General features: G+C 65.0%; 48 protein-coding genes (2 of these 48 cut by a window edge). 14 read left to right on the top strand and 34 right to left on the bottom strand.

Annotated elements, in window-relative coordinates; all coding sequences use genetic code 11:
- Both FYK34_RS05665 and FYK34_RS05660 read right to left on the bottom strand, forming a co-directional pair.
- Positions 1-13, bottom strand: a protein-coding gene (locus FYK34_RS05665) for an IS3 family transposase (RefSeq protein ID WP_149295461.1); it reaches 1,159 nt to the left of the window's first position. Within the gene, positions 1-13 belong to an annotated coding region that runs on past the window's edge; the region does not span the whole gene.
- Positions 14-215: 202 nt separating this feature from the next.
- Entirely contained in the window at positions 216-3,035 is a 2,820-nt protein-coding gene (locus FYK34_RS05660; RefSeq protein WP_149295460.1) for a valine--tRNA ligase, read from the bottom strand.
- Between the two features lie 189 nt (positions 3,036-3,224).
- On the opposite strand from FYK34_RS05660, the gene bcsE reads away from it, so the two are divergent.
- The 3 genes from bcsE to bcsG are packed head-to-tail and all read left to right on the top strand — an operon-like array spanning position 3,225 to position 6,580.
- Entirely contained in the window at positions 3,225-4,793 is a 1,569-nt protein-coding gene (bcsE, locus tag FYK34_RS05655) for a cellulose biosynthesis protein BcsE (RefSeq protein WP_168209655.1), read from the top strand.
- 9 nt (positions 4,794-4,802) lie between these two features.
- On the top strand, positions 4,803-5,000 hold the full coding sequence (locus FYK34_RS05650; RefSeq protein WP_149295458.1) for a hypothetical protein: 198 nt from the start codon (positions 4,803-4,805) through the stop codon (positions 4,998-5,000).
- Positions 4,997-6,580 (top strand): cellulose biosynthesis protein BcsG, encoded by a 1,584-nt coding sequence (gene bcsG / locus FYK34_RS05645; protein WP_149295457.1) that lies wholly within the window; start codon positions 4,997-4,999, stop codon positions 6,578-6,580. The genes FYK34_RS05650 and bcsG overlap by 4 nt, the downstream gene beginning before the upstream one ends.
- A 2-nt stretch (positions 6,581-6,582) precedes the next feature.
- On the opposite strand, the gene FYK34_RS05640 is transcribed toward bcsG, so the two are convergent.
- From FYK34_RS05640 to FYK34_RS05600, 8 genes are all read right to left on the bottom strand, one after another.
- Positions 6,583-6,996 (bottom strand): hypothetical protein, encoded by a 414-nt coding sequence (locus tag FYK34_RS05640; RefSeq protein ID WP_149295456.1) that lies wholly within the window; start codon positions 6,994-6,996, stop codon positions 6,583-6,585.
- A 2-nt stretch (positions 6,997-6,998) separates the two neighbouring features.
- The gene (locus tag FYK34_RS05635) at positions 6,999-10,853 is read right to left on the bottom strand and encodes a cellulose synthase subunit BcsC-related outer membrane protein (protein WP_168209654.1); all 3,855 of its coding nucleotides are present in this window, start codon (positions 10,851-10,853) and stop codon (positions 6,999-7,001) included.
- The gene (gene bcsZ, locus FYK34_RS05625; RefSeq protein ID WP_149295453.1) at positions 10,823-11,974 is read right to left on the bottom strand and encodes a cellulose synthase complex periplasmic endoglucanase BcsZ; all 1,152 of its coding nucleotides are present in this window, start codon (positions 11,972-11,974) and stop codon (positions 10,823-10,825) included. Before bcsZ ends, FYK34_RS05635 begins: the two co-directional genes overlap by 31 nt.
- 4 nt (positions 11,975-11,978) lie before the next feature.
- The gene (gene bcsB, locus FYK34_RS05620; protein ID WP_168209653.1) at positions 11,979-14,210 is read right to left on the bottom strand and encodes a cellulose biosynthesis cyclic di-GMP-binding regulatory protein BcsB; all 2,232 of its coding nucleotides are present in this window, start codon (positions 14,208-14,210) and stop codon (positions 11,979-11,981) included.
- Between the two features lie 26 nt (positions 14,211-14,236).
- Positions 14,237-16,801: a UDP-forming cellulose synthase catalytic subunit gene (gene bcsA, locus FYK34_RS05615; RefSeq protein ID WP_231137379.1), complete on the bottom strand. Its 2,565-nt coding sequence runs from the start codon at positions 16,799-16,801 to the stop codon at positions 14,237-14,239.
- The gene (gene bcsQ, locus FYK34_RS05610) at positions 16,795-17,559 is read right to left on the bottom strand and encodes a cellulose biosynthesis protein BcsQ (protein ID WP_149295451.1); all 765 of its coding nucleotides are present in this window, start codon (positions 17,557-17,559) and stop codon (positions 16,795-16,797) included. Before bcsQ ends, bcsA begins: the two co-directional genes overlap by 7 nt.
- A 330-nt stretch (positions 17,560-17,889) precedes the next feature.
- On the bottom strand, positions 17,890-18,222 hold the full coding sequence (locus FYK34_RS05605) for an SMR family transporter (RefSeq protein ID WP_149295450.1): 333 nt from the start codon (positions 18,220-18,222) through the stop codon (positions 17,890-17,892).
- A gap of 4 nt (positions 18,223-18,226) precedes the next feature.
- The gene (locus tag FYK34_RS05600) at positions 18,227-18,676 is read right to left on the bottom strand and encodes a multidrug/biocide efflux PACE transporter (protein WP_149295449.1); all 450 of its coding nucleotides are present in this window, start codon (positions 18,674-18,676) and stop codon (positions 18,227-18,229) included.
- 88 nt (positions 18,677-18,764) lie between these two features.
- Between FYK34_RS05600 and FYK34_RS05595 the strand changes: the two genes are divergently transcribed.
- A complete protein-coding gene (locus tag FYK34_RS05595; RefSeq protein ID WP_149295448.1) occupies positions 18,765-19,619 on the top strand; it encodes a LysR family transcriptional regulator in 855 nt (284 codons plus the stop codon).
- A 58-nt stretch (positions 19,620-19,677) separates the two neighbouring features.
- Here FYK34_RS05595 and FYK34_RS05590 read toward each other — a convergent pair whose 3' ends face one another.
- The 5 genes from FYK34_RS05590 to FYK34_RS05570 all read right to left on the bottom strand — a co-directional run bounded on the left by FYK34_RS05590 (position 19,678) and on the right by FYK34_RS05570 (position 26,280).
- Positions 19,678-21,381, bottom strand: a complete 1,704-nt coding sequence (locus FYK34_RS05590) for an ABC transporter ATP-binding protein (protein WP_149295447.1) — start codon at positions 21,379-21,381, stop codon at positions 19,678-19,680.
- 21 nt (positions 21,382-21,402) lie between these two features.
- The gene (locus tag FYK34_RS05585) at positions 21,403-22,467 is read right to left on the bottom strand and encodes an ABC transporter permease (protein ID WP_149295446.1); all 1,065 of its coding nucleotides are present in this window, start codon (positions 22,465-22,467) and stop codon (positions 21,403-21,405) included.
- Positions 22,468-22,483: 16 nt separating this feature from the next.
- Entirely contained in the window at positions 22,484-23,422 is a 939-nt protein-coding gene (locus FYK34_RS05580) for an ABC transporter permease (RefSeq protein ID WP_149295445.1), read from the bottom strand.
- A 53-nt stretch (positions 23,423-23,475) separates the two neighbouring features.
- Positions 23,476-25,272: an ABC transporter substrate-binding protein gene (locus FYK34_RS05575; protein ID WP_149295444.1), complete on the bottom strand. Its 1,797-nt coding sequence runs from the start codon at positions 25,270-25,272 to the stop codon at positions 23,476-23,478.
- Positions 25,273-25,443: 171 nt separating this feature from the next.
- Positions 25,444-26,280, bottom strand: coding sequence for an SDR family oxidoreductase (locus FYK34_RS05570; protein ID WP_149295443.1), 837 nt, complete (start codon positions 26,278-26,280; stop codon positions 25,444-25,446).
- 152 nt (positions 26,281-26,432) lie between these two features.
- Between FYK34_RS05570 and FYK34_RS05565 the strand changes: the two genes are divergently transcribed.
- Genes FYK34_RS05565 through FYK34_RS05550 form a run of 4 tightly spaced genes read left to right on the top strand, consistent with a single transcriptional unit; the run spans position 26,433 to position 30,041 of the window.
- Positions 26,433-26,666: an exodeoxyribonuclease VII small subunit gene (locus FYK34_RS05565; protein WP_149295442.1), complete on the top strand. Its 234-nt coding sequence runs from the start codon at positions 26,433-26,435 to the stop codon at positions 26,664-26,666.
- Positions 26,656-27,552, top strand: a complete 897-nt coding sequence (locus tag FYK34_RS05560) for a polyprenyl synthetase family protein (RefSeq protein WP_149295441.1) — start codon at positions 26,656-26,658, stop codon at positions 27,550-27,552. The genes FYK34_RS05565 and FYK34_RS05560 overlap by 11 nt, the downstream gene beginning before the upstream one ends.
- A 60-nt stretch (positions 27,553-27,612) precedes the next feature.
- Positions 27,613-29,463, top strand: a complete 1,851-nt coding sequence (gene dxs / locus FYK34_RS05555) for a 1-deoxy-D-xylulose-5-phosphate synthase (RefSeq protein WP_149295440.1) — start codon at positions 27,613-27,615, stop codon at positions 29,461-29,463.
- A gap of 2 nt (positions 29,464-29,465) precedes the next feature.
- On the top strand, positions 29,466-30,041 hold the full coding sequence (locus FYK34_RS05550; protein ID WP_149295439.1) for a potassium channel family protein: 576 nt from the start codon (positions 29,466-29,468) through the stop codon (positions 30,039-30,041).
- A gap of 66 nt (positions 30,042-30,107) precedes the next feature.
- Here FYK34_RS05550 and FYK34_RS05545 read toward each other — a convergent pair whose 3' ends face one another.
- From FYK34_RS05545 to FYK34_RS05530, 4 genes are all read right to left on the bottom strand, one after another.
- A complete protein-coding gene (locus FYK34_RS05545) occupies positions 30,108-31,562 on the bottom strand; it encodes an aminoacyl-histidine dipeptidase (RefSeq protein WP_149295438.1) in 1,455 nt (484 codons plus the stop codon).
- 306 nt (positions 31,563-31,868) lie between these two features.
- The gene (locus FYK34_RS05540) at positions 31,869-33,188 is read right to left on the bottom strand and encodes a TldD/PmbA family protein (protein ID WP_149295437.1); all 1,320 of its coding nucleotides are present in this window, start codon (positions 33,186-33,188) and stop codon (positions 31,869-31,871) included.
- Positions 33,185-34,645, bottom strand: coding sequence for a TldD/PmbA family protein (locus FYK34_RS05535; protein WP_149295436.1), 1,461 nt, complete (start codon positions 34,643-34,645; stop codon positions 33,185-33,187). The genes FYK34_RS05540 and FYK34_RS05535 overlap by 4 nt, the downstream gene beginning before the upstream one ends.
- A 102-nt stretch (positions 34,646-34,747) precedes the next feature.
- A complete protein-coding gene (locus tag FYK34_RS05530) occupies positions 34,748-35,215 on the bottom strand; it encodes a nuclear transport factor 2 family protein (RefSeq protein ID WP_149295435.1) in 468 nt (155 codons plus the stop codon).
- 88 nt (positions 35,216-35,303) lie between these two features.
- Here FYK34_RS05530 and FYK34_RS05525 point away from each other — a divergent pair, with 88 nt between their 5' ends.
- On the top strand, positions 35,304-35,864 hold the full coding sequence (locus FYK34_RS05525) for a TetR/AcrR family transcriptional regulator (RefSeq protein ID WP_149295434.1): 561 nt from the start codon (positions 35,304-35,306) through the stop codon (positions 35,862-35,864).
- 58 nt (positions 35,865-35,922) lie between these two features.
- Positions 35,923-36,420, top strand: coding sequence for a prolyl-tRNA synthetase associated domain-containing protein (locus FYK34_RS05520; protein WP_149295433.1), 498 nt, complete (start codon positions 35,923-35,925; stop codon positions 36,418-36,420).
- 31 nt (positions 36,421-36,451) lie between these two features.
- Here the strand turns inward: FYK34_RS05520 and FYK34_RS05515 are convergent, their stop codons facing one another.
- Positions 36,452-37,357, bottom strand: coding sequence for a LysR family transcriptional regulator (locus FYK34_RS05515; protein WP_149295432.1), 906 nt, complete (start codon positions 37,355-37,357; stop codon positions 36,452-36,454).
- Between the two features lie 129 nt (positions 37,358-37,486).
- Here FYK34_RS05515 and FYK34_RS05510 point away from each other — a divergent pair, with 129 nt between their 5' ends.
- Positions 37,487-38,245 carry an SDR family oxidoreductase gene (locus FYK34_RS05510; protein WP_149295431.1) on the top strand — a complete coding sequence of 253 codons (759 nt, stop codon included), beginning with the start codon at positions 37,487-37,489 and terminating at the stop codon, positions 38,243-38,245.
- Positions 38,246-38,333: 88 nt separating this feature from the next.
- Entirely contained in the window at positions 38,334-39,020 is a 687-nt protein-coding gene (locus tag FYK34_RS05505; protein ID WP_149295430.1) for a Crp/Fnr family transcriptional regulator, read from the top strand.
- Here FYK34_RS05505 and FYK34_RS05500 read toward each other — a convergent pair.
- The 4 genes from FYK34_RS05500 to FYK34_RS05485 are packed head-to-tail and all read right to left on the bottom strand — an operon-like array spanning position 38,996 to position 42,136.
- Entirely contained in the window at positions 38,996-40,282 is a 1,287-nt protein-coding gene (locus FYK34_RS05500; protein WP_149295429.1) for a hypothetical protein, read from the bottom strand. The genes FYK34_RS05505 and FYK34_RS05500 overlap by 25 nt on opposite strands.
- Positions 40,282-40,494 carry a DUF2249 domain-containing protein gene (locus FYK34_RS05495; protein ID WP_149295428.1) on the bottom strand — a complete coding sequence of 71 codons (213 nt, stop codon included), beginning with the start codon at positions 40,492-40,494 and terminating at the stop codon, positions 40,282-40,284. Before FYK34_RS05495 ends, FYK34_RS05500 begins: the two co-directional genes overlap by 1 nt.
- A complete protein-coding gene (locus FYK34_RS05490; protein WP_149295427.1) occupies positions 40,484-40,918 on the bottom strand; it encodes a hemerythrin domain-containing protein in 435 nt (144 codons plus the stop codon). Before FYK34_RS05490 ends, FYK34_RS05495 begins: the two co-directional genes overlap by 11 nt.
- A gap of 21 nt (positions 40,919-40,939) precedes the next feature.
- Positions 40,940-42,136, bottom strand: a complete 1,197-nt coding sequence (locus FYK34_RS05485) for an NnrS family protein (RefSeq protein ID WP_149295426.1) — start codon at positions 42,134-42,136, stop codon at positions 40,940-40,942.
- 162 nt (positions 42,137-42,298) lie between these two features.
- On the opposite strand from FYK34_RS05485, the gene trpC reads away from it, so the two are divergent.
- A complete protein-coding gene (gene trpC, locus FYK34_RS05480) occupies positions 42,299-43,096 on the top strand; it encodes an indole-3-glycerol phosphate synthase TrpC (protein WP_149295425.1) in 798 nt (265 codons plus the stop codon).
- 57 nt (positions 43,097-43,153) lie between these two features.
- Here the strand turns inward: trpC and FYK34_RS05475 are convergent, their stop codons facing one another.
- The 3 genes from FYK34_RS05475 to FYK34_RS05465 all read right to left on the bottom strand — a co-directional run bounded on the left by FYK34_RS05475 (position 43,154) and on the right by FYK34_RS05465 (position 47,351).
- Positions 43,154-44,044 carry a lipase secretion chaperone gene (locus tag FYK34_RS05475; protein ID WP_168209652.1) on the bottom strand — a complete coding sequence of 297 codons (891 nt, stop codon included), beginning with the start codon at positions 44,042-44,044 and terminating at the stop codon, positions 43,154-43,156.
- A 22-nt stretch (positions 44,045-44,066) separates the two neighbouring features.
- Complete coding sequence (locus FYK34_RS05470; protein WP_196782620.1) at positions 44,067-44,987, bottom strand: esterase/lipase family protein; 921 nt, start codon at positions 44,985-44,987, stop codon at positions 44,067-44,069.
- Between the two features lie 186 nt (positions 44,988-45,173).
- Positions 45,174-47,351 (bottom strand): patatin-like phospholipase family protein, encoded by a 2,178-nt coding sequence (locus FYK34_RS05465; RefSeq protein ID WP_168209651.1) that lies wholly within the window; start codon positions 47,349-47,351, stop codon positions 45,174-45,176.
- Between the two features lie 164 nt (positions 47,352-47,515).
- Between FYK34_RS05465 and FYK34_RS05460 the strand changes: the two genes are divergently transcribed.
- Positions 47,516-49,033, top strand: a complete 1,518-nt coding sequence (locus tag FYK34_RS05460) for a PilZ domain-containing protein (protein WP_149295421.1) — start codon at positions 47,516-47,518, stop codon at positions 49,031-49,033.
- A 111-nt stretch (positions 49,034-49,144) separates the two neighbouring features.
- Here FYK34_RS05460 and FYK34_RS05455 read toward each other — a convergent pair whose 3' ends face one another.
- The 7 genes from FYK34_RS05455 to FYK34_RS05425 all read right to left on the bottom strand — a co-directional run.
- Positions 49,145-49,483 (bottom strand): hypothetical protein, encoded by a 339-nt coding sequence (locus FYK34_RS05455; protein WP_149295420.1) that lies wholly within the window; start codon positions 49,481-49,483, stop codon positions 49,145-49,147.
- A 260-nt stretch (positions 49,484-49,743) separates the two neighbouring features.
- Complete coding sequence (locus FYK34_RS05450; RefSeq protein ID WP_149295419.1) at positions 49,744-50,061, bottom strand: hypothetical protein; 318 nt, start codon at positions 50,059-50,061, stop codon at positions 49,744-49,746.
- 123 nt (positions 50,062-50,184) lie between these two features.
- On the bottom strand, positions 50,185-51,387 hold the full coding sequence (locus FYK34_RS05445; protein ID WP_149295418.1) for an acetyl-CoA C-acyltransferase: 1,203 nt from the start codon (positions 51,385-51,387) through the stop codon (positions 50,185-50,187).
- A 193-nt stretch (positions 51,388-51,580) separates the two neighbouring features.
- Complete coding sequence (locus FYK34_RS05440; RefSeq protein WP_149295417.1) at positions 51,581-53,956, bottom strand: 3-hydroxyacyl-CoA dehydrogenase/enoyl-CoA hydratase family protein; 2,376 nt, start codon at positions 53,954-53,956, stop codon at positions 51,581-51,583.
- A gap of 426 nt (positions 53,957-54,382) precedes the next feature.
- Entirely contained in the window at positions 54,383-55,861 is a 1,479-nt protein-coding gene (locus FYK34_RS05435; RefSeq protein WP_149295416.1) for an OmpP1/FadL family transporter, read from the bottom strand.
- Positions 55,862-56,044: 183 nt separating this feature from the next.
- Positions 56,045-56,422, bottom strand: a complete 378-nt coding sequence (locus FYK34_RS05430) for an acyl-CoA thioesterase (protein ID WP_149295415.1) — start codon at positions 56,420-56,422, stop codon at positions 56,045-56,047.
- A gap of 121 nt (positions 56,423-56,543) precedes the next feature.
- Positions 56,544-56,780, bottom strand: the final stretch of a protein-coding gene (locus tag FYK34_RS05425; RefSeq protein WP_149295414.1) for an acyl-CoA dehydrogenase. 2,217 nt of this gene lie beyond the right edge of the window; the window shows 237 of its 2,454 coding nt (coding positions 2,218-2,454); the start codon falls outside the window, past its right edge; its stop codon occupies positions 56,544-56,546.

Raw genomic sequence — 56,780 nt, 5'->3', positions numbered from 1 at the left:
GAATCTTGTACATCGGAACCTCCGTCTGCCAGTTTACCTGGCTACGCTTGGTATCCGAAACCTGCGCCCAACCTCAGTTCGAGTGCGGAGGCCCTGACTCCATACCCTATACGTTGCTCAGCGAGTACAGCATTTGAGATTTCAGTTCCTGTTCTGTTTGGAACACAAAAAAAACCTCCAGGCTGCCGCCCAGAGGTTTTTGATGCGCAAAAGAATCAGGCCAGCTTAAGCAACTGCGCCCTAATCTTCTCCAACTTGTCATTCAACTCAGCCAACTGGGCCTTATCGCGCTCAACCAAATGCGCTGGCGCCTTGTCGACGTAGCCCGGCTTCTCCAGCTTGGCCGTCAGCTTGGCCAGCTCGGCTTCCACCTTGCCCTGCTCCTTGGTCAGGCGCGCGGTTTCCGCGGCCTTGTCCACTTCCACCTTCAGCATCAGGCGCGCTTCGCCGGACATCGCCACCGGCGCGTCGTCTTCCGGCAGCTTGGCCACCAGCGTGCCTTCGGTCAGACGGGCCAGCAGCTTCAGGTAAGGCACGAAGTCCGCGATGGAGGCGTCTGCGGTTTCGATGAACAGCGGGGCCTTGACGGCCGGGCCGATGCCCATTTCGCCGCGCAGATTGCGCACCGCGTTGACCATCTCCTTGAACGCTTCCATGCGGGCGTTGGCTGCCGCGCTGATCTTGGATTCGTCCGCCACCGGCCACGGGGCCAGCATCAGCGAGTCCGCCTTCTTGGCATTGGCCAGCGGGGCCACGGTCTGCCACAGCTCTTCGGTGATGAAAGGCATCAGCGGGTGGTTCAGGCGCAGCGCCACTTCCAGCACGCGCACCAGAGTGCGGCGGGTGGCGCGCTGCTGGGCTTCGTTGCCGCCCTGGATCTGCACCTTGGCCAGTTCCACGTACCAGTCGCAGTACTCGTTCCAGATGAATTCGTAGATCACCTGGGCGGCGATGTCGAAGCGGTAGGTTTCCAGCGCGTTGGTGACGTCGATCTCGGCTTGTTGCAGGCGGCCGATGATCCATTGGTCGACGAAGCTGTATTCCAGCGGCAGGCTTTCATCCTGGCCGCAGTCCTTGCCGTCCACATTCATCATCACGAAGCGGGTGGCGTTCCACAGCTTGTTGCAGAAGTTGCGGTAGCCTTCGGCGCGCTTGAAGTCGAAGTTGACACTGCGGCCCAGGGTGGCGTAGCTGGCCATGGTGAAGCGCAGCGCATCCGTGCCGTAAGCCGGGATGCCTTCCGGGAACAGCTTCTCGGTGGCCTTGGCGATGGCCGGGGCCTTTTCCGGGCGGCGCAGGCCGGTGGTGCGTTTTTCCACCAGCGGCTCCAGCGCGATGCCGTCGATCAGGTCCACCGGGTCGATCACGTTGCCCTCGGACTTGGACATCTTCTTGCCTTCGTGATCGCGCACCATGCCGTGGATGTAGACATCCTTGAACGGCACCTTGCCGGTGAAGTGCTTGGTCATCATGATCATCCGGGCTACCCAGAAGAAGATGATTTCGTAGCCGGTCACCAGCACGTTGGAGGTCAGGAAGGCTTTCAGCTCAGGCGTTTCTTCCGGCCAGCCCAGGGTGGAGAACGGCACCAGGGCGGAGCTGAACCAGGTGTCCAGCACGTCCTGCTCGCGGCGCAGGGTCTTGCCGCCGGCCTTGGCCTGGGCCTCTTCCTCGGTGCGGCCGACGTAGATGTTGCCGTCTTCGTCGTACCAGGCCGGGATTTGATGGCCCCACCACAGCTGGCGGGAGATGCACCAATCCTGGATGTTCTTCATCCACTGGTTGTAGGTGTTGACCCAGTTTTCCGGCACGAAGCGCACTTCGCCGGATTCCACGGCCTCGATCGCCTTGGCGGCGATGGATTGGCCGGTGGCGTCGCCTTCGGCCACCTTGTTCATGGCCACGAACCATTGGTCGGTCAGCAGCGGCTCGATCACGGTGCCGGTGCGGTCGCCGCGCGGCACCATCAGCTTGTGCGGCTTGGTTTCCAGCAGCAGGCCCTGGGCTTGCAGATCGGCCAGCATGGCCTTGCGCGCGTCAGAGGCGGTGAGGCCGGCGTAGGCGGCCGGCAGCTCGATGGTGCCTTGGGCGGCGCCGTCGAAGCCGAAGATTTGCGCCTTGGCCAGAATCTTGGCTTCCAGGCTCATCACGTTGATCAGCTGGGTGTGGTGGCGCTTGCCCACTTCGTAGTCGTTGAAGTCGTGCGCCGGAGTGATCTTGACGAAGCCCGTGCCAAACTCTTTATCCACGTACTCGTCGGCGATCACCGGGATGGTGCGACCGGTGAGCGGCAGCTCAAGCTGCTTGCCCAGCAGGTGCAGGTAGCGCTCGTCATCCGGGGCGATGGCCACGGCCACGTCGCCCAGCAGGGTTTCCGGACGGGTGGTGGCGACGGTGACGTACTCGTCGCTACCGACCACCGGGTATTTGATGTGCCACATATGGCCGTCTTCTTCCTCGGATACCACTTCGAGGTCGGAGATGGCGGTGCCCAGCTTGGCATCCCAGTTGGACAGGCGCTTGCCGCGGTAGATCAGGCCTTGCTCGTACAGACGGACGAAGACTTCCGTCACCACCTCGGCGCGGACGTCGTCCATGGTGAAGTATTCGCGGTCCCAATCCACGGAGCAGCCGACGCGGCGCATCTGGCTGGTGATGGTGCCGCCGGATTTTTCCTTCCATTCCCAGATCTTGCTGGTGAACGCTTCGCGGCCCATGTCGTGGCGGTTCAGGCCCTGGTCGGCCAGCTGGCGTTCCACCACGATCTGGGTGGCGATGCCGGCGTGGTCGGTGCCCGGAATCCAGACGGTGTTGTGGCCCTTCATCCGGTAGAAGCGGGTCAGGCCGTCCATGATGGTCTGGTTGAAGGCATGGCCCATATGCAGCGTGCCAGTCACATTGGGCGGCGGCAGCTGGATGGCGAAGGACGGCTTGGAGGTGTCCATGCTCGGCTTGAAATAGCCGGCCTGTTCCCAGTGTTGATACCAGCGGCGCTCGAGGTCGCCCGGTTCATAGCTCTTGGCAAGTTGTTCCATGGTGCTGAATCTTGGTTTTCTGGATGGAAAAATGGTTCGATTATAACCGGATTCAGCGGCGGGCCTGAAGCAGGAAATTCCATGCCGGGCCTTGGCGGAGGGCAACAGGCCGGCAGCCCGCCGGACATTGAGTCCGCGCGCCCCGCGCGCGGCTGCTAGTATTGGATGAAGCTCCCCACAGAGGCTGCGATGGATTCCTACACCAGTCTTGGCATTCATGAACTGCCGCTGGCGGCCACCTCGCTGATGCGCGGCGGCGTGTATCTGGTGGCAAGCGGCAGCGAGTCGCTGACGCAATCGCTGTTATTCGCCAATCTGCCCGCCTCCGCCGCGCTGCCCATGACCTGCAGCGCTCGGCTCTCGCCCGGCTCCCGCCAGAACACCGTCTGGCTGGACCGCCGCCTCAACACCGGCCACCTGGTGCTGCTGGCGCCGCGCAAGCGCTGGCTGGCCAGGGCCCAGCTGACCGATTACCTGGACGACCTGAGCCATGGCCGGGATCGCCAACCCGACGCCGGCGGCCCGCAGCTGCTGGTCATCGCGCACGCCGAGGATTATCTGAGGCTGCACCAGCCCAAGGCCTTGAAGCGGGAACTGAAGGCCGCCATGCGCTGGGCGCGCGCGCGCGATCACTGCGTTCTGTTGATCATGAACCTGGGCTATATGGACCTGGCCGCCATCTCCCAGCTGGAGCAGGCCGCGCACCGCTGCGCCGGCCTGGCGCTGGGCCAGGCGGTGGGCGTGGAAACCTTCAGCTGGCAGATCAGCCACTGGCTGGGCGCCGAAACCGTCAGCCTGGCCCAGGCGCACGTGCTGACCCGCGACGACGACGGCGCCATGTGCCTGCTGAAGGAGGAGGAGGAGCTGGCCGCCCGCCCGGCCCACGACACCCTCCAGGTCTACGCCACGCGCACCAGCCTGACCGGCAACGAGCCGCCCTCCCCGCTCTGGCAGATCTACGAAAACCTGGAGGAGCTGCTGGTGGCGGCCAAGGGCGCGGTGGCCGCCAGCGTGCTGCTGGATACCGCCAGCCAGCAACGGGAAACGCTGACCGAGGCCATTGCCCAGCTGCGCAAGCAGTGCGGGCGGCGGCTGAAAATCGTGGTGCGCGAGGTGGGCGGCCGCCGGCTGCGCCAGAACGAGGAGCAATTATTGCTGCGCCTGGGCGCCAACACCGTGCTGCCGGCGGAGCTGCATTTCGCCAGCACGGTCAATCTGATCAACGCGCTGCAGCCTGCCGTTTATCAACCCTATGTCAAGATGGAACAGCAACAGCTGCAGGACGCCAGCCAGCCCGCGCAGGACCGGGGATGGATGGAGCCGGCCGCGTTCAGCGACACCGTGCGCAAGACCGTGCAGCGCAGCAGCGCGCTCAGCATCCGCAACATGCTGGTGATACTGCAGCCTTCCTCTGGCATTACCCCGCGCGAGCTGCTGGCGCAAAGCCGCTTCCAGCGCGCGGGCGATCTCTGCACGGCGGATCGCGCGCGCGCCTACCTGTTCCTGTTCGCCTGCAATGAAACCGACGTGCCGACCGCGCTGAGCAATCTGTTCCGCCTGCCGGTGGAGGACATCGTGGAGAACGAGACCCATTGCCCGGACAGCGACAGCATCCTGCAGGCCCTGGCGCGGCTGGAGGCCGAACCGGCGCAGGCCGAAACCGAACGGGAGCCGGCCGCCGCCCCCGTGTCAGCCAAGCCGCGCGGGCCGGAGCGCGTGACGCTGCAAAAAGCGTCCCTGGCCAGGCGCGCCGTCTAGGAGACAAACATGCTGAACATCCTGCTCAGCGAATCCCAATTTCTGATACTGCTGACGGCCGTGATGGCCATCGTCATCGGCTATCTGCTGCGCGCCCTGCTGCTGCCCTGGATTGTTCGCATGCGGCAACGCCAGCTGCGCTACTTCCAGCCCCATCCCTACCACCCGGCGGACCGCGCCCCTCCGCGGCAGGGTGATCCGTCATGAGCAGCGAAACCGCCGCGCCGGCTCGTGAGCCGGCGCCCGCCGGCATGGGTGGCTGGAGCTTCTATTTCATGGCCAAGTTCGCCCTGGCTTGGCTGGGCAGCCTGAACCTGCATCCCCTGCCCAACCTGGCTTTCGCCCTGCTGCTATTGCTGCCGGCGCCGCGCGGCTGGCCCCGGTTCGCGCGCGCGCTGCTGGCCTGGCCCGCCGCCCTTGCGCTGCTTTATCAAGACAGCTGGCTGCCGCCGCCGGCCCAGTTGCTGCCGCAGCTGGCCTCCTTGCGCGGCTTCAGCCTCAGTTACTGGCTGGAGCTGGCGGGCCGGGTGCTGACGCCATCGCTGATGACCGGCATCGTGATCCTGGTGTGCGGCTACCTGCTGCTGTCGCGGCATCTGCGCCTGGGCACGCTGGTGACGCTGACCCTGTTGGGGCTGGGCGGCAGGCAGCTGTGGCAGGAACGAGCGCCCGTCATGCCCGTGGCCGCCGTGGCCACGGCCGGCGGCGCTCAGGCGGCGGCGCAAACGCCGGACGAGCGGCTGGCAGCCTTCTACCGCAGCGAGAAACAGCGCCGGGTGCAGTTCCAGCCGCTACCGGCCGGCCCCGGCTTCGACGTGCTGCTGCTGCACATCTGCTCGCTGTCTTGGGATGACCTGCAAGCCGCTGGCCTGGACCATCACCCGCTGCTCGCGCGCTTCGACATGCTGTTCACCCGCTTCAACAGCGCCGCCACCTACAGCGGCCCGGCCGCGCTGCGCGTGCTGCGCGCCAGTTGCGGCCAGCCTTCCCACGCCGCGCTATACGACCCGGCGCCGGATAACTGCTACCTGTTTTCCAACCTGGCCCAACTCGGCTTCAAAATCGAGGCCACCTTCAATCATGACGGCAGCTTCGACGGCTTTCTCAAGCAAATCCAAAGCTACGGCCACCTAAACCAGCCCTTGATCGACCAGCAGGGCCTGCCGGTCGGCCTGCGCGCCTTCGACAGCAGTCCCATCTACAACGACTACGCCACCTTGGCCCGCTGGCTGCAGCTGCGCCAGCAGGACAGCAGCCCGCATGTCGCCACCTTCTACAACACCATCAGCCTGCACGACGGCAACCGCATCCCAAACAAGCCCGGCCTGTCCACCGACGACAGCTATCGCTACCGCGCAACCCGGCTGTTCGACGACCTGAACCGTTTCATCGACCAACTGGAGCAAAACCACCGCAAGCTGATCCTGCTGATGATCCCGGAGCATGGCGCGGCGCTGCGCGGCGATAAGCAACAATTCAGCGGCCTGCGCGAAATCCCCACCCCGCGCATCACCATCCTGCCGGCCGCCATCAAGGTCATAGGCGGCGAGGGCCATCCGCAGCAGATGCGCATAAACCAGCAGGTAAGCTATTTCGCCATCACCACCATCCTGTCACGCATGCTGCAGAAGAGCCCGTTTGGCGCGGACTACCAGCCGGAAGCGTATGCGCGCGACCTGCCCACCACGCCCTATGTGGCGGAAAGCTCCGGCTATGTGATGATGCAAATCGGCTCGCGCTACCTGCTGCGGCAAAGCGACGGCTCCTGGAGCGATTACCAGCCCTGACACTACCAGACGGCAGGCGGCTCGGACGGCAGGGGCCAGGGCGGCGGCAGCGGCTTGCCCTCCTCCGCCAACGGCGCGGAGGCTGCGGTCGGCGCCGCCTTTGAAACCGCTGGCGGCTCGGCCGCGTATGTCGGCGCCGAGGCGACGCGGCGCTGCCCCGCGCGCAAACGCGCCAGGTTGTCGCGAATATCCTCCCGCCCAGGCGCAATGCGCAGCGCCCGCTCCAGCAACAGCGCCGCCGTGGACGCGTCGCCGCGGCTGGCCAGCAGCAGGGCCAGCCGGTTGATCGCCTGCGGCTGATAAGGGTGCTGCCAGTAGGCGGCGCGCGCCGCCGCCAGTTCCGCATCCGGCGCGGCCAGCAGCGGCGACGCCAAGGCCAGCCAAGCAAACAAGCACGCCGCGCGCTTCGCCATCATGCTCAGAACCCCGAATACGGCTGCAGCGGCTCCACCGGGAAAGGCAGCGGCTGCGATGCGCCATCCGGCTGATAGCGCAGATAAAGGACCAGCCGGCTGGGCTGGAAGAACTGGGAATGCTGCACATCCAGCATGCCGCCGAAAGCCAGCGTGGGACTGGCCTGGTACTCGAAGGCGCCGCTCAGCTCATAGCCCGAGCCCGGCCCGGAGCTGGCCGAGAAAAACGGGTTGCCGGCCGCCGCCTGCAAATCCGGACGCGTGGGGTAGAACGGCGCCGCGTCCTCGCGCGCGCTGGACACCGACACCGAGCCGCGCACGAAGTAACTCCAGCGCTCATTGCGCGCGGCGTAACGCAGCGGCAGCGACAGGGAGTCATACCGCTGCGGGCTATAGTAGCCGCCCTGGCCGAAGGTGAAGCCGCCCAGGTTCTTGCGGTACCAGAAGTTGATGGAATTGAGGCCCAGCGTGACCGAGCGCGCCGGCTCGTCCAGCAGCCGCCAGTAAATGCCAGCCATCGCCGTCAGGTTGCTGTTGCTTTCCACATTCTTCCCCGTCAGCTGCTGATAGGCGAAGTTGGACCAGACGCCGAAACGCCCGCCCTGGTCATAGCCCAGGCTGCCGCCGATGCTGTCCGCCACCACGCCGCCCCAGGTCTGGCCGGTAAACGGATCGCGCACGCCGGCATAGGTCAACAAAGAGCTGGTCAAGGGCCGGCGCGACAGCTCCAGCTTATAGTTCAGCGTGGACAGGCTGCCGGAATAGCGCGCGCCGCCCAGCAGATTGGACACAGGAAAGCCTATCGGGCTGTGGCCGATGTCCAGCCGCCAGCGTTCGCTCTCATAACCCAGGCCCAGCGCCGCGCCGCGCGCGCTTTGATTGCCGTAGACGGCTGCGCAGGCCTGCGGCGTGGAATTGGCGGCGCAGGCGGCCACGCTGCCGAAACGGTTCAACGTGTAGTTGTTGCCGGCATCGAGGTCCAGCGTGCCGGCGTTCATGCTGACGGCGTCGGCGCGCAGAAAGTAGCGGCCCTCGCCGCCCGCCGGCATTTCGACCCAAAGCGGCGCCTGCCACATGGACATCTGCGAGGTGCCGGGCGTGCCGTCGCCTGGCCGGCGATACAGCAGATCGGCGCCCTGCCAGACTTTGACGCTGCGCTCATCGCGCAGTTCGGCATAGCCCCGGTGCAGGCTCTCCTGCCTGGCGTCCTCCGCCGGCAGCGGCTGCAAGGGGCCGGTCGGCGGCGCCGCCGGCATCGCCTTCGCCGCCGGGACGTCGGCGGCCGCAGGCTGCGGAACCGACAGCGCCAAACCCTGCCGATACAGCTTCAAAGCCTCGTCCGGCCGATGGGCCGCGCGCGCGCGCTCCGCCAGCTGCAAGTACACGCCGGGCGTGGCCGCGCCGCTGGCCAGCAGGCGGTCCAGCTCGCGGTCCGCGCGCGCCGTCTCTCCCATCGCCCTCACCCGGTCCAGCACGCGCAGCGTGAAGTCCGGGTCGCGCTTGTCCGCAGCGGGCTGCAGCAGGCTGTCCGCCACCGCTCGCGCGTCGGCCAGGCGGCCGGCGCCGATTTCGGCGTCCAGCAGCGACAGCCTGGTCTCCTCGTCATTGGGCCTCGCGTCCAGCAGCTTGCCGGCGCGGGAGATGGCGGCGGGCCAATTCTTTTGCCGCAGGTCGATGGCCAGCAGGCCGCGCTGCAAGCTGGCGCTGTCCGGCGCCAGGGCCGCGGCGCGCCGCAGAATAGCATCGGCCTCATCCTGCCGGCCGGCCGCGCGCGCCTGTTCGGCCTGCGCCACGGCCAGGTCGGCCCGCAGCCCATCCAGCGTCTGCCGCTGCTCCGCGCGCATGCGTTCCCGCTCATGCATGGCGGCGTCCAGCAAGGGCTGGGCCGCGGCCAGCTCGCCCTGGCCCAGCAACAAATCGGCATACGCCAGTTGGCTGTCCAGCGTCGGCTGCCGCAGATACAGCGATTGCAGCAAACGCCTGGCGCGCGCGGTCTCGCCCAGTCTTTGCCAGGCGGCGGCAAGCTCGCCCAGGCGGGCCACATCGTCGCCCATGGCGGACTCCGCCGCCAGCAGCCTTTGCCGCGCCGGGTCCGGCCTACCCTGCGCCACCTCCGCCACCGCCAGCGCCACCGTCTGGTTCAGCCAGACGCGGCGCTGCAAGGCGGCCATGCCCGGCGTGCGCGCGGCGGGCGGCACCCGCTCCAAGGCGCCCAGCGCGGCGCGGTTGGCGTCGCGCTTGGACTCGAACAAGGCGTAGGCGTATAGATTGGCCGGATCCGCCTGCGGCGGAGCCGCCAGCTCGTTCAGCAGCGCGCTGCCCTCCTCGCCCTTGCCCAGAGCCAGCAAGGCGCTGGCCAAGGCGTAGCGGTTCCACACATTTTGCGGCTGCAAGGCCACAGCCTGGCGCAAATAAGGCAGCGCCGGCCCGGCCTGGCCCTTGTCCAGCCAAGCGTCCCCGCGCGCGCGCGCCAGCTGCGCCTGCGCCGTGACATAGGATTCGCCCAGCTTGGCCCGTTGCGCGGCGGGGATGGCAGCCAGCAATTGGCCCGCCTCGTCGAAGCGTCCTTGATCCAGGTAGCCGCCCATCAGCCCCGCCAGCGCGGCGCCGCTGTCCGGCCGGCGCCGCAGTACCAGCCAGTAGCCGTCGCGCGCGGCGGCCGCATGCCCTTGCGCGGCTTCCCAGTCCGCCTGCGCCAGCAGCACGTCCGCATCCTCCGGATGCGCCTGCCTGGCCGCATCCAGCAGCCGGCGCGCGCCGGACCAGTCCTGCTGTTTCATCGCCTCGCCTATCCGTGCCAGATCGGCGGCCAGCTGCGCCCCGGCGATGCGCGGGCCCCAGCCGTCGCCGCCCAGGGTCTGGCCGCTGCGATAGCTGGCCACGGCCTCGCCGTAGCGGCCCTGCTTCTCGCGCAGCCGGCCCAGACTCTGCCAGTATTCGGGCAATTGGCGATAGCGCGCCGCGGCCAGCTTGAGATCGCGCTCCGCCAAGTCCAGCCGGTTGGCGTCCAGCTCGCGCCCGGCCGCCAGCAGCGCGCGGTAGCCGGGATCGGCCAGCAAGGTTTGCTGGCGCTGCCGATTGGCTTGCACCTCGTCCATCTTGGCCCGCACGGTGGCGTCGTCCGGGGCGCGCTCCAGGTAGGCCTGGTAGTCGGCCTGCGACCAGCCCTGGTCTGCCTGCAACAGCGCGCGCCGCCACTGCGCCAGTGCGTCGCCGCGGCTGTCGTCAAAACCGCTCAGCGTTTTCAGTTCGTCCAGCACCGCGCGCGGCACCGGCGGGTGCAGCAGGTAAATATTGCTCAGCGCCAGCCTGGCCGCATGATTGGACTGGCCGCGCGCGACGATGGCTTGCAGCTCGGCCCGGGCGCGCTCCCAGCTCCCAGGCAAGCGCGCCGCCACCTGCCAATACTCCAATGCCAAGGGGCCATCCGGCGGCCGGCCCTGGTACACCTCATTGAAAGCGGCGTAGGCTTCCTCCACCTTGCCGATGGCGAACAGCTCATGCGCCCGCAACAGCTTGCCGCGGTCCGCGCCCAGCACGCGCTGCATCTGCTCCACCCTGGCGATGCCGGGATGGCCTGGGTAGAGCGCGCGCAGTTTCGCCAGCGTCTGCGCGGCTTGCTTGTCCTGCTTCAATTGCAACTGGCCCAGCGCCTGCAGCGTGAGCGCCTCAGCGTGCTGCGGCGACGGCCCGGCTGATAGCCGGTAAAACCGCTCCAGCGCCTGCTGCGCTTCCTGCGGGCGCCCCATTTCCTGCCAATGCCTGGCTTGCTGCAGCAGCTCCTGCCCGGGATCCACCGCCGCGGCGCAAGCCGGCATGGCCAGCAGGCTCAGCGCGAGACCGTGTGCGATGCGGGACATGCATCCTCCCAGGCGGGCAACAGTTCTCCCTCGGCGCCGAAGCGGTAGCGGCCTTGCAGCCAGCCTTGGCCGAACAGCATCAGCACATGGTCATAGTAAGCGTCGGGTCGGCCCGGCAGGGCCGCGATGCGGTTCTGCTGGGCCTGCAGCGCCGCCGCCTCGCCCTGCGCATGCAGCAGGGGCAACAAGGCGGCGGAAAAACCGGCGGGGCCGACGCCCGCGGCCTGGCCGTTGCGGCTGTCCACCGTTTCTGGCGGCTCGCCGGTTTGCACCACCCGCTGCGCCATGGGGCGATAGCGGCGCAGCAGTTCGTCTCGCAGCGGCGCCGTCGGCGCCAGCATGCCGGCCCACAGGTAGACGCGGATGGCGCCATAGCTGCCCAGGGCCCGGCTCTCCGCATCGGCCAGCAACCCCTTGCCTGGCTGATAGGCCAGCCAGTCCGGCGCGAAACCGGCAGGCGCGCCGTCCAGCAACACGCGCGACGTGCTATGCCGCAGCTTGGCCCAATCGGTGTCCGGCAAAGCCGTGCCCAGACGCGCCACCAGCTGCGGCGGCAGGTAGCTGGGATTGAGCCTGGCGCCGCCATCCGCGCTGCGGAAGCCCACCCGGCCAGGCAGCAGCGTCAGCCCCAGCCCCGGCAGATCCGCCGTCTCCTGCTCCAGAATGCGCTGCGCCAGCTGCCGGCCCAGTGCGGCGTAGCGCGGCGTCCGCCACAGCCGGCCCGCCTCCAGCAGGTCATAGGCGATCCACATGTCGGAATCAGACGCGCTGTTGTCGTCCAGCACGCCCCAGCCGCCGTCCTTTCGCTTGCCCCACAGCCAGGCGGGCAGCCGCGCGGCCAGATCGCCAGCGGCCAGATTGTCCCGCGTCCAGCCCAATAGACGCTCAAACGCAGGCGGATCGTTTGCCACCAGGGCAAAAAACAGGGCGTAGCTTTGCCCCTCGCTGGTGGTCACGCCGCCATCGCGGCCGTGGTCTATGACTCTGCCTTCCGCCGAGACGAAATGCTGCGCGAACGCCCGCCACTGCGGCCAATCCTCGCATGGACCGCCAGCGGCCCGCGCCGCCGCCAAGCCGGCGCACAGCGCCAGCCAAGCTCCCGTCCGCTTCAGCGCGCGCATCGCCTTACTCCCGCAACCGGCGCGACGCCATGGAACGGAAAATGCGCAGAATGGCCAGCGCCGCGATCAGCACCGCGATGGCCGACAGGCTGACCAGCAACAGCGGATGGCCGGACAGGTAGAGCCAGATCCACGACCAAAGGGGCAGGCTGCCCACATGGTAGATGGGACCGATCTGCTCGCTGCTCACCTCCTCGCCGCGCAGCAGGGTCACGCTGCCAGCCATCTGCGCCAGCTTGGCGTCGTCGGTCAGCGCGTCCGCGGCGGAGCGCATGGCCTCCGCGCTGGAGGCGGTGATGATGACGGCGCTGCGCCCCTGGCGCAAAGGCGACTCCAGGCCGAGGAAGGCCGCCACCTTGCCGTGCGCGACGAAATCCGCCACGCCGCTGACCGGATTGTTCTGCTTGCGGAACAGCTTCAGGCTCAGCTCGGTTTCCTTTGGCTCGTTCAGGCCTTCCGCCACCCGCCTGTCATCGCCGTCCAGCACGGTGGGCAGCAGCTTGCGCCAGCGCTTGAGCAACTGGAGCCGCTGCGAGTCGCCCACGATCAACAGATTGGCATCCAGCAAGGGAGGCAGCTGGTCCTCGGCCAGCAGGCGGAAGCGCAAGCCGGGATAGCCGCTGGCGGTGCCCAGGAAACCCAGCGCGGTGAGGTAGGCGCTGATGTCCTCGCGCGCCGGCTGCCGCGGCAACACCACCGTGGTGTCCGCCAGATCCGCCAGCCGGGTGAAGGGGTAGCCGGAGCTGGCGAACAGGGCCAGGTTGGGCATCTCGGCGTAGTGCGGGTATTGGCTGAAGTCTATCGTGGAGTCCGGGTCCACCTCGGCGCGGTTATTGTCCACCAGACCGCCGCTGCACTCGCCCTGCTTGTCCGAGGCGAAGGTAAACTGGAATTGCAGCTCGCTGCGGCTGCTGACGCGGAAAGGCGGCAGCAGAATCTGGTCGACATTGCTGAGCAGGCCGTTCTCCAGCACCGGCAGGCGCAAGCTGGTTTCCACGCCGCCTATGCCGCTGGACTTCAGCGCCAGGCTCTGCACGAAGAAGTCGTTGATGCCGATATTGAGCCTGGAGTCGCTGGCCTTCTGCGGCCCGGTATAGCGGAACTTCAGGTTCAGCGGAATGCCGCGGCTGCCCCAGGTGAACAGGTCGCCCGGCACGCGGAACGACACCTTGATCGGCGCCAGTTGCTGGCCCGTCACCGTCAAGTCCCGCTGCTGCGTCACCAGGTCGCCCAGCCGCGTGGGCTTGACCGAGCTGACCCAGTTGGGCGCGTCGTAAGGCAAACGCGGCGCTTCCAGCCTGGCCTGGCGCACGCTGACCAGGCTGCCGGTCATGCCGGATTGGCCCAGCGCCATGGCGCGCACCGCCTGTTGCAAATCCTCGTCGTTGCGCCCCAGCACCAGCAACAGCTTGCGCTCCGGCCGCAGCGGGTTGGACATGATGGCTAGCATAGGTCCCGCCACCGGCGGCAGGCTGGCCAGGAAGGCGGGCCGCGCGTCATTGCTGGCGAAGACAATGGCATGCTGAGTGGGCGGCAAGCTGTTCAACAAGGCATGGAAGCGCGCCCCGCGCCAGCCCGCCTGCGCGCCGAACCATGACGCCAGCTCTCCGGCCGCGCGCAGCGTGCCCAGCGAGGGCCGGACGCCGAACACCATGGGCAGGTCCAGCGTGGAAAAGTCACGCTTGTCGAAGAACGGCTCCGGAAAGTAGGTCAGATCGTCCGCCAGCTTCAGCGCTTGCACCGTCATCTGCACTCGGCTGGTATTGCTGATCTCGGCCCAGATGCTGCTGTGCGCCTCGTTCTCGCAACGGTTGGTATAGTGGCCGATCAGGCGGAACTGCAGCCGGTTGAAGTCCGTCAGCAAGCTCGGATTCAGCGTCAGCGTCGCCTCCTGCTGCTTGCCGCCCTGTCCCTTGGCAAACGGCAGCACGGTGACGATTTCGTCGTTCAGCATCACCTGGATGTGCGACAAGTCGGTCAGCAGGGCCGGCGAGAAGGTGTAGCGCAGATGCAGGGTCATGCCGGTGATCAGCTCGTCGCCGCGGCTGCCGAAGCTGACGGTGCCGACGCTGCCCCCGCCGCGCAGCTGCAGCGGGGCATGGACGCCGATCTGCTTCAGGCTCAAGTCTCGGGTGATGACCCAGGGCGCGGCCTCGGCAGCCGGCGCGCTGGCATCGGCACCCGCCGCCAGGCTGGGCGCGGCGCACAGCGCCAGCAATATGGCTATCAGGCGCAACAGGCATCTCGCTCCTTGCGCCATGCTCACTCCCTCACCGCCTGCGGCGGCCGCGGCAGCAGGCTGGCCAGCCATTGCCACAGCCCCCAACGCAGATGGCCGCGCATGACCCAAGGCAGCACCAGCAACAACAATCCGCGGAGGCTGTGCCAGCCAAAGCGCAGGATATCGACCGCGCTGCTCATCGGACTCTCTTCCTGCTGTCTGACCTCGCGCAGCTGCCAGGCGTCGGAGCGGCCAAACGTGCATTGCACCAGATCGCTTTGCTGCATCAACGTCAGGTCGACGAAGCGCACGCTGAGCCTGTCGCCCTTGGAAAAGACCAGGCGGCACGGAAAGGCGTAGCTGCGCCCATCCACCCGCAGCGACAGGTCCAGTTCGGTGTCGCGCGGCAGCTTGAGCTTGGACTGGCTGTTCAATTGCAGCGCCATGCCGCCCTCGGAATAATCCAGGGTATGGCAGCGGCAGGCCTTGCCATCGGGCAGATGCAGCGTGACCGGCAGGCTGGCGCGGACGCGATGCGTCACCCGCACCTGGCGCAGCTCGCGCGCCACCGCCAGCGCCACGCCCAGCAACATGGCGTTGTAGCCGGCCCAAATCAGATTGACGATGACGGTGCCCACCTCATAGGACAAGCCATACACCAGGCGGTAAATGCCCATTCCCATGCCGGCCAGGATCAGCAGCAGCAGGGCCAGATAGGGCCGGGAAATGCCCCAGTCCACGTAATCCTCTTCCTTCACCCCGCCCTTGGCCGTCACATTGAAGCGCCCCAGCCCGGGAAACAGCAGCGCCACCGTGGTGGGCGGAATGATGTAGCACGCCAGCACGGTCTCGTACACCTCGCCCCAGAACGAACGGCGGAACTGGCTATGCATGCGCGAATTGCTCAACACGGAAAACACCATGTGCGGCAACACATACAACACGATGCCCAAAGCCGGCGCGTAAATGGTGTAGGCATGGAAAAACAGGAAGGCCAGCGGCGACAGCAGGAAGATCAAGCGCGGCATGCCGTTGAGGAAGTGCAGCATGGCGTTGAGATAGCACAGCCGCTGCGCCCAGGTCAGCCCCTGGCCGAACAGGGGATTGTCGCAACGGAAGATCTGCGCCATGCCGCGCGCCCAGCGTATGCGCTGGCCGATATGGGCGGACAGGCTCTCCGTGGCCAGCCCGGCCGCGGCCACCTTGTTGATGTAGGCTGAGCGGTAGCCCGAGCGATGCAGCTTGAGAGAGGTATGGGCGTCTTCGGTCACCGTGTCGGTGGCGATGCCGCCCACCGACATCAGGTGGGTCCGTCTCAGCACCGCGCAGGAGCCGCAAAAGAAGGTGGCGTTCCACAAGTCGTTGCCGTCCTGCACCCGGCCGTAGAACAGCTCGCCCTCATTGGGCACCTTGCCCTGGGTTTCCAGATTGCGCTCGAAGGGGTCGGCCGAGAAGAAATGGTGAGGCGTCTGCACCAGCGCAAGCTGGCCATCCTTGAGGAAGCCGCCCATGGTGCAACGCAGGAAATCGCGTGTCGGGATGTGGTCGCAATCGAAGATGGCGACAAACTCGCCATCGGTCACGCCCAGCGCGTGATTGATATTGCCGGCCTTGGCATGCTTGTGCTCTTCGCGCGTGATGTAATTGGCGCCCATGCGCAGCGCGAACTCCCGCACCTCCTCGCGTTGGCCGTCGTCCAGCACATGCACGCGCAGCTTGTCGAAAGGCCAGTCCAGGCGCAGGGCCGACATCACCGTGGGCCTCAGCACGCGCAGAGGCTCGTTATAGATGGGAATGAGCACATCCACCGTCGGCAGCAGGCTTTCATCCTCCGGCAGCTCCGCCACCGGCCGCTGCAATACCCAGGAGGACTGGAAATAGCCGAGCAAGAGCACCAGCCAGGCGAACAGCTCGGCCGACAGCAGCAACAGGCCGAACGTCATGTTCATCCAGGTATCGTCGTTGAGCGTGCTGGTGATTCGCCACCACATATAGCGCGTGGACACCACGGTGGAAAACACCATCAGGATCAGGGTGCTGACTTGGCCTGGCACCCGGCGCACCCACAAGGCGATCAGCAGCAGCACGCCGGAGAACACCGCCTGCGAAACCTCGTCGAACGGCGTGGTGACGCAGATCGCCACCAGCGACAAGGCCGCCAGGTAGAGCGCCAGCCGCATCACCCCGTTTTCCCACCATGGCTTTGTCGCCAGGCTTTCTTCCCAGCGATGCAGGCGCTCGTAGTCAAACCAGCCGGGATGGCGGCCCTTGAGCCAGGCCCAGCCGCGGCCATGCAGCGCCCGCGCCGCGACGGCCGCCGCGCGCAGACGGCGCCAGCTCTCACGCAGACTGCGCCATGGATCCTGTTTTTCCGGCGTGACAAACAGTCCCAGCCACAGCAGTTGCAAGGGAATGCGTATGCCGTCCGCCGCGCGCAATCGGCCAAAGTCCACATGCGGAAAATAGCGCCGGCCCCACGCCAGCCAGCCTGGCTCCGGCATGACGAAAAACAGCGACAACAGGCACAACCAAGGCTTGCCCGCATCGTCAGGATGCAGCAGCTTCCACTTGACGGCGGAGGCCGACCAGGACGCGACGCTCAGCATAGCGCGGCCTCGCTCGTCTCGTCGGCCAGCCTCACGGCCAGCCAAAGCGACAGCTGGCGCAGATCGTCCACCGCCTGGCTGTCTGGCGCATAGGCCGCCACCGGCAGCCCCGCGGCCAAGGCCTCGCGCATGGTTTCGTCCCACATCACCGGCAGCGGCGACAGGCGGTTGCCCAGCATCAGCCGCAGCAGCTGTTCCACATCGCGGTCCAGCCGGCGCGCCGGGTCAAACTGATTGATCAGGAACAGAATGCGCTGACGCGCCTTGCCCCGTTCCAGCCACTCTGCTTCCAGCCGGGCGGCAAGCGCATTGCTGATGGGGTCCGGCGGCAGCACGGCCAGGACGTGGGAACAGGCGGACAGCGCCAGCTCTCGGCACATGCCCGGGTCAAGGGGCGTATCCAGCAGAACCAGATCATCCGCGGGGCGGTCCAGCCTCGCCAGCTCCTGGCGCAGCCAATCCGCGCGCAAACCGGCGGCCTGGACCACGCCGCGCGGCAAATTGCCGTGCGGCACCAGCATCAGGCCATTGCCCACCCGCCACGCCGTCTGCGCCCAATCCTGGCCCTCCAGCAGGCTGGCATGCCAGCCGGCCTCTTCGCTCCAGGGCACGCCAAAGTGCAGCCGCAGCAGGTTCTGCGGACACAAATCCATGATCAGGGTCGATTTGGCCTGTTCCTGGCGATGCCAGGCCAAGGCCGCGGCAATCGCACTGGCGCCGCAACCTCCCTTGACCCCACAGACCGACAATATAGTCATGCACGCCTCTGTCTAAAGGCTGTGTCCAGTCGGTTTCATAAAGTGACGACACGCGAGGCCCCGCACGCCCCGCCACGCCGGCCTACGCCGGCCACCAGCCGCCCTCGCCCGCCTTGCGGCCGGCACTGCGCTCTGTATAGCGCATCCGATTGGCTGATTCCTGCCGTGCACTCGATCCGGCGCTCAAAGCCCGCCGGTTCTCAACACAGACTCATCCCGATACATTTATTCTGCTTACGCATGTCAAGCACGCAAAAATGCGTGCCAGTCCATTCCATATTGGCACAGGGATCGCGCTTTTACAGGGATGAGGCGCGGCGCGGTTTTCGCTCAATGCGCGGCTGCGCGGGAGAACAGGTTGATCACCGCCACGCCGGCGATGATCAGGCCCATGCCAGCCACGGCGGCCAGATCCAGTTTCTGGCCATACAGCAACCAGGCGATCAGCGAAACCAGCACGATGCCGATGCCGGACCACAAGGCGTAAGCCACGCCCACCGGGATGTGGCGCAGCGTTTGGGACAGCAGGTAAAAAGCCAGCAGATAACCGCCAGCAGTCAGCAGGGACGGCCACAATCGGGTAAAGCCGTCCGACGCCTTCAGCGCCGAAGTAGCCACCACTTCGGACACGATGGCCCCCATCAGAAACAACCATATCTTCATGCCATCACTCCATAGCTGCCGCCAAGCCCCGCCGCGCCAGCAGGCGAGCGCGAAGGTGGTCGTACAGCCAGTTGAACACATAGGTATACGGCAGGAAAAACACAAAGAAGCCCAGGTCCAGCAGCAAAGCCTGCCACCAACCCACGCCCAGCCACCACGCGGCCAGCGGCACCAACATGACCACCAGGCCGCCCTCAAAGCCCAGCGCATGCGCGCTACGCACGGCCACCGTGCGCCGCCAGCCAAACCGCTTTTCCAGCCGCTCGAACCAAGCGTTGAACACCATATTCCACAACATGGCCACCGTGGACATCATCAGCGCCAGCGCGCCCATATGCAGCACATTCTCTTGCATCAGCATGGCCGCCAGCGGCACCAGCAGCGCCATGGCGCAGGCCTCGTACAGCACCGCGTGCAGTATCCGTTCGCCCAGTTTCTTGTCGCTCGCAAGCATGGACTTCTCCCATCAAAAAAGTGCGATGCGGCGGATTATGATAGGAAAAACGGATATTATAAAAATAATAGTCATCGGAAAATCCGATATGAATTTCTCTCTAGATGCCCTATCCGCCTTCGTCTACGCCGCCGAGCTCGGCTCTTTCTCCGCCGCCGCGCGCCGCCTGGGCAAGAGCCAGTCCACCATCAGCGAAGCCATCGCCAACCTGGAAATCGACCTGGGCAACCCGCTATTCGACCGCGCGACGCGCCAACCCAGACTCAGCGCGGCAGGCCAGCTACTGCTGCCTCAGGCGCGCCAACTCCTGGCGGCCAGCCAAGACCTGCGCCAGCAAGCGGCGCAATTGCAAGCGGGGGTGGAAGCCCGGCTGACCATCGTGCTGTCCGACACCTTTCAGTCTCAGACCCTGGAAAAGGTCGCCTGCCGGCTGGAAGAACGCTTCCCCATGCTGGAGCTGGAGTGTCTGGTGGGCGAGCAGGAGGACGTCCTGGACTTGATCCTGTCCGGCCGCGCCCAATTGGGCCTGGTGGGCGCCATGGACCGTTATCCGCCCGACATCCGCCGCCAGCGCCTGCGCGACGCCAGCGAGCTGGCGCTATACGCCGCCCACGGCCATCCCCTGGCCGCCCTGCCTCATGTCGACGACACGCAATTGAGCCGGCATAGGCAGCTCAGGCTGAATACCTATGGAGATAAAACGCCGCCCCACTCGGGCCAGCGCCAATGGTATGCGCCCAGCTACCTGATGTTGCTGGACATGGCGCGGCTGGGCGTAGGCTGGGCCGAGCTGCCCTGCTGGCTGGTCAAAAGCTTCGGCGGCGGCGAACTGAAACAGCTGGCCGCGCCTGGTTGGCCCCAACGCCTGCCGGTGGACCTGGTTTGGGCATGCAGCCGGCCACTGGGGCCGGCTGCCAGCTGGCTGCGCGAACACCTCGCCTGAGGACAAGACAAAACCGGCCCAAGGGGCCGGTTTGCTTTGATGCCGATCAGACTCGCGCTCAAGCCAGCGCCAGCGCCGGACTCCAGCCCTGCGGGATCGCCCCCAGCAGCTTCTTGGTGTAGCCATCCTTCGGCTCGCGGTAGATCACGTCCGCGTCCGCCTGCTCCACCACCTGCCCCTTGTTCATCACCAGCACCTGGTCCGAGATGTGCTTCACCACCGCCAGATCGTGCGAAATGAACAGATAGGACAGCTTGAATTCGTCCTGCAGATCCTGCAGCAGGTTCAGCACCTGCGCCTGCACCGACACGTCCAGGGCCGACACCGATTCGTCGCAGATCAGCACTTCCGGCTTCAGCGTCAGGCAGCGCGCGATGGCGATCCGCTGGCGTTGGCCGCCGGAGAACTCGTGCGGGTACTTGGCCAAGGCCCCGGCCGGCAGCCCTACCTTGTCCAGCAGGTCTTGCGCCAGACGGCGGCGCTGGCCGGCGTCCTGCCCGATGCCGTGCAGCTGCATCGGCTCGGTCAGGATCTGCTCCACCGTGAAGCGCGGATTCAAGGACGCGTACGGGTTCTGGAAGATGATCTGGATGCGCTTCTTGTAGGCGTGGAACGCCTTGGCGCTCATGCCGATCAGGTCCTGGCCGTGGAACAATACCCGGCCGGCCGTGGCCTGGTGCAAGCGCACCAGGGTCAGCCCCACCGTGGTCTTGCCGGAGCCGGACTCGCCGACGATGCCCAGGGTCTTGCCCTTGGCCAGCTGGAAGGACACGTCCTTCACCGCGTGGAACTGCCGTTTGCCGAACAAGCCTTCGCGGATGTCGAAGCTCTTGCACAGGCCCTGCACGTCCAGCACGATCTCGTCGCCCGCCGCGTAGCCGCGCTCGCGGTGCGGCGGCTCCACGTACGGCTCCGGCCTCAGGAAGTCGTCGATCACCGCCAGCCTGGCCGGGCGGCGGTCCAGGTGCGGACGGCACGACAGCAGCGCCTTGGTGTAGGCGTCCTGCGGGTTCTCGAAGATCTGCTTCACCGTGCCCTGCTCGCGGATCACGCCGTGGCGCATCACCACCACTTCGTCGGCGAACTCGCCCACCACCCCCAGGTCGTGGGTGATGAACAGCACCGACATGCCGTGCTTCTTCTGCAGGTCGGCGATCAATTGCAGAATCTGCTTCTGAATCGTGACATCGAGCGCCGTGGTCGGCTCGTCGGCGATCAACAGCTTGGGTTCGCAGGCGATGGCGATGGCGATCATCACCCGTTGCTGCTGGCCGCCGGACAGCTCGTGCGGGTAGCTCTTCACCCGCTTCTCCGGCTCCGGCAGGCCCACCTCGGTCAACAGCTCCACCGCGCGCTTCCACGCGGCGGAACGCGACAGGCCGGCGTGCAGCGTCAGCGTTTCCACGATCTGCTCGCCCACGGTGAACACCGGGTTCAGGGAGCTCATCGGCTCCTGGAAGATCATGGCGATGTCCTTGCCGCGCAGGCGGCGCAGCTCCGACGCGCTCAGCTTCAGCAGGTCGCGCCCGGCGAAGCGCAGCTCGGACGCCGGGTCGATCTCGCTGGTCTGCGGCGGCAAGAGCTGCATGATGGCCATCGACGTCACCGACTTGCCGGAGCCGGATTCGCCCACCAGCGCCACCGTGCGGTGGGCCGGGATATCGAAGCTCACGCCCTTCAAGGCCTCGAAGCGGCCGCCGTTTTCCTGGCGGAAACGCACGCGCAGGTTGCGCACCGACAGCAGGATGTTGTTATCGCTCATTTCTGTTTCTCCTCATCCCGCTCACTTCGCCGCCGCGCGCGGGTCCAGCGCGTCGCGCAGGGCGTCGGTCAGCATGCTGAAGGCAGTGACCAGCAGCGACATGAACACCACCACCATGGCCAGTTGCCACCAATAGCCCTGCATCAGTTCTTCCGGCACCTCGGACAGCATGGAACCCCAGCTGACCTGACGCACGTCCACGCCGAAGCCCAGGAAGGACAAGATCACCTCGTACTTGATCAGACCCACCATCAGCAGGGAGAACTGTACCAAGAGCAGGTGCGAGATATTGGGCAGGATGTGCACGAACATGCGGCGCGCGCTGCTGGCGCCGATGGCGTCAGCCGCCTGCACGAACTCGCGCGAGCGCAGCTTGATGAACTCGGCTCGCACCAGACGGAACGTGCCGGTCCAACTGGTCAGCGACAGCACCAGGATCACCGTGCCCAGGCCGCGGCCGGCCACCGCGGCGAAGGCCAGCAGCAGCAGCATGTCAGGCATGGCGGTGAACACGCTGTAGAACCACATCAGGAAATCGTCGGTCTTGCGGCCGAAGAAACCGGCCATGCCGCCCAGCACCGTGCCGATCAGGATGGACAGCAAGGCGCCGGACACGCCGACGAACATCGAGGTGGAAGTGCCCTTGATCACTTTGTCCAGGATGTCGCGGCCGCGTTGATCGGCGCCGAAGGTCAGCGAATCGGCCTTTTTCACTTCCGGCACCACGTATTTGGCGCGGTTTTGAATGGCGATCTGCGTCTCCGCCCAAATCGGGTCCTCCGAAGGCAACAGCCCCTCGGTAGCCACGGCGGGCACCGCCGGCTTGTGCGAATGCGCGGCAACCGCTGCCTGCTGCTTGTGGTACAGGAAGGTAGGCGGCGCGTAGGACACGGCGATCTCGTCGTTCCAGCCCTTGCCTATCAGGCCCAGCCAGCCGCCGATGGCCAGCAGCATGAAGGCCAGCACGATCCACAGCGATACGAAGCCGACGCGGTCCCGTTTCAGTCTTTGCCAGCCCAGCGCCCACAGGCTGCGGGACGGCGCGGCGGACGGCGCGACGCCGGCGGTATTCTGCAATGTTGTCATAATGGTTCTCCTCCGCTTACTTCAACTGCACGCGCGGGTCGATCCACTTGTAGAGGATGTCCGCCAGCAGGTTGAACACCATGGCCGCGCCGGCGATGGTGATGGTGATGGCCTTGATCACCGGAAAGTCGCTCTTGTCCACCGCGTTCAGCAGCTCGTTGCCCATGCCCGGAATGCCGAAGAAACGCTCCAACAGCATGGAGCCCAGCATCAGGAAAGGCAGCGACATGGTGATGTTGGTCACCACCGGGATCAGCGCATTGCGCAGCACATGCTTGAACAGCACCTTGGGTTCAGACAAACCCTTGGCGCGCGCGGTGCGCACGTAGTCGTGGTTCAGTTCTTCCACCACGAAGCTGCGATAAAAGCGCACGCTGGGCGCCAGCGACACCAGCAGGCCGAGCAGCAGCGGCAGCGGGAGATAGACGAACAGATTGGCCAGCATGCTGTCGTCCCAACCCATCACCGGGAACAGGTCCCAGGCGAAGCCGAGCTGGTACTGGCCGACGATGATGTAGACCAGGGAACTGACGGACATGGCCACGGTGCAGATCAAGGTCACCAGACGATCGGTCAGGCTGCCGCGGAAATAGGCCACGGCAACCGCAATCGGCAAGGCGGTCAGCAGCTCCAACACCAGCAGGCTGCCGGCCAGCGTCACAGACGGGCCCACGCGGGTGGCCAGGGTATGCGTCACCGAGTGCTGGGTGGCCCAGGAGTTGCCGAAGTCATAAGTCAGCACCTGCTTCACGAACAACAAAAATTGCTCGGGCACGCTCTTGTCCAGGCCCAGTTGCACGCGGATATTGGCCAGCATTTCCGGCGTCAGCCGCTTGCCTTCCAAAATATAGGTGGGGTCGCCGCCCACCCAGTTGAACAGCACGAACACCAGCAACATGACGCCGAGCATGGTCGGAATCATTTGCCAGATGCGGCGAGTGATGAATGCAAACATGTCATTTCCTCCCTTTGCGTCGCGCGGAACGCAAAGATCGATTCAAATCCAAATCAGTGCTTGGCGATGTCCACGAAACGCCAGAAGCCGCCCACCGTGGAAATCGGATGCGGTTTGTAGCCCTTGACATAGCCTTGCGACAAGGAATTGGTGAAGCGCGTCACCCCCAGCACATAGGGCTGATAAGCGGCGACCACCCGGTTCATCGTCTCGAACTTGGCCTCGCGCTCGGGACCGGGAGGAATCATTCTCGACGCCTCGAAAGCCCGGTCGAATGCGGGCCGGCTGAAAGCGGACAGGTTGCTGCCGCTGGGTATGCTCTGGCTCCACAATTCAATCATGGAATCATCGCCGTCCGGCATGGCGGCCGAACCGCCCAGGCTCCACATTTGCAGCTTGTGCGCGTACGCCGACTTCAGATTCTCGTTCCATTTGGCCACTTTGAATTTGACCCGGATATGCAAGTCATCGAAAGTTTTCTGCCAAATCTGATTGAACTGCTTGTCGGAGGCGGACGCCTGGGTCGCCTGCTCGATCACCAGCGGCTTGCCGCTAGGCAGCGTCCGATAGCCGTCGGCGCCTATCTTGTAGCCAAACTGGTCCAGCAAGGCGTTGCCCGTGGCCGGATCGTACTTGACCTGCCCCTGGAAATTAGGGCTGGAGCCGGCCATGCCGGTAGACACCACACCCTGCATCGGGATGGCCTGGTTGCCGTAAATCAGCGGCAATACTTCCTGCTTCAGCGGGTAGGCCATGGCGATGGCTCGGCGCAAGGCGATCTTGTCCTTGGTGTAACCACCCACCACCGGGTCCTGCATATTGAAGAAGGCGTAGGTGACGTCGAGATTCAAGACATGGGACAGCCGCAGCCCGCGCTTGGCCAGCACCGGATTCAATGTGGTCTGGAACGGATCGTTGTCGCTGACGTGCAGCGCGGTTTTCATGGCGGCCTTGGGCACGCCGACAATGTCCAGCTGCTTGTTCAGGAAGGACAGCCAGCGCGGTTGGTCTTCCTCTATCACCCGGATTTCCACGCGATCCACCAGCGGCAGGCGCTTGCCGGCCAAATCGTGGGCGATCTTCTGATCTTCCGGATCAGCCGTCGGCTCGCCATCGAACACTGGCCGGCGATAGGACGGATTGGCCACCAATACGATCTTGCTGCCCTGCTTCCATTCCTTCAGCATGAAGGGGCCGGTGCCGACCGGATGCGACAGTGTGTCCTTGTGGTAGGCCTCGATGGCTTCGCGCGCCACCGCGCCAAACTGCTTGGCGGCCAGCGTGTAGAGGAAAATATAGTTGGGCTTGACCAGCGTCAGGCGCAAGGTATAGCGATCTAGGACTTGCAGACCCGAGATCGGCGCATCGTAGTCGAATTTGCCGGTCTTGGAGGCGCGGGCGCCCGCCTCGGCCAAGCCGGCTATCCAATCCGTCAGCATATTGGCGACCGGGGAGTTCACCACCGGGTCCGCATAGCGTTTGAAGGAATAGGCATAGTCCGCCGCGGTCAACTCCCGCTTCTTGCCTTTGAAAACCGGATCGTCGGCAAAATAGATGCCCGGCTTGATCCGGATGGTGTACACCTTGCCGTCAGCCGAGATTTCCGGCATGGCCGCCGCCGTATTCGGTTTCAATTTTAGCGGCCTGGCCAGATAATCGTATCGCAGCAAGGGATCGAAAATATTTTCGATCACACCTATCGAATAGACATCATTGACCTTGCCCGGATCAAAACCGGTTTCCGGCGCGGCAAACGCTACTCTCAGCACTTTGGCGGGATCGGCCGCATGCGCAAAAGGCATGAGCGAGGCGCCCACCAGCAGCGCGGGCAGCCATTTGAGGTGCTTCATCTTGTTCTGTTCTCCTTCGTAGCGAAAGGCCTGCGTGGGCCTCCCCTTGTTCTCGCCGCCATGGCTGCCAGCCATGACGAGCGGGAATGAATGTAAAGCCATTCGGCTACGCGGATCAACAAAAAATTATCAAAACGGCATCAACTAATTTGCGAAGCTGTGGCTAGACCATCATGTTGCGGCGCGGCATGCTCGGTCGAACAAGTTTTGCGGCAGCACTCGCTTGAGGGCCCAATACAGTTTGGTGGGAAACGTCACGCGGTAACGCGCCCGCGGCCGTCGGCTGGTCGCGGCTTGCCAGACGGCCTCCGCCACTGCGCTGGCAGGCAGGGTGAACGGCGCGGCGTGGCCTTCTTTCTTCAGCCTTTCCAGCTGTTTCTGGTAATTGTCGCGGTGCGCGCTGCCTTCGATGTCCACGTTCTGCAGGAATTTCTGCAAGGCGTTGGGCCGGAAGCGGCTTTCTATCGGTCCCGGCTCCACCAGCGACACATGAATGTCCGTGCCGTGCAGCTCATGGCGCAAGGTATCGCACAGGCCTTCCATGGCGAACTTGCTGGCGTTGTAGGCGCCGCGCCAGCGCATGGCGGCGAAACCGAGGATGGAGCTATTGAACACGATGCGGCCGTGGCCCTGCGCGCGCATGGTCTTCATCACGGCGTTGGTCAGCTCCCAGGGGCCGAACAGATTGGTCTCGAACTGCTCGCGCATGGCCTGGCGCGTAATATCCTCCACCGCTCCGGGCTGGCCGAAGCCGGCATTGTTGAACAGCGCGTCCAGCCGGCCGCCGGTCTGCGCCAGCACGTCTTGCAGCGCGGACTGGATGGATGCCGTATCGTCCACATCCAGGCGCAAGCTGTCGAAGCCCTCCGCCCGCAGCCGCGTCACATCCGCCTCCCGGCGGCAAGTGGCGAACACCCGCCAGCCCTTCTCATGGAAAAGTTTGGCGGTATGGTAGCCGATGCCGCTGGAGCAGCCGGTGATCAATATGGAGCGCTTCTGGACGGTCATGGCATGCCTTTCGTCGATAAACCAGGCCGACACCCTACACCAATCGCCTCCGCGCCGGAATGTCCCCTCCGGTAAACAATGGCCGACGCCACTGTCGTTTCGACTTGAAATTGGACTAGAATGGCGGCCTGACACGCACGAGGAAGACCGCCATGGCAAAAGCCGCCAAAGCTCCGGCCAGTTTCGAGAGCGCGCTAGCCCAGCTGGAGGACATCATCCAGGCGATGGACAGCGGCGACATGCCGCTGGAAACAGCCCTTGCCTCCTACAAGCAAGGCACCGAATTGATTAAGTTCTGCCAGGGCAAGCTGACCGACGCGGAGCAGCAGTTGAAAGTCCTGGAAAACAACGAACTGAAGGCGCTGGATCTGCCCAATGGCCAATGAAACCTTCATCGGCTGGATGACTGCCATCCAGCAATACATGGAAACCGCGCTGGAGAGGCTGCTGCCCTCCGCCGATTGCGCGCCGCAAAAACTGCACGAAGCCATGCGCTACGCCACGTTGGAAGGCGGCAAGCGCGTGCGGCCGCTGCTGGTCTTCGCCGCCGGCGAACTGGTGGGCGCATCGCAGGAGAATCTGGCCCGCGTCGGCGCGGCGCTGGAAATGATCCACGCCTACTCGCTGGTGCACGACGACATGCCGTGCATGGACGACGACGTGCTGCGCCGCGGCAAGCCCACCTGCCACGTGGCGTATGACGACGCCACCGCGCTCTTGGTGGGCGACGCGCTGCAAACCCGCGCCTTTGAGCTGATTGCCCAGCCCCTGCCCGGCATCGCGCCGGCCAGCCAGCTGGAAATGGTGCGCTCCTTAGCCCACGCTTCCGGCCACGCCGGCATGGCGGGCGGCCAGGCGATAGACCTGGCCAGCGTCGGCCTGCCGCTGACGCTGCCCGAGCTGGAGTTCATGCACATGCTGAAAACCGGCGCGCTGATCCGCGCGGCGGTGATGATGGGCGCCATGGCCGGCCGCGAGCTGAGCGCGGAAGAAAAGGAGGCGCTGGACGTCTTCGCCAAGCGCGTGGGCTTGGCCTTCCAGGTGGTGGACGACATCCTCGATTGCGAGGCCGACACCGCCACGCTGGGCAAGACCGCCGGCAAGGACGCCGCCCACGACAAGCCCACCTACGTCAGCCTGCTGGGCCTCGCCGAGGCCAAGCGCATGGCGAAGGACTTGCACGACCAGGCGTTCGCCGCGCTGCAGGGCTTCGGCCCGCAGGCGGAGCGCCTGAAGCAACTGGCCGACTACATCGTCGCCCGCTCGTTTTGAACCGCTCGCAAACAACAGGGCGGCCCACCGCCCGGCGAGCCCACCCGCAGAACCAGAACCATGTATTCTCTGCTTGAAACCATCAACAGCCCCGCCGACCTGCGGCAGCTGAATCGCGCCCAGCTGCCGCAACTGGCGCGCGAGCTGCGCGAGTTCCTGGTGGAGTCGGTCAGCAAGACCGGCGGCCACTTCGCGTCCAATCTGGGCAGCATAGAGCTGACCATCGCCCTGCACTATGTGTTCGACACCCCGCATGACCGACTGGTGTGGGACGTGGGCCACCAGACCTACCCGCACAAAATCCTGACCGGCCGCCGCGAGCAAATGGGCTCCATGCGCCAGTTCGGCGGGCTGGCCGGCTTCCCCAAGCGCGAAGAATCGCCTTACGACACCTTCGGCGTCGGCCACTCCTCCACCTCCATCGGCGCCGCGCTGGGCATGGCGGTGGCAGCCAAGACCCTGGGCGTGGAGCGCAAGAGCGTCGCCATCATCGGCGACGGCGCGATGACCGCCGGCCAAGCCTTCGAGGCGCTGAACAACGCCGGCGCGATGGACACCGACCTGCTGGTCATCCTCAACGACAACGACATGTCGATCTCGCCCAACGTCGGCGCGTTGAACAACTACCTGGCCAAGCTGATGTCCGGCCGCTTCTACGCGGCCATGCGCGAAGGCTCCAGCAAGGTGCTGGGCATCGCCCCGCCATTGAAGGAAATCGCCAGCAAGATGGAGGAGCACGTCAAGGGCTTCTTCACGCCGGGCACGCTGTTCGAGGAATTCGGCTTCAACTACATCGGGCCGATTGACGGCCACGATGTGGACGTGCTGGTGGACACGCTGAAGAACATCAAGAGCCTGAAGGGTCCGCAGTTCCTGCACATCGTCACCAAGAAGGGCCAGGGCTACAAGCTGGCCGAGAACGACCCGGTCAAATACCACGGCGTCACCAAGTTCGACCCCGCCAACGGCCTGGCCAGCGGCAAGGGCGGCGCGGGCAAGCCGCAGTACACCCAGGTGTTCGGCGACTGGTTGTGCGACATGGCCAAGCTGGACAAACGGTTGGTGGGCATCACGCCGGCCATGCGCGAAGGCTCCGGCATGGTGCGCTTCGAAAAAGAGCACCCGGACCGCTACTACGACGTGGCCATCGCCGAACAGCACGCGGTGACCTTCGCCGGCGGCATGGCCTGCGATGGCCTGAAACCCGTGGTGGCGATCTACTCCACCTTCCTGCAGCGCGGCTACGACCAGCTGATCCACGACGTGGCGCTGCAGAATCTGCCGGTGATGTTCGCCATTGACCGCGCCGGCCTGGTGGGCGCCGATGGCCCGACCCATGCCGGCGCCTTCGACCTCAGCTATCTGCGCTGCGTGCCCAATATGATGGTGATGGCGCCGTCGGATGAAAACGAATGCCGCCAGCTGCTGTACACCGCCTTCCAGCACAACGGCCCCAGCGCGGTGCGCTACCCGCGCGGCACCGGCCCCGGCGTGGAAATCCAGCAGCAGATGACGGCCCTGCCCATCGGCAAGGGCGCGCTGCGCCGCCAAGGCAAGAAAATCGCCATCCTGGCCTTTGGCAGCATGGTGCACCCTGCCCTGGCCGCCGCCGAGGCGCTGGACGCGTCCGTCGCCGACATGCGCTTCGTCAAGCCGCTGGACACGGAGCTGCTGCGCCAATTGGCCGAAAGCCATGAGCTGATCGTCACCGTGGAGGAAAACGTGGTGATGGGCGGCGCCGGTTCGGCCTGTCTCGAGGCGCTGCAGGCCATGCGTCTCAGCGTGCCCGCGCTGCAGCTGGGCCTGCCCGACGACTACGTCGAGCATGGCGACCCGGCGCTGCTGCTGAAGAACTGCGGCCTGGACGCCGCCGGCATCGAAGCCAGCATCCGCGAGCGGCTGGCCGGCTAGGCATGCAGGCCTCGCTGCCGCTTCCCAGCCTGGGCACCCGCCTGCAACTGCACGCGGGCACGGCGCTGTCGCTGGGCAGCGCCGCGCTGATCACCGGGCTGTGGCGCGGTCTGGACCTGCCCGGCGCGCTGCCGCGCCAGGGTGAGCAATGGCTGGCCCTGGCGCTGTTTTTCCTGCCCATCTACCGCACCGTTCGCCACATCCTGCAGCGGCCGCGGCAACGCCAGCTGGGCGATCTGATAGGCCTCTACCTGGGCCTGGTGATCCAATTCGCCGTAGTCTACTACCTGTTCGCATTGCTGCTGCCTCACGGCAAAGTCTTCCACGGCATGACGCCGCTGTATGACGATGCCGGCGGCTTTCTGCCCGACTTCTACGGCAAAGCCGCGCTGCTGTTCCTGGACTGCTTTCACCTGTCCATCGCCACCGCCGCCACCGTGGGCTATGGCGACATGTACCCGACGGACTGGCTCACCCGCTTGCTGGCGGACCTGCAAATCGTCTTCACCAGCGCGCTGGTGATCGTGGGCTTTGGCCGGCATTTTTCCGGCCAGGCCGCCAAGCACGACTCGCAGTAAATCGGCGCGGAAATAAAAAAACCGGACAGAAAACTGTCCGGCTTTTTTGCCATGCGTCTTTGCGCATCAGCGCTTGGGGATCGCCTTCAGCACCGCCTGCAGCAACTGCCAGGCCTTGCCGACCGATTCCACTTCCACGCGCTCGCCCGGGGCGTGCGCGCCGCGGATATTGGGGCCGAAGGACACCATGTCCAGATTCGGGTACTTGGAGCCCAGGATGCCGCACTCCAGGCCGGCGTGGATCACTTGCACCGCGGCCTCGCCGCCGAACTCCTGGCGGTATACGTCCTTGAACAGCGCCAGCAGCTTGGACTGCGGATTCGGCGCCCAGCCCGGATAGCCGCCTTCCATCTCCACCTTGAACGCGGCCAGCTTGAACAGGCTCTCCACTTCGCGCGCCAGCATCCAGGTGCCGGAATCCAGCAACGAACGCACCATCAGGTTGGCGAACACCTTGCCGTCCGCAATGGTTACCACACCCAGATTGTTCGAGGTTTCCACCACGCCTTCCACGCGCTGGCTCATGCGCTTCACGCCGTGCGGCGCGGCGTGCAGGGCGGCCAGGATGGCGGCTTGATCGGCGCGGGCCAGCACGCCATTCGCGGCGGCGGCCTCGGACAGCACCACCACGCCCTCGTCCACGCCGGCCAGCTCGAAGCGCATCAGCGCCTGGAACGCGTCCAACTTGGCGGCTACCTTGGCGGCGTCGGCGGCTGGATAGGCCACCACGGCAAAGGCTTCGCGCGACAGCGCGTTGCGCGCGGTGCCGCCCTTCAGGCTGGCCAGGCGCAGCTCGGTCTCCGCTTCCAGCTCGCGGATCAGGCGGATCAGCAGCTTGTTGGCATTGCCGCGGCCCAGGTGGATGTCGGCGCCGGAGTGGCCGCCTTTCAGGCCCTTGATGGTCAGGCTGGCGGTCTGGAAGCCGGCCGGAACCGACTCCACCGCGTATTCGCGGCTGACGTTGACATCGACGCCGCCGGCGCAGCCCATGTAGAACTCGCCCCACTCTTCGGTGTCGATATTGATCAGGTACTGGCCTTGCAGCAGGCCGGTTTCCAGACCCAGCGCGCCGCCCATGCCGGCCTCTTCGTCCAGCGTCAGCAACACTTCCACCGGGCCGTGGGCGACGTCGTCGCCGGACAGCACCGCCATGCCCAGCGCCACGCCGATGCCGTTGTCGGCGCCCAGGGTGGTGTTTTCGGCGATCAGCCAGCCATCCTTCAGCACCGGACGGATCGGGTCCTTGAAGAAATCGTGCTCGGTGCCGCTATTGGCCTGGCACACCATGTCCAGGTGGCCTTGCAGCACCACGCCGGCGCGGTCCTCATAGCCCGGGGTGGCCGGCTTGCGGATGATCAGGTTGCCCACCTGATCCACGATGGTTTCCAGGCCGCGCAGTTCCGCCCAGCCTTTCATGTAGTCGCGCACCTGCTCTTCGTGCTTGGACGGGCGCGGAATGTCGCACAGGGTTTGGAAGTGTTCCCAGACGGCTTTGGGTTCGAGTTGGGCGATATCGGTCACAACGCATTCCTTGAATTCGGTATCGCGGCGCGGCATGCAAGCGGCCGCGTCGCAGGGTACTGCACTCGCCATTGCGGCGAAATGCGCCATGCGGCGCTGCGCATGGCTTGCAATGAACAGAAAGCATACCCCGACGCCTCGGGGATGAAAAGAATCACGCGCAAAATCGGCCTGAGACAAGCACTTTTCTGCCCAAACCAGGCCCCAGCCAGCATGACGCATGCAAAAACAACATGGATTAAGCAAGACGGCCGGGCGAAGCCGCCGCCGCGCCCACGCGACGGGCAGGCGGCGGCAAGCGCCGGCTTAGAGACTGAACTTCAAGGCCCTGACCAAGGCGCCGGGCAGCAGCTTGCTCATGGTGGCGCGGCCGCCATAGCTGCCGGCATCCACCAGCAGCTCGCGCTCCGCGGTCAGGGCTTCCAGCTGCTCGCCCAGCAGGCTGAACAGGCTATCGTCGAAGCGCATCACGCCCAGCGGCGCGACGATCTTGCCGTCCTCCACCCAGAAGCAGGCGAAACGCGTCATGCCGGTGATGCGGCAGGCGGCGCGGTCGGAGAAGTTCAGATACCACAGATTGGACAGGTAGACGCCGGTGCCCAAGGCCTGCAAGGCCTCGTCGCTTGGCAGTTCGCCGGCCGCCAGCTGCATGGACTCGGAGAACTCCATATTGCCGGCATTGGGCGTCAGACCGAACTCGCGCGCGCTGCGCGGGCTGATCAGACTGCCGCCATGCTTGCCCTCGACAATCAGCTCCACCCGTTCCGGCCGGATGAAGCCTTCGCTCTGGAACAGCGGCGACAGGCCCTCGCCGCCCGCCTCGGCCAGATTGACCAGCGGCGACAATTGCACCTCGCCCTCCGCCAGCTTGAACAGGGAGCTGCGCTTGCTGCGCACCTCTTTTTCCGACACCCCGCCCCAGTTCAGCATGTTCAGCAGGCCGCCCAGCGCGGAGGGCGTGAAATAGGCGCGGTACTCGCCCGGCGCCAAGGCTTTGACCGGCAACTTCAGCAGCGCCAGCTGCTCGGCGGCCTCGGCTATGCTTCGTTTCAGCGCCGCCGCATCCCAGGCCGTTCCCGCCTGGCTGCGCTTGACCGCCTTGTCGCCGTGCGAATACAGGCTCCAGTCGAAATGCCAGCTCTCGCCCTGCTGCCAGTTGAACTGGCCCAGATGGTTGGCGAAACCGAAACTCATCTCGCCGCAGGCCAAAATGCCCACCAGATCATGCCCCTCAGCCGCGGCCAGGATGTCCGCCACCATGGCCTCGGCCGATGGCAGCGCGTGCTCGGCCACGCGCTCGCTGCTTTGCGGCTGCTCGTTCAGCAGCAGGAAAGGATCGTCCTGCACCTGCTCCAGCGCGGCGCGCAGCTCGGGCAGCGCGGCCTCCAGCAAGGCCAGATCGTCGTCGTCGCCGCTCAGCGACAGCTGCTGCGTCGCCTGGCGCTGGCCATGGATCAACCGCAGATCCAGATAAGCCTGTTCCACCCGGCCGGATTGCCTCACCTTGCCGTGATTGAAACGGATGAAATCACTGCGCTCGGCTTCCAGCCACAGCGTATAGCCTTCCCCTTGGCGCAGCAGGCCGCTCAGCGCCGCCGCCAGTCTTTGCAAATGCGCGCGCATCATGCCGCTCCTCCAAATACGTCCACCTCGCCGAACACGCAGGCCGGCGAGGCATGGCCCACCCGCACCACCTGGTTAGGCTCGCCCTTGCCGCAGTACGGCGTGCCCATCACATTGAAGGTGCTCTCGTCCCCCACCGCCTTAAGCGAGCGCCAAAAGCTGGCGGAAATGCCGCGGTAGTTGGGGTTGCGCACCACGCCCTTCAATTCGCCGTTTTCTATCAACTGGCCCCATTCGCAGCCGAACTGGAACTTGTTGCGCGAATCGTCGATGGACCAGCTGACATTGGTCTGCATCAGCACGCCGCGCCCGATGCCGGCCACTAGCTGCTCGAAGGTCTGGTCGCCCGGCTCCACATTGAGGTTGGCCATGCGGTCTATCGGCGCGCGGTTCCAGTTGCAGGCGCGGCTATTGGCCACGCTGTCCAGCGCGAAGCCGTTCAGCCTGGCGCGCGCGGACGAGATGTCGCCGCCCAGCGGGCGCTGCAGGATGCCGTCCTGGATCAGCCAGACTTTTTCCGCCGGCTTGCCGTCATCGTCCCAGCCATAGCTGGCCAATTCCTGGCGCTGCAAGGGGTCGAAGGTGACATTGAGCAGGTTGGAGCCGTAGCGATAGCTGCCGAACATGTCCGGGGTGACGAAGCTGGTGCCGGCGTAATTGCGCTCGTCGCCCAGGATGCGATCCAGCTCCAGCGGGTGGCCGATGCTCTCGTGGATTTGCAGCATCATCTGCTCCGGCATCAGCAATAGGTCCATCTGGCTGCTGGGGCAGTTGGGCGCATACAGCAGCTGCAGCGCCTCATCCGCCACGCGGCGGCCCGCCCCGCGCAGGCCGGCCTGCGCGATCAACTCCATGCCGCCCTGCCGCCCCAGGCCGCCGTACTGGCCGCCAAGGCTGCGCGTCTGCACCAGGCCCTTGTCGAAAACCGTCACCGCCAAGGACGGCGTCAGCGCGCGCATGTGCTGCTCGGCCTCGCCGCCGGCCGAAGTCAAATAAAGCTGGCGCACATCCTGCCGCCACAAGCCGGCCGACCAGTCCACCACGCGGCCATCCTCGCCCTTGGCGGCGGCGGACTCGCTTAGCAACAAGTCCAGCAGCGCGGCGCGCGGCCATTCTTGCGCCGCCTCGCTGCCCGCGCCCTGGTAACGGCCCTGCGGCTTGGGCATCTGAATTTGCCGGTAATCGAACACGCCATGGCCGGCGGTGGCGCGCGCCCAGCCGCGGGCGCGCTCGAAGGCGGCGCGCAGCCCAGCCTCGCTCAGATCCGCCGTGGCGGCGTAGCCATAGCCGCCCTGATCCAGCACGGTGATCATGACGCCGCGATCCTGCCGGCGGGTCAGCGGCTGCTGGCGGCCCTGGCGCACGCTCAGGCGCTCGCTGTCCTCCTCCACGTAACGCAGGGAGCAGAAATCCGCCTGCGGCTGCAGCGCCCGGAAGCGCTGTCTGATGGTATCCAACATGAATCAAGCCCTAGAAGAGACGGCCGCGCCGCCAATGTCAATGACATGGGTTCTAGTTGGCACAATGCAAGTCCCTTCCATGCAAAATTCATAGCCCGGACGTCACAGCCCCAAGTCCGATAACCCCGGATGCCCATCCGGCCGCCGGCCCAAGGGCCAGAAGAACTTGCGCTCGCTCTCCTGGATCGGCATGTCGTTGATGCTGGCGTGGCGATGGAGCATCAGCCCGTCCGCGCCGAACGCCCAGTTCTCATTGCCATAGCTGCGGTACCACTGGCCGCCGTCGTCATGCCATTCGTAGGCGAAGCGCACCGCGATGCGGTTGCCGTCAAACGCCCACAACTCCTTGATCAGGCGGTAGTCCAGCTCGCGCTTCCATTTGCGCTCCAGCATGGCCTGCGCCTCGGCCCGGCCGCGCGGAAAATCCACGCGGTTGCGCCAGCGGGTGTCCGGGCTGTAGGCCAGCGCCACGCGCGCCGGGTCGCGGCTGTTCCAGCCGTCTTCGGCCAAGCGGATTTTCTCGATCGCGGTTTCGCGGGTGAACCGCGGCAGCGGAGGACGGGTTTCCATGTCATGTTTCCTTATTTTCAAGTAGACAGATCTGTCTACCTTCAATCAGTCTAGACCGAAGTAGACAACCCTGTCTACAATAAGTCGCATGAAAACGAACATCGCCGACGACATCGCCACGTTGCCCGCCCGCGACCGCATCCTCGCCACCGCGCACCGGCTGTTTTATCGGGAAGGCCTGCGCGCCACCGGCATAGACAAGCTGATAGCCGAATCCGGCGTCACCAAGGTCACCTTCTATCGCCACTTCCCCAGTAAGAACGACTTGATCCAAGCCTATCTGGAGCAACGCCACAGCCTATGGATGGCTTGGTTTCGGGACGCGCTGTCGCGCCACGCCTCTGCCGGCCCCATCGCACTGGCTTGCGCTCTGCGGGAATGGTTGGCCGCCGACGACTTCCGCGGCTGCGCCTTCATCAACGGGGTGGGCGAAATCCCGGAGCCGTCGGTGGCCGCCGCCGCGCGGCGGCACAAGGCCGAGATGCGGCAAGCCATCGCCGAGCGGCTGCCGGAGGGCGCCGGCCAGGCCGAAATGGCGGACATGCTGTCCCTGGCCGTCGACGGCGCCATCGTGCGCGCGCAGATGGACGGCCAGGCGGACGCCGCGCTGGCGGCGCTGGAGAGCATGATCAGAAAACTGGCGGGGTGACGCGCCGGCGCCGGCCGTGATAGTTTCGAAAACGAAAGAAAACGCCGGAGACACCCGCATGGAACACGCCCTGTACCGCCTGCTGGACGAGCAGCGGATTCCCTACCAACGCTTCGAGCATCCGCCGGTCTACACCTGCGAGGAAGCCGCTCGCTTGATCCCGGACCTGCCTGGCGCGGAAACCAAGAACCTGTTCCTGTGCGACGCCAAAGGCCGCCGCCACTTTCTGGTGGCGGTGCCGGCAGCGGCTGCGGTGGATATCAATGCCCTGGGCGAACAGCTGGGCGCCAAGGGCCTGCGCTTCGCCTCGGCGGAACGGCTGAAAAGCCATCTGGGCCTGGAACCGGGGTCGGTGACGCTGCTGGCGGCGGTCAACGACAGCGCGCGTCTGGTGGAAGTGGTCATCGACGCGGAGCTGGCGGCGCAGCAGGCGCTGCTGTGCCACCCGCTGGTCAATACCGCCACGCTCAGCCTGGCGATGGCCGACCTGGAGCGCCTGCTCCAGCACAGCGGCCATGCCCCGCTCATCCTGGCGGTGCCGCGCAGAATGGCCTGACTTCGCTAGACGGCATGCGCCGCAGGCGGCCTCACTGCAGCGCCAGTTGCTGGCGCAGCAACGCCTCCGCCCATTCGACAAACACCTGTACCCGCCGCGACAGATGGCGGCGGTGCGGATACAGCACCGAAACCGGCATGGCCGGTGGCGGACAGTCAGCCAGCACCTCCACCAGGCGGCCGGCCGCCACATGCGGCGCGGCGTCGTAGCGCGGCAGCTGGATCAGGCCCAGCCCGGCCAGCGCGCAGGCGATATAAGTCTCCACCTGATTGACGCTGACCTTGGCCGGCAGCGCCCAGGCGCGCGGCGCGCCATCCTGCAGGCACTCCCAATCGAATATCTTGCCCGAGGCCGGCGAAGCGTAATTGACCGCCTGATGGCCTGGCAAATCGTCCGGCGTCTGCGGCGCGCCATGGCGCGCCAGATAGTCCGGACTGGCGTAATTGCCTTGCGGCATCATGCCGATGCGGCGCGCCACCAGGCGCGACTCCCCCAGCGCGCCGACGCGGATCACGCAGTCCACGCCCTCCTGTATCAGGTCCACCGGACGATCGGTGACGCCCAGCTCCAGCTCGATGTCCGGATACCGCCGGAAAAAGTCAGGCAGGGCCGGCGCCAGCACCTGCCGCCCTATCGGCCCCGGCACGTCGATGCGCAGCTTGCCGCGGGGATTGGCCCCTCGCTGGCTGAACAGCGTTTCGATTTCCTCGAAATCCGCCAGCAGCTGGCGGCAGCGTTCGTAAAAACCGCTGCCGTCCAGCGTCAGCTGCACGCGGCGCGTCGTCCGGTGCAGCAGGCGCGCGCCCAGCTGCGCTTCCAGCTGCTGCACGGCGCTGGAAACCGTGGCGCGCGGCAGCTGCATTTGCTGCGCCGCCCGAGTAAAGCCCCCGGCGTCCACCACGGTGACGAAGACCTGCATCGCCTGTATCCGATCCATTGCCGCCCCAATTAGTATGAATTTATGGATAGTGTAATCAAATTTGCCTGATTTATCCGAGTTATGGGCCGCAATACACTGCAAAGCGTCAACAGCACGCCGCGCAGCGGCACTTAACGGAGAAGTGAAATGAGCCAATCGCAATTCGCAGGTCAAGTCGCCCTGGTCGTCGGCGCGTCGCGCAATATGGGCCGCGCCTTCGCCGAGGCGCTGGCGGCAGAAGGCGCCGCCGTCGCCATCCACTACAACAGCGCCTCGTCGCGGGCCGGCGCGGAAGACGCCGCGGCCAAGATCCACGCCGCCGGCGGCCAGGCCTTCGCCGTGCAGGCCGACATCACCAAGGTGGCCGAGGTCCGCCGCCTGTTCGACGCGGTGGAAGCGCGCTTTGGCCATCTGGACATCCTGATCAACACCGCCGGCATGATGGTGAAGAAGCCGGTCACGGAAGTGAGCGAGGAGGAATTCGACGCCATCTTCGCGCTGAACACCAAGGCAGCCTTCTTCTGCCTGCAGGAAGCCGGCCGCCGCATCCGCGACAACGGCCGCATCCTCAGCATCGGCACCTCGCTCTTGGCGGCCACCACCGGCTACTACGGCGCTTACGCCGGCAGCAAGGCGCCGCTGGAGGACTTCACCCGCGCCCTGGCCAAGGAAATCGGCCATCGCGGCGTCACCGTCAATGTCGTGGCGCCCGGCCCGATGGACACCGAGTTCTTCTACGCCGTGGAAACGCCGGAAACCGTGGCCTATCTGAAGCGCGCCAGCATCAACGGCGAACTGGGCCAGGTGGCCGACCTGGTGCCGCTGGTCAAGCATCTGGTCTCGCCGGAAAACCGCTGGACCACCGCGCAAACGCTATTCATCAACGGCGGCTTCGTTTCGCGCTGATCGCCTCGCCGGGCCGCCCTGCGCGGCCTTTTTCACGCCGGATGCGATCAGGTAATATCGCATGATCACCATGCGAGGCTAATCGGCAATGTCCCAGATCGACCCTATCCAGCACCTGCGGCACCAGCCGCTGTTCCAGCAGCTGTCAAATGAACAATTGACGCATCTGGGCCGGCACACACGCACCTTGCACGCCGAAAAGGGACAGATGCTGTTTCACCGCGGCGACGACTGCGACGGCATGTATGCCGTGGTCTATGGCAAGGTCAAGCTGGCCATTCTGTCGCCGCAAGGGGTGGAAAAAGTGGTGGAGATCATTCACCCGGGCCAAAGCTTTGCGGAGGCGGTGATGTTCTTGGGCAAACCCTATCCGGTGCAGGCGCAATTGCTGGAGGACAGCCTGTTGCTGCATGTGGCGGCGGACGCGGTGTTCCAGGCGCTGGCCGCAGACCCGGCCTTCGCCCGCAACATGCTGGCCGGCATGTCCATGCGGCTGCACGGCATGGTGAGAGATGTGGAACGCTACTCCGTGGAAAGCGCGCTGCAGCGCGTGATCGGCTACCTGCTGCAGCAACTGGAGGGCGAGGGACCGGCCATGCTGACGCTGGAAGCCAACAAGAACCTGGTGGCCTCCCGCCTGAATCTGACGCCGGAAACGTTTTCCCGCGTATTGCAGCAGCTGAGCAAGGCCGGCCTGCTGGAAGTGCATGGCCGGGAATTGCGCCTGCCCGACCCCGGCGCCCTGGCCGCTTACGGCGTGTCTGCGCCCAACTGAGCGGACGCCTCCGTCCAAGAGCGGCGGCATATTCGATATCGCCTCATCGCCGCCGCGCTGTCCCCGCACCAGCAAGCCGCCAGGACCATCGCCGCCACGCCCGGCGCCGCAGTCGGCGCGCCGCCCAAAACCGCCGCCGCCCCCAGACCCAGCGCGATGCCGTACAAGGCCAGGCAGCGTCGATGCGCGGATTCCGGCAGCAGTTGCAAGGAGGACGGCGCCCTCTTGCCCCGCGGCGCGCGCTTCTGCAAATCCAGCCACAGCAGGAAGGGCACGATCTTGTACCACATGCCCAACACCACGCCGCCACCCAGTCCAAACAAGGCCAGACCGCCGGCCGCTTCGGCCAATCCCGGAGCGGCGCCGCCAACGATGCCCGCGATGGCCATGACCAAGCTCAGCGCCAACGCCGCCATCGCCCATCGCCAGAAGCGGCGGCCTATGTCCTGCGGACGCCGGCTGCGCGCCTGCAAGCGCCAAGTGAGCCAGGCGAAGGCCGCGGCCAAGCCGCCAGCAGGCAAGAGCAGCGGCCAACGCTCCAGCCACAGGCCGCAAGCGGCCATGAGCAGCGCCGCCAGCCAGGCCCAGGCCACCCAGCGCAGCCAGCCTGACGGGTACGGCGGGGTGATCTGGAACATGGGCACCACGGTGACGGCCACCGCCATGATCAATCCCAGCAGCCAGCCGCCCAGCGCGAACAGGACATGCAAGTCCAACAGGCGCCGCCACGGCAGGGGCCAAGCCGCCGCGAGCGTGCCGATCAACGCCAGCCCCAAACCCACCACGATGGCGAGGCTCAGCAGCGCGACAACCATGCCGCGACGGGTGGCGTCGCGCGCCGGGCTGCGAGCCAAGCCCGCCAGGCCGCGCGCGGCGATGCCTAACAAGGCGTAGGCCAGGCAGGCGCCGGCCATGATGAATGCCGGCGCCGAGAAGCCCGCCCAGAACGCCCAGGCCAAGGCGCCGCACCCCAGTTGCAGCGGCCAGAACAGGCCGCGGAACAAGCCCTTGGGCCGCGCATAGCTGACGCCGGCCACCACGGCCATGATTTGCAAGGCGGAACCGCACATCGCATTGCCCAGCACGCCCAGGGCCAGCAGATGCGTCGCCGCGAGCAGGGCGGGATCGAAGCGTTGCAGCGTACCGGCGCCCGCCAGCATCAGCGCCGCGCCCGCCAGCCCCAGCCACGCCGGCGCGACAAGCAAGAAAGGCAAGGGCAGCCACAAAGGGGGCGCCCGGTCATAGGAGGGCATGCCCTGCATCAGGCCCGCTCCAGGCACATCAACACGCCGCCATCGCCGTAAAGCTCGAAGTGGTAGCGCACGCCATTCATCCGGTCCAGCAACGGCAGCAGCGGCGCGGGGAAGTGCGGCAGGATGAATTGCTCCGCCCCGCCCTCTCCCATGGTTTCCGCGCGCTGCAAGATGATTTCCATTGGCTCAGGCGGCGCCAGCTGGCGCAGATCAACCGGCATGCCGCATCTCCCGCGCCAACAGACCTGGCAGGTCTGCTATGTGCTGCTCGCACATCGGGTAAAGGATGTTTTCCTCCTTCATATTGTGTTGCTGCGCCAGGATCAGCAATGTCTCTGCCAGTCCCAAATAGTCGTCGCGCAAGCGCGCCGCCAGCGCTTGCGCCATGTCGTCCAGCAAGCCGCGCATCTGGGCATGTTCGGCGCGCATCACCGCCGTCGGCCCCTGGCGCAGGCCGGTGGCTTGCTCAAATGCGGGGAACAGCGTGTCCTCTTCCAGCGCGAAGTGGCGTTCCAGATCGGCTCGCATCGCCTCGAAGCCAGCGTCCGCAGCCGCCCAGCCCAGATTGCGCACCGCCTGTTCCGCATCGGCAAACAAGGCGTCGCAATCGCGATGCTGCTGGGTCAGTATTTCGCTTGGTCCCATTTCATTCTCCTCGGATTCGGTTCAGCCCGGCTTGCCATCAGCCCGTGGCAGTAAATACGCGGGCAGGAACTGCCTACCCCACAGCAATAGCGTCAACAGCCAGCCCAAGGCCGCCATGCCGTAGCAGGCCGGCCGCCAGGGCAACGGCAACACATCCGCCAAGACCCGCGCCAGCGCCAACCAGTGCGCCGCCAGATACAAACGCCACAGCCCCGCGCCGGCTTGCAGCGGCCTGCCGGAATGCCCCAGCGATACGCGCGAGACAAAAGCGATCAGCATGGTCAGAAAAAAACCTACGGTGACCGCGTGCAGCGGCGCCCAGGCCAAGCCGCCCATGAGGCCTTGCCAGGCATACAGCGCAAAACCCACGGCCAGCCAAGCGAAGGCCAGGTGCAGCATGGCCAGCAGGCGGACGCTCAAAGAGGCGCGCAAACCCCAGCGCCAGCTGGTATAGCTGAACAGGCAGGCCAGCGCGGCATCCCAGGGCCAGCTGGGCAGCATGGCCATGCTCAGCGCGCCATGGCCCAGCGAACCGCCCAGCATGGCGGCCAGCAGCCACCAGGGCCGCCACGGCGCATAGGGCGCCAAGGCATTGGCCGAGAAAAACGGCAGCATGCGATGGCAGACCGTCAGGAACACCGGCAGCAGGAAGCCCCACAAGGCCAGGTCACGCATCCACAGCCAGCCGCGCGCGTCGCCACTGAACAGCCAGTAGGCCGCCGCAGCCAGAGCCAGCGCGCCGCAAGCAAAGGCAGACAATACCGCCCAGGCATGGCGGCGATCCGGCGCCTGGCTTTTCAGCAACAAGCGGGCGAACCCGCCTGCCAATCCAGCGAATCCCAGGCAATACAGCAGGTGGCCCGTCAAGAGATAGACGCCGCCCAAGACCGCACCCGCCATCCACAGCAGCAAACCGGAAGCCAACAGCGCGGGCACCGTCAGATAAGCCACGCGTCCCGGCGGCGCCACGCTCAGCCAACGCGGCCCGGCAGTGAACAAAAAGCCAGTCATGAACAAGGGAAAGAAACCGAACAACATCAGAAAACCATGCGCTTGCATGGCCGGCACCGCCAGCGGCAGCGACTGGCCAGACCACCGCGCAAGCAGTTCGGCGCTCCAGCCCGCCAGCAGTAGCACGGCCAGCAGCATGCCGGGCAAGAAGGCCACGCGGTGCGGCGCGGCCAGGAAAGCATGGGAAGACAAACGTGAATCGAACATGAGCGGCTCCTGCTAAAACTCCGCCCCAGTATCCCGCGCCGCCGCCGCAAACGAGAATGATTTGAATCAAGCATTCCCAGCACGCAACGCGCGGCCCAGCTTGCCAGCGGCTGCAATGTTCTGCATGATGCCCTATTCGACTTTGCACACCCGAATACCAGCATGTCCGATATTCTCGACACCATCATCGCCACCAAACGCCAGGAAATCGCTGCGGCGCTGCCCCTGCGCCCGCTGGCCGCGGTGCGCGCCGAGGCGGAAGCCCGTAGCGACCGCCGCGACTTCGTGGCCGCCATTCGCGCCAAACACGCGCTGGGCAAGGCCGCCGTCATCGCCGAAATCAAGAAGGCCAGCCCGAGCAAGGGTGTGATCCGCGCGGACTTCCAGCCCGCCGCCATTGCCGAAAGCTATGCCGCCCACGGCGCCGCCTGCCTGTCGGTGCTGACCGACCGCCAATATTTCCAGGGCGACGCCGCCTATCTGGAGGCCGCCCGCGCCGCCTGCCATCTGCCGGTGCTGCGCAAAGACTTCATGGTCGACGAGTACCAGGTGTACGAAGCGCGCGCCATGGGCGCGGACTGCATCCTGCTGATCGCCGCCGCGCTGGAGCTGCCGAAGATGCAGGCGCTGGAGGCCCTTGCCCAGGAGTTGGGCATGGCCGTGCTGGTGGAAGTGCATAACGAGGCGGAGCTGCACGCCGCCCTGCAGCTGAAAACCGAACTGGTGGGCGTCAACAATCGCAATCTGCGCAGTTTCGAAGTCAGCCTGGCCACCACGCTGAAGCTGTTGCCGCGCATCGGCGACGGCCGCATCGCCGTGACCGAAAGCGGCATCGCCGCCGTGGACGATGTGCGCCTGATGCAAACCAGCGGCGTGCACACCTTCCTGGTGGGCGAGGCCTTCATGCGCGAGGCGGAGCCGGGAGAGGCCTTGCGCAGGCTGTTCTTCGAACAGCAATAAGCCCGGCCGAAACCAAAACAGGCGCCCCTGCGGCGCCTGTTTCTTTTTGCGTGCGGTTCAGTGACTGGGCAGGAATGCCGCCAGCCGCAAGGCCTCCTGCGGCGTGAAGCGTTGCGCCTGCAGCTGCGACAGCGCCTGTTGCTGTTGCTGCGCCGTCAGCTGGCCATTGGCCAGAATGGCGGCGCGTTCGCGCTGGTAGTCCTCCACCCGCCGCCGCCACGCGGCCTGCTCCTTGTCCAACTCGGACAGCCGGTCCGCCGCCGCCTGGCCCACCATGGACGCGCGCAGCTGGTACAACTCCTGCTCGCCGCCGCCGCGCTGGCGCAGCGCCTGTTCCGCCTGGGCCAGCGCCAGATGCTCCACCGGCTCCTCGCGCGCGGCGCGCAGCTCGGCAGGCAGCTGCCGCTCCAGCTCCGCGATCCGCTGCTGTTTCTGCGCCGCGCTCAGCGCCGGATCGGCCAGGATGGCCAGCCGCTGGATGGTAAACGCATCATAGCGGTCCTCTTCGCCGAACAGGCCTGCCACTTCCGCCGCGCTGAAGTACTGCAAGCGAACCGCCCGCGCCCGCGCCAGCCGGGTCGACAGATCCGTGCTGGCCGCCGCCGCCATCCCGGTCAAGGATTGACGATAGGCCACATAGCGGTCAAACAGACTCATCGCCTGCGCCAGCGCCCTGGACTGCAGGCGGCCTTGCAGATCGCGCCGCACATCGGCGCGGATCTGGGGCAAGGTGCGCTCGCCCAGCGTGGCCAGGTAATAATCGAACAGCCGCCGCAGCTCCTGATCCACCTTCAGATCGCCCTGCAGGCTGGTCTTGACCTCGCCGTCCGGCTGCGTGCCGCGCAGGGACGCGGCCGGCGCGCCCCCCGTCGCGGCAGCCCCGCCAGTCTGCGCGCCCGCAGGCCAAAACAGCCAGGCCAGCGCGGCGCAGCCCGCCAGCAGCCCCATCCACCCGCCGCGCCTCCGCATGTCACAGCCCCGCGTTCTTCAGGCGGTTGGCCTGCTGGCGGTACAGCGTGACCGGGCTCACCTCGAACCAGCTGACCAAGCCGAAGCTCTGGTTGATCTCGTTGACGTGGTTCATCTGGTAGTTGTCGCGTATCACCTGACCCAAGTGGGCGGAGCATGCGCCAACCAGGCCGTCAGACGGCTTGGAGCCGAAGGCCAGGCCCAACACGCCCATGGGGATGGTCAGCGGGTCCAGCACATTGGTGGTCGTGGCGGAACCGGTCCACGAGTAATACCGCACGCCATTGACCTGATAGTCGCCTTCGCCGCAAGCGGAAGCCGGCACGCCGGCCGGGAATTTGGCGTTGAAAGCGAGCGAGCCGGCGGTGGTCAGCGAGTCCAGCGCGGCAATGGGCTGCTGCGGCAGATCGCTGGTGCCGGAGAAGAAGGCGATCACCTTGGCCAACGCGCCGGCCACGGCCGCCGCCACGGTTTCACTGACCGTTCCGGGAGGCGCGACGCCGCGCACGATGTCGGCGACGGTGGAACCCTTGTTGACGCCGCCCACCGTGGTGACGGAAGCCACCAGGTCAGGCCGCACGCCGGCCACGTAGCGCGCGGTGGGCGCGCCTTGGCTGTGGCCGATCAGGTTGACCTTCTGCGCGCCGGTGATGGCCAGGATCTGCCGCACCTGCTGCAAAAGCTGCTCGCCGCGCGCTTCATTGCTGTCCGTCGCGGATACTTCCGCCACGAAAACCTGCGCGCCGTCGGCTTTCAGCGCTGCCGGCACCTGGTAGAAATAGTCCACGCCCAGCAGCTGGCCGAAGCCAAACAGCCCGTGCACCAGCACGATGGGATAGCGCGTCTGGGTATAGCCGGTGGAGGCCCAAGCCGATGCCAAAGGCAGCAACAGCAAGGCGAGAACGCATGCACTGCGTGACAACAGACCTTTCATCATCTCTCCCGATTGTTATGAAAAGGCCGCCGGATGGCGGCCCTTAATCGGGATAGGACATGACAAGCGCAAATGCCAGGAAAAAATCAAACGTTTGTACTACGAGAGGCGCAAACCGCACTAAAGTACAGTCCCGCAACCGGGCAGGCCACGGGACCGCTGGCAGACGCGCGATCAGTAATCCACGCCCAGATAGATGTAACCAGTCAACTGCCCGCCGCGCGCAGTGCCGACGCCGACGAAGAACGGTCCCAATATGGTGTCGGCGCCCAGGAACAAGGAGCCGGCCGGAATCCAATTGTTCTCGCGGCTGCGCTGCAAATCGACATTATCCTGGCTCCACATATGGCCCGCCTCCAGCGATACGCCGGCATAGACGCCGGAGCCTAGCACCGGCGGCAGCGACGCGGCGCGCCAGTACACCATCAGCCGGGCCAAGGCGACGCGGTCAGCCAGCAGCTCCCCGTTCTGGTAGCCGGTCAGGTTCAGGAAGCCGCCCAGCTGCTGCGGCACCGACGCCTCGGAGCGCACGTCGACATTGCCGCGGGCCTTGGCCGTGAAGCGTGCGGTGAAGTCGCCATAGGTGTGCGCCAACTCGCCGGTGAAGTCATAGAGCTTCTGGTTCACCTCGCTGCCCAGACTGGGCAAGCCGGCGCCCAGCTGGCCGCTGAAGTAATACCCGGCGCGCGGCCAGCGCGGATTGTCGAACTGATCCACCACCAGCCGGGTCTGCACGCCCACATCGCGGAAGCGTATGCTGCCGCTGATCAGGCCGGGATCGCCCTGCTCCAGCGTGTAGTCGTTATCCTGCCGATACAGGCCAAGACGCCATTCGCCGTATTTGCCCAGCGCCACGCCCAGGTTTGCCTGGCCGCTCAGCACATTGTTCTTCAGCGTGCCCAGCACGGTATGGTCGTTATTGAAGATGCGGAAGGGCTTCTGCTCGAAGCCGAGCGAACCCGAGGCAAAGACCGGGCTGCCGCGCCACAAGGGTTGGTACAGTTCGGTGTGGTATGACTTCTCATACCCAAGCGCCACGTCATTGCGCCAGGACGCGCCGGCCTCGTTCAACGCCGACCACTCATGCGCGGCGCGCAGGGTGAAATTGCTGTCTCCTGGCGTGTCGCTGTTCAAGCTCAGGCCAAAATGCAGGGTATTCTGGCCTATGCTGCGCTCCACCGGCATCACCGTCATCACATTGCGGCCGGAGACGTTGTCGACGCGATAGGCCAGCTTGTCATACTCGCCGCCGGCAAAGATCTCGTCCAGCCGCCGGCGCGCCTCGCCCACCGGCACCGCCGCGCCAGAAAAGGTCATGGACTGCTGCAAAGACGATATCTTGGTGAAGCTGCCGTCCTTGCCTTCCACCTTCACCTCGTCCAGCACCGGGAAACGCGGGCGCTTGAGGTGCCGCTCCCAGGCCGCGTATTGCTGCTCGGAAACGGAAAAGACGGACAAGGCCTTGTCCATCTTGCGCGCCGCCTCCTCGCCGCGCCGAACGATGGCCGCGTGGTCGGAGAAGGCGCTGGCGCTGTAACCGGTCAGATCCGGCCGGATCACCACGTCGCCCTTGTCCAGCCGCTTCAATTGCTCCTTGACGTTGCGCATCACCGTCAGGTTGGTGCTCTGCGCCACCACATCGAACCAGGACTGGATTTCATTGGCCTTCAGCAAGGGGGAGCTGACATCGACCACGATGACGTGCTTGGCGCAGCGGCCCTTCACATCCTGCACCGGCACGTTGCGCGCGATGGCGCCGTCCACCAGCAGGCGGCCGTCATCTTCCACCAGGTCGAACACGCCCGGCACCGCCATGCTGGCGCGCAGGGCCCGCGCCAGCGAGCCCCTGTCGAATACCACCGCGTCGCCGGTCAGCAGATCCGCCGCCACGGCGCGGAATGGGATGGGCAGATGGTCGAAACTGTCGATGTCCCGGTCGCGCGTCAGCTTGTGGATATACATCTCGATGCCCTGCGAGTTGATGGCGCCGCGCGGCACCCGCAACTCGCCGCCCTTCAGGCCGAAGCTGGCATCCAGGTAATTCTTGTAATCATTGCGCTTGCGGTCATACGGAATGCTGGCCCGCGCCGGCTTGCCGGCCAGCATCTGGTCCCAGTCAGCGGCATTGAATTCCCGCTCCATCTCGTCCAAAGGCAATCCATTGGCATAAATACCACCAATCAACGCCCCTGCGCTGGTGCCGGCAATGCAGGCGACCGGGATGCGCAGACGCTCCAGCTCCTTCAGCACACCCAGGTGGGCAAAGCCGCGCGCGCCGCCGCCGCCCAGCACGACCCCAACCCCCTCAGGGACTTGCGTCTCCTCCGACGCTAAGGCCGGTCGAGCGGACATCAGGGCAAGTCCGCCCGTGAGCAGCAGCGCCGGCAAAATTTGGTAAACCTTTTTACAAGCCATAGTTGTGATTTTTGAGATTATGGTTTCACCATCATCAAGGGGTGACGTAAGATAGAGTCACATATAAGCGGGTATAACACTTCATTACAAAGCTTGGCTCAATGTTTGATTTCAAATCCCTCGTCACATCGCTTCTGAGCAAGAACACGCCGGCATCCAGCGTGGCGCAGTCGGCAACCCTGCTGGTACGCGACTTGCCGCAGGCAGAATACTTTACTGCCCTGGTGGAAATCATCAAGGCCATTTCCAAAATAAACGCCGACACCGAAATGTCGTTGAAAGAGCGCGTCAAAACGCTGCTCTACGTGGACGACAAAGCCGCCAGCATTCATCAGCAGCTTTGCAGCGACTATCTCCACTCGCGGGCGGGCAGCAAAGGATTTTTGCCCACCATTCTGGCCTACTGGCACGAACTGTCCACCGGCTACCAGATGTGTCTGCGCCTGCAGAAAACCAGTCCCAGCCCGGCGCTGGAGATGGAGCTGCAACTGATCGCCACGCGCGGCCTTCACCACCAGATGCGGCTGCTGGCCTGGAACGCCCTGCGCTACCTGAAGCCGGAAGGCAATGCCTGGCAGCAAGGCTTCCGCTTTTACACCTACGCCGAAGAATCCGGTTTCGCCCGCACGCCGATGGCGCTCTATGCCCACTCGCATCAGGAGTTCAGCTGCGAGCAACTGCTGCTGCAGGCAGGCATGCTGCATCTGGCGCAGACCGAAAACATGCTGCACAAGGAAATCATCGCCGTAGACCAGCTATTGATGCTGATCTGTCAGAGCATTCCGCTGGAAAAGCAGCCGCCGCAGGAAGGACCGGTTTTCGTCTACAACCTGTCCCTGGCCGAACCGCCGCAGCCCATGCTGCGCGGCATGGCCGGCAAATGGCACCGTTACTGGTCCGCTTATGAAATCACCACGCGCCTGGCCGACTTGATGTTCGACCTCGATACCCGCATCCCCTCGCAACTGGCCGCCCTGGACTTTCAGCTGGAGCGCGAGGAGTGGGCCGATCTATGCGAGAAGCTGGCTATACGCTGGTCCAACGACGGCGGCAAGTCTCTGCGTAAATCCGAACGCTCGCTGCACTCGTCCAGCGCCAATGTGTCCATCGGTTTCGAACGCGTCGCCTTCCAGATCAAGGTGCAGGATGTCAGCCCACTGGACAACGACCGCGCGGACGAGTGGCGCATCAACGACATCAGCAGCACCGGCATGGGCCTGACTTTCATCGGCAAGGCCGTGGACCAGCTGGCCATAGGCCGGCTCACTCTGGTGCGCACCGAAAGCCATCCGCCGCTGCTGGGCGTCATCCGCCGCATCCTGCGCCAGAACAACGGCACCAAGGTAGGCATAGAAATCCTGGGCCAGACGCCGGTGGGCGTATCCCTGCTCGATCCGCAACAGCCGGAAAACACGCCGCACGGCGCCATCTACATCACCCAGCCCAACTCCCGTCAGGGGCAGCGCTGGTTCTTGATGTCCAAGGAGCTGGCCAGCCCGGAAAAAGAGCTGGTTCTCACCGCGCAGGGCAAATCTTACCAGATCAAACTAAAGGATCCGCGGCGCGAATTCGAGGACTGCAACCATATCAACTTCGATACGCTGGCAAAGATAGATTAAATCCCAACCTACGCAAACAGCCGAACGCACTTTCGCATTCGGCTGTTTTCTTTCCTCACGCAAACCTGTAAAACCCGCACCAAACGGCCATCATCGCACCCAAAGCCAGCGTCACACCACCGTCCGAGCCAAGTCTATCAACCGATGAAAAAAGGACGGACGTTGATAGCAATCGTCCCCCACATCCACCACTCGCGCTTCAAGGCCATTCTCGGCCCTCAACGCCCAGCACTCGACGCCTCCCTCCAAGACCTGCAAACAGGATACCGTCACCCAGGGGTGGCCTTGCCCGACACGCACGAGAAAACTGACTTCCCCATTCTCATCTCGCACGATGTCTGAAACCTCAACATCGGGAAACTCGTCAAACCTTGAGGGAACATCCTTACGCAACAGCAAACGATAACGGGCAAACTGTTCGGGAAACGCTTCCAGACGATTCGATTGCATAGTAACTCCTACAGGGGGCATTTATGCCTCATGCGGTAAGACAAAAAACGCCACAGCCCAAGCGGTAGCGTTTCCAATCTAGCGCAAGCACCAAGCCTATGCTTAATGCACGCCGATGATGCCGGTGTTGCGCATGCCGAACACCAGGGTGGCGGTCGAATGGCGCCAGTAGCGCCCGCCGGGGGGGGGGGGGGGGGGCGATAGCCACCATGCTGGTTCAGCTTGCTGGTAAGGCCTGCCATCCGGCAAGCCTTTTGCTTTCAGGCCGACTCGAACAAATTCACGTAAGGGAAACGGACTCCCTTGCCATGCTTGTTGTAGCCCGCGTACTGAATGGGATCGACGACATGGCCGAAATCGGCACCGTCCACGCCGGCCCGCGCGGCGTACTCGCGCATCTGGCTCTCGACTATCGGCATGTCCCGCGTCATCCGCCGCACCGATTGGGCATATCGCGCCTTGACGTCCGGATCCGTCGCCGTATCGGCGATTTGCTGAAAAGCCGCCAAGTGGCTCTTGAAAAAGTAGATGACACTCAGGCGCTCGTTGTACGCCACCGCCCAGCCCATGGAATCCATCGCCGGCTCCATACCAGCCTCAGACCATTATGCTATCGGCAATATTTTTCCAATCTTTAATCCAAAAGAAATCGCCCCGCCGAGAAACCCGACGGGGCGATGATCCAATCAAACCGGACTGGCTTACAGCACTTCGATGATGCCGGCGGCGCCCATGCCGGTGCCGATGCACATCGTCACCATGCCGTGGCCCTTCATGCCCGCGTCGCGCATGCCGTGCACCAGGGTGGCGGTGCGGATGGCGCCGGTGGCGCCCAGCGGGTGGCCCAGGGCGATGGCGCCGCCATGCGGGTTCACCTTGCTGGTATCCAGGTCCAGGTCGCGGATCACGGCCAGCGCCTGGGCGGCGAAGGCTTCGTTCAGCTCGATCCACTTCAGATCATCCTGCTGCAGGCCGGCCTGAGCCAGCGCGGCCGGAATGGCCTCCTTGGGACCGATGCCCATGATTTCCGGCGGCACGCCCTTGACCGAGAAGGTCACGTAGCGGGCCAGCGGCACCAGGTTGAATTCCTTCAGCACGCGCTCGGACACCAGGATCACCGCGCCGGCGCCGTCGGACATCTGCGAAGAGTTGCCGGCGGTGACGGAGCCCTTGGCGTCGAACACGGTCTTCAGCTTGGCCAGGCCTTCCAGCGTGGTTTCGCGGCGCGGACCCTCGTCGGTGTCCAGCACGCGCTTCTTCACCACCACTTCGCCGGTTTCCAGATTCGGCGTGCGGTAGGTCGCTTCAAGCGGGGTGATTTCGTTCTTGAACTTGCCGCCGTCGATGGCCGCCAGCGCGCGGCGATGCGATTCTACCGCGAACGCGTCCTGGTCTTCGCGCGACACGCCCCATTGCTGCGCCACTTTTTCAGCGGTCAGGCCCATGCCGTAGGCGATGCCGTAGTTCTCGTCCTTGGCGAAAATTTCCGGGTTCAACGACACCTTGTTGCCCATCATCGGCACCATGGACATCGATTCCGAACCCGCCGCGATCACCACGTCGGCTTCGCCCAGACGGATGCGGTCGGCCGCCATCTGCACGGCGTTGATGCCGGACGAGCAGTAGCGGTTGATGGTGATGCCGCCCACGGTGTTGGGCAGACCGGCCAGCAGCACGCCGATGCGCGCCATGTTCAGGCCCTGCTCCGCTTCCGGGAAGGCGCAACCCACCACGCAGTCGGAAATCAGTTTCGGGTCCAGATTCGGCACCTGGGCCAATGCGCCGGTGATCACATGCGCCAGCATGTCGTCCGGGCGCACATGGCGCATCATGCCGCGCGGCGCCTTGCCCACCGGGGTGCGGGTGGCGGCGACGATGTAAGCTTCTTGTACTTGTTTGCTCATTTTCGATTCTCCTGTCGGCCGGCTGATCCAAGCTGTAGAAATCAACCGGCCTATCATCTGGCTATTGGCCGTGCTTGCGGGAGGATTCGCAGCGAGCGGGCCGAGGTCAAGGCGAGAAGCGCAGCCGTACAAGTGGTACGGCGAGCATCACAGCCTTGAGATCGGCGCGCGCAGCAGAATCATCCCCAAGCACTTAGTTGCGCAGCGGCTTGCCGGTGGTCAGCATATTGGCGATGCGATCCTGGGTCTTGGAGTTCTTCAGCAAGGTCATGAAGGCCTTGCGCTCCAGATCCAGAATCCATTGCTCGTTGACCAGGGTGCCGGCTTCCACGTCGCCGCCGGTCATCACGTCGGCGATCTGCGAGGCGATGAAGAAGTCGTGTTGGCTGATGAAGTTGCCTTCCAGCATGTTCACCAGCTGGCCCTTGATCGACGCGGCGCCGGAACGGCCGGCAACCGGGAAGCCCTTCACCTTCAGCGGCGGACGATAGCCGGATTCAGCCAGCGCCAGCGCTTGGCGCTTGGCGACATAGAGCAGTTCGTAAGCGTTGAACACCACGGAATCGCCCTTGCGGAAGAAGCCCAGCTCTTGCGCTTCCACGCCGCTGGTGGCGACCTTGGCGGTGGCGATGTTCATGAAGTAGTCCTTCAGCGCGGCCAGCACATCGCCCTTGGCTTCCTGAGCGGCACGCAGCGCGAACTCCTTGCAGCCGCCGCCGCCCGGCAGCAGGCCGACGCCCACTTCCACCAGGCCGACGTAGGATTCCAGCGCGGCCACGGTCTTGTCGCAGTGCATGGCGAACTCGCAGCCGCCGCCGAACACATAGCCCTGGGTCGCGGCGATGGTCGGGATTTGGCTGTAGCGCAGGCGCAGGGCGGTGGATTGGAAGCGGCCGATCATGGAGTCGATGGCATCCCAGTCGCCCATCATGAAGGCCGGCATCATGGACTGCAGATCGGCGCCCACCGAGAACGGCTCTTCGGTCTGCCAGATCACCAGGCCCTTGAAGCGGTCTTCGGCGATGTCCAGCGCGGTGTTCAGGCCATCCAGCACGGCCGGGCCGATGGCGTGGGCCTTGGACTTGAACGACACCACCAGCACCTCGTCGCCGGTGGTGAAGGCGCGCACGCCTTCGTTCTCGAACACGGTTTCACCCAGTTGCTCGGACTTCTCGCCCAGCACCTTGGCCGGGGCCAGCTGGCGTTGGTAAACGTCCAGCGTGGAGCGGCCCACCAGCTTCTTGTCGGCGGCGTTGTAGGAACCATCGGCGAAATGCACGCCGGCGCGGTCGCCTTCCAGCACCCAGCTCGGCAGCTCGGCCTTGGCCAGGCTCTTGCCGGCGGCGATATCTTCCTGCAGCCACTTGGCCACTTGCTGCCAGCCGGCGGCTTGCCAGGTTTCGAACGGGCCGGCGGACCAGCCGAAGCCCCAGCGAATGGCGAAGTCCACGTCGCGCGCGCAGTTGGCGATGTCGCCCAGGTGGAAGGAGATGTAGTGGAACACGTCGCGGAAGCAGGCCCACAGGAATTGCGCCTGCGGATGCTGGCTCTCGCGCAGCTTCTGGAATTTTTCGGCCGGATTGGCGATCTTCAGGATGTCCTTGACCGCGTCGTCGCCCTTCTCGCCGGAACCCACGTATTCGCCCTTGGCCGGGTCCAGCACCAGCATGCGTTTGCCGTCTTTCTTGTAGATGCCGGCCTTGGTCTTGGAACCCAGCGCGCCGGCCGAGATCAGGCCCTGCATCCAGTCAGGCGTCACGAACAGGCTGTGCCACGGGTCTTGCGGCAGGGTGTCCTGCATGGTCTTCACCACGTGGGCGAAGGTGTCCAGGCCCACCACGTCGGCGGTGCGGAAGGTGGCGGACTTCGGGCGGCCCAGGCGCGGGCCGGTCAGGTCGTCCACCACGTCGAAGCGGATGCCGAACTTGGCGGCGTTGGCGATGGTGGCCAGCATGGAGAACACGCCGATGCGGTTGGCCACGAAGTTCGGGGTGTCCTTGGCGCGGACCACGCCCTTGCCCAGGGTGGACACCAGGAAGCGCTCCAGGTTGTCCAGGATGTGGGCGTCGGAAGTCACGCAGGGAATGATTTCAACCAGGTGCATGTAGCGCGGCGGGTTGAAGAAGTGCACGCCGCAGAAGCGCGGGCGAACCGCGTCCGGGCAGCCTTCGGCCAGCTTGTTGATGGACAAGCCGGAAGTATTGGTGGCGAAGATGGTGTGCTCGCCCAGATGCGGCGCCACCTTGTGGTACAGGTCCACCTTCCAGTCCATGCGCTCGGCGATGGCCTCGATCACCAGGTCGCAATCTTTCAGCAGATGCAGGTGGTCGTCGTAGTTGGCGGGCTGGATGTGGGCAACCACGTCGCCGCCGGCCAGCGGCGAAGGCTTCAGCTTCTTCAGGCCGTCGATGGCCTTCAGCGCGATGCCGTTCTTGTCGCCTTCCTTGGCCGGCAGGTCAAACAGAATGGTCGGCACTTTGGCGTTTACCAGATGCGCGGCGATTTGCGCGCCCATCACGCCAGCGCCGAGCACGGCAACCTTGCGTACGTTGAATTTGGTTTGAGACATGGTTTCCTCGATTTGTTGAAACACACATGAGACAGGCCCCTCTCAACCTGTCCTGCTTGCTTCCAAGGACGGGCGTTGAATCGTCCTTGCCCAGTTTCGCGCCGGCTGGGGCGGGCGCGGCGCCGGGGTACTGCCTGATAGTCTGGCCGGCGATTGTGTCTATTGTTCCCGCCGGCCACTCGAATCCCGGCGCCGTTTGCAACTGAGGCGCAGGGTCCGATCATGATAGCGCGCAGATAAAATATCAAACACTCGCTTTTATGTGAGATTAGTCTAACCCATTTTGGGCAAAATCAAAGCAGGTTTTGTAAAAAATCTGCGCGCAGCGCTGCCGAGTGCGCAACAACACGGTTCTGCGTGCCCAAACGACAACAGGGCAAGCGCCCGCGCCTGCCCTGTTGCTTGGTTGCTTAGCGCAATACGCGCTTAGAAACGGTAGTTGTACTGCACGCCGATCAACTGCAGATAGGTCTTGTAGCTACCCTTGACGGTGCCGCCGTTGCCGGTGCACAGCGAGCCGTCGGCCTTCACGCCGGTCGGATTGCAAGAGTCGGTGTAGTTGACCGTGGCGTTCTTGAAGTCGATGAAGCTGTAGGCCAGATCAATCGAGCTTTGCTTGTTGATCTTGTAGTTGGCGCCCAGCGACAGCCACAGACGATCGCTGTCCGGCAGGGCCGGATGGCGGTCTTGATCGTTCTGCAGCGGGGACTGCTCCCAGGCCAGACCGCCGCGCAGCATCCAGGAATCGTTCAGCTGATAGTTGGAGCCGAGCGAAAGACGCCAGGTGTCCTTCCAGTTTTGATGGATCACCAGATCGCCCTGCGGCACGCCGCCCACGGTGGACTGCTTGATATCGATCTGCTTCAGACGCGAATTGCGCACCCAGGTCACATCCCCCATCAAGGCAACCTGCGGATTCAGCTGATGGAAGAAATTGGCGGAAATGGTTTCCGGAGTGGAAATATCCACCGAGGCCGACGCGTCCGGATGCTTGGACTTGGCGGCAACGGAGGCCGGCAAAGTGCCGACGCCCGGCAGGGTCACGGTGCCGGTGACGCGATCAAAGGTCCAGGTGGAAGTGCCACGCAGGGACTGCTTGACCGAGGAGCGGTAAGCCAGGCCGAAGCGGGTATTGTCATTCAACTGGAACATATAACCCACGTTCCAGCCAAAGCCCCAATCATCGCCTTCGATGCGGCCCAAGCCATCGCCGCCTATGCCCTGCGAGCGCATGATCTGCGAAATCATCTTCGGGTCCGTCACCAAGCCCAGACCCGGAACATTGATGCCGCCGAGCTTGGCGGCGGTCAGCGCCAGGCCGCTGGTGGCGTCAGCCATCTGATCCAGCGTCGCCTTCATGTACTGCGCCGACACGCCGAAGCCGAAGGAGTTGCGCTCGTCCAGCTTGAACGAAATAGACGGGTTGATGTTCAGCGACTGCAGATTGACGCCCTTCAGCGCGTAGCGGCCGGCCCAGTCATAGCCATAGTCGAGCTTGGCGCCATACGGCACGAACATGCCGATGCCGGCGGTGATCTTGTCGTTGATCTTGTGCGACAGATAGAAAGTCGGCGCGGCGACGGCCTTGGGCGCGAAAGTGCCGCCGTTGCCGGAGCCGGTGGACTGGCCCAACACATTGGTGGAGCCATTGTCGGTGTACTTGGAGTCCGGCACCACCAGCGTGGCGCCCAGGACCATTTGCGTGCCATCCAGGCGGCTCAGGCCGGCCGGATTGGTAAAGATGGTGGAAGGATCGTTGGCTTCCGCGCCGTTGGCGTGGGCGGTGCCCTGGCCGGACACGCTCTGCGAACCAAACTGATAACCCGAGGCAGCAGCCTGTGTGGACGCCAGGCCGAACGCGGTGCCCATGATCATCACGGACAGGCTAAGATGCTTGAGCTTCATGCTTCCCTCTCTTATTGCTTGAGTAGATATTTTTTCATCATTCATGACCCATTCATGCGATGAGTCATGAGCGATGCTACCAGAGAATTAGAGCAATCCAACCAAACGATCGAGCTTTTGTTCCAAACGTTCGTTTAATGCAACATTTCCACAACAATTGATGAAGCCGGCAACAATCCGGCCTCAGACGGCCTCCAGCAGCCTGGATTTGCCGTCGCCATCGATGGCGACATAGGTGGCGATGACGTCGGTGATTTTGGCGTGCGAGCCATCCATGCGCTCCGCTTCCACCGAGATTTTCAGGGTGATGGACTTCTGGCCGATTCTCAGCCGTTCGACATACAGATCCACCACATCGCCCAGCAGAATGGGCGCGGCGAACTGGAAAGCATTGACTGCTACCGTCGTCACCGGCCCCCGCGACAAGCGCTCGGCGTCCAGGCTGCCCGCCATGTCGATCTGGCTCATCAGCCAGCCCGCCTGCACCCTGCCATAAGCGTTGGTACTGGTGGGCAAGGCCCTCACGCGCAATACCGGCACGCGATGTTCCTGTTGTTCCATCTCTGCTTCCCCCGCCCTTTCCGGGCTTGTTTCACGCCATTCCAAACGGCCGCGTCGCTGGCGGCCGTTTGGAATGGCGCCGGACGCTAAGCATCCGGCGCATGGTAGCACGTCGCCCGGCTTAGAAAATCAGGCGCTGCAGCAATTTGTCATCATGCTGCTCCAGCTTCTTGTCGAAGTCGTCCACCATGATCACGTCGCGCTTGAGCTTGCGGGCGCGGGTGACGGCGTCGAACTCTTCCTGATTGATCAGGCCGGTTTGCAAGGCTTCCGCCAAGCGTTCGCGCGCGGTGATGGTCTTGAACTTGCCGTCGCGCGCCAGCTTGCGCAGCTTCTGCTCCACCGGCTCGGTGGCCAG

Source organism: Chromobacterium paludis, from assembly GCF_008275125.1.
Classification (GTDB): Bacteria; Pseudomonadota; Gammaproteobacteria; order Burkholderiales; family Chromobacteriaceae; genus Chromobacterium; species Chromobacterium paludis.
The sequence above is the reverse complement of the archived record's forward strand: the minus strand, read 5'-3'. Positions and strand labels throughout refer to the sequence as shown.

What these genes read in the sequence shown, in the direction of transcription:
- FYK34_RS05535 (WP_149295436.1), bottom strand. Translation starts at nt 34,645, where the DNA reads ATGTTGGATACCATCAGACAGCGCTTCCGGGCGCTGCAGCCGCAGGCG.
- FYK34_RS05485 (WP_149295426.1), bottom strand. Translation starts at nt 42,136, where the DNA reads ATGTTCGATTCACGTTTGTCTTCCCATGCTTTCCTGGCCGCGCCGCAC.
- FYK34_RS05640 (WP_149295456.1), bottom strand. Translation starts at nt 6,996, where the DNA reads ATGATGGCGAAGCGCGCGGCGTGCTTGTTTGCTTGGCTGGCCTTGGCG.
- FYK34_RS05505 (WP_149295430.1), top strand. Translation starts at nt 38,334, where the DNA reads ATGTCCCAGATCGACCCTATCCAGCACCTGCGGCACCAGCCGCTGTTC.
- FYK34_RS05520 (WP_149295433.1), top strand. Translation starts at nt 35,923, where the DNA reads ATGGAACACGCCCTGTACCGCCTGCTGGACGAGCAGCGGATTCCCTAC.
- FYK34_RS05565 (WP_149295442.1), top strand. Translation starts at nt 26,433, where the DNA reads ATGGCAAAAGCCGCCAAAGCTCCGGCCAGTTTCGAGAGCGCGCTAGCC.
- FYK34_RS05580 (WP_149295445.1), bottom strand. Translation starts at nt 23,422, where the DNA reads ATGTTTGCATTCATCACTCGCCGCATCTGGCAAATGATTCCGACCATG.
- FYK34_RS05570 (WP_149295443.1), bottom strand. Translation starts at nt 26,280, where the DNA reads ATGACCGTCCAGAAGCGCTCCATATTGATCACCGGCTGCTCCAGCGGC.
- FYK34_RS05575 (WP_149295444.1), bottom strand. Translation starts at nt 25,272, where the DNA reads ATGAAGCACCTCAAATGGCTGCCCGCGCTGCTGGTGGGCGCCTCGCTC.
- trpC (WP_149295425.1), top strand. Translation starts at nt 42,299, where the DNA reads ATGTCCGATATTCTCGACACCATCATCGCCACCAAACGCCAGGAAATC.
- FYK34_RS05650 (WP_149295458.1), top strand. Translation starts at nt 4,803, where the DNA reads ATGCTGAACATCCTGCTCAGCGAATCCCAATTTCTGATACTGCTGACG.
- bcsZ (WP_149295453.1), bottom strand. Translation starts at nt 11,974, where the DNA reads ATGCGCGCGCTGAAGCGGACGGGAGCTTGGCTGGCGCTGTGCGCCGGC.
- FYK34_RS05460 (WP_149295421.1), top strand. Translation starts at nt 47,516, where the DNA reads ATGTTTGATTTCAAATCCCTCGTCACATCGCTTCTGAGCAAGAACACG.
- FYK34_RS05540 (WP_149295437.1), bottom strand. Translation starts at nt 33,188, where the DNA reads ATGATGCGCGCGCATTTGCAAAGACTGGCGGCGGCGCTGAGCGGCCTG.
- FYK34_RS05455 (WP_149295420.1), bottom strand. Translation starts at nt 49,483, where the DNA reads ATGCAATCGAATCGTCTGGAAGCGTTTCCCGAACAGTTTGCCCGTTAT.
- FYK34_RS05495 (WP_149295428.1), bottom strand. Translation starts at nt 40,494, where the DNA reads ATGCCGGTTGATCTGCGCCAGCTGGCGCCGCCTGAGCCAATGGAAATC.
- bcsG (WP_149295457.1), top strand. Translation starts at nt 4,997, where the DNA reads ATGAGCAGCGAAACCGCCGCGCCGGCTCGTGAGCCGGCGCCCGCCGGC.
- bcsQ (WP_149295451.1), bottom strand. Translation starts at nt 17,559, where the DNA reads ATGACTATATTGTCGGTCTGTGGGGTCAAGGGAGGTTGCGGCGCCAGT.
- bcsA (WP_231137379.1), bottom strand. Translation starts at nt 16,801, where the DNA reads ATGCTGAGCGTCGCGTCCTGGTCGGCCTCCGCCGTCAAGTGGAAGCTG.
- FYK34_RS05515 (WP_149295432.1), bottom strand. Translation starts at nt 37,357, where the DNA reads ATGGATCGGATACAGGCGATGCAGGTCTTCGTCACCGTGGTGGACGCC.
- FYK34_RS05585 (WP_149295446.1), bottom strand. Translation starts at nt 22,467, where the DNA reads ATGACAACATTGCAGAATACCGCCGGCGTCGCGCCGTCCGCCGCGCCG.
- FYK34_RS05450 (WP_149295419.1), bottom strand. Translation starts at nt 50,061, where the DNA reads ATGGATTCCATGGGCTGGGCGGTGGCGTACAACGAGCGCCTGAGTGTC.
- FYK34_RS05595 (WP_149295448.1), top strand. Translation starts at nt 18,765, where the DNA reads ATGAATTTCTCTCTAGATGCCCTATCCGCCTTCGTCTACGCCGCCGAG.
- FYK34_RS05530 (WP_149295435.1), bottom strand. Translation starts at nt 35,215, where the DNA reads ATGGAAACCCGTCCTCCGCTGCCGCGGTTCACCCGCGAAACCGCGATC.
- FYK34_RS05490 (WP_149295427.1), bottom strand. Translation starts at nt 40,918, where the DNA reads ATGGGACCAAGCGAAATACTGACCCAGCAGCATCGCGATTGCGACGCC.
- FYK34_RS05475 (WP_168209652.1), bottom strand. Translation starts at nt 44,044, where the DNA reads ATGGGGCTGCTGGCGGGCTGCGCCGCGCTGGCCTGGCTGTTTTGGCCT.
- FYK34_RS05600 (WP_149295449.1), bottom strand. Translation starts at nt 18,676, where the DNA reads ATGCTTGCGAGCGACAAGAAACTGGGCGAACGGATACTGCACGCGGTG.
- FYK34_RS05465 (WP_168209651.1), bottom strand. Translation starts at nt 47,351, where the DNA reads ATGTCCGCTCGACCGGCCTTAGCGTCGGAGGAGACGCAAGTCCCTGAG.
- FYK34_RS05560 (WP_149295441.1), top strand. Translation starts at nt 26,656, where the DNA reads ATGGCCAATGAAACCTTCATCGGCTGGATGACTGCCATCCAGCAATAC.
- FYK34_RS05590 (WP_149295447.1), bottom strand. Translation starts at nt 21,381, where the DNA reads ATGAGCGATAACAACATCCTGCTGTCGGTGCGCAACCTGCGCGTGCGT.
- bcsE (WP_168209655.1), top strand. Translation starts at nt 3,225, where the DNA reads ATGGATTCCTACACCAGTCTTGGCATTCATGAACTGCCGCTGGCGGCC.
- FYK34_RS05500 (WP_149295429.1), bottom strand. Translation starts at nt 40,282, where the DNA reads ATGCAGGGCATGCCCTCCTATGACCGGGCGCCCCCTTTGTGGCTGCCC.
- FYK34_RS05445 (WP_149295418.1), bottom strand. Translation starts at nt 51,387, where the DNA reads ATGAGCAAACAAGTACAAGAAGCTTACATCGTCGCCGCCACCCGCACC.
- FYK34_RS05440 (WP_149295417.1), bottom strand. Translation starts at nt 53,956, where the DNA reads ATGTCTCAAACCAAATTCAACGTACGCAAGGTTGCCGTGCTCGGCGCT.
- FYK34_RS05660 (WP_149295460.1), bottom strand. Translation starts at nt 3,035, where the DNA reads ATGGAACAACTTGCCAAGAGCTATGAACCGGGCGACCTCGAGCGCCGC.
- dxs (WP_149295440.1), top strand. Translation starts at nt 27,613, where the DNA reads ATGTATTCTCTGCTTGAAACCATCAACAGCCCCGCCGACCTGCGGCAG.
- FYK34_RS05605 (WP_149295450.1), bottom strand. Translation starts at nt 18,222, where the DNA reads ATGAAGATATGGTTGTTTCTGATGGGGGCCATCGTGTCCGAAGTGGTG.
- FYK34_RS05550 (WP_149295439.1), top strand. Translation starts at nt 29,466, where the DNA reads ATGCAGGCCTCGCTGCCGCTTCCCAGCCTGGGCACCCGCCTGCAACTG.
- FYK34_RS05435 (WP_149295416.1), bottom strand. Translation starts at nt 55,861, where the DNA reads ATGAAGCTCAAGCATCTTAGCCTGTCCGTGATGATCATGGGCACCGCG.
- FYK34_RS05430 (WP_149295415.1), bottom strand. Translation starts at nt 56,422, where the DNA reads ATGGAACAACAGGAACATCGCGTGCCGGTATTGCGCGTGAGGGCCTTG.
- FYK34_RS05635 (WP_168209654.1), bottom strand. Translation starts at nt 10,853, where the DNA reads ATGTCCCGCATCGCACACGGTCTCGCGCTGAGCCTGCTGGCCATGCCG.
- FYK34_RS05525 (WP_149295434.1), top strand. Translation starts at nt 35,304, where the DNA reads ATGAAAACGAACATCGCCGACGACATCGCCACGTTGCCCGCCCGCGAC.
- FYK34_RS05510 (WP_149295431.1), top strand. Translation starts at nt 37,487, where the DNA reads ATGAGCCAATCGCAATTCGCAGGTCAAGTCGCCCTGGTCGTCGGCGCG.